This window comes from Mixta sp. BE291 (genome assembly GCF_031457955.1).
Lineage (GTDB): Bacteria > Pseudomonadota > Gammaproteobacteria > Enterobacterales > Enterobacteriaceae > Mixta.
The window spans coordinates 230,687-288,182 of sequence record NZ_JAVDXN010000001.1 but is presented as its reverse complement, the minus strand read 5'-3'; the positions used below and the strand labels follow the sequence as shown (position 1 = coordinate 288,182).

Annotated in this window: 50 protein-coding genes and 2 tRNA genes (2 of these 52 cut by a window edge); 27 read left to right on the top strand and 25 right to left on the bottom strand. The window is 55.5% G+C overall.

Annotated features, from left to right (window positions below):
• A protein-coding gene (locus tag J2X14_RS01250) for a DMT family transporter (protein ID WP_352409409.1) crosses the window boundary here: on the bottom strand, positions 1-864 show its 5' portion. The gene continues 45 nt to the left of window position 1, outside the view; 864 of the gene's 909 nt are visible here — the first part of the coding sequence; it begins with the start codon at positions 862-864; its stop codon lies beyond the left edge, outside the window.
• Between the two features lie 287 nt (positions 865-1,151).
• Between J2X14_RS01250 and wrbA the strand changes: the two genes are divergently transcribed.
• The 3 genes from wrbA (at position 1,152) to J2X14_RS01235 (ending at position 3,446) form a co-directional block, all read left to right on the top strand.
• Positions 1,152-1,751: an NAD(P)H:quinone oxidoreductase gene (gene wrbA, locus J2X14_RS01245; RefSeq protein ID WP_352409408.1), complete on the top strand. Its 600-nt coding sequence runs from the start codon at positions 1,152-1,154 to the stop codon at positions 1,749-1,751.
• 24 nt (positions 1,752-1,775) lie between these two features.
• Entirely contained in the window at positions 1,776-2,006 is a 231-nt protein-coding gene (locus J2X14_RS01240; RefSeq protein ID WP_352409407.1) for a YccJ family protein, read from the top strand.
• Between the two features lie 63 nt (positions 2,007-2,069).
• A complete protein-coding gene (locus J2X14_RS01235; protein ID WP_352409406.1) occupies positions 2,070-3,446 on the top strand; it encodes an NAD-dependent succinate-semialdehyde dehydrogenase in 1,377 nt (458 codons plus the stop codon).
• 61 nt (positions 3,447-3,507) lie between these two features.
• Here the strand turns inward: J2X14_RS01235 and agp are convergent, their stop codons facing one another.
• On the bottom strand, positions 3,508-5,223 hold the full coding sequence (agp, locus tag J2X14_RS01230) for a bifunctional glucose-1-phosphatase/inositol phosphatase (protein WP_352409405.1): 1,716 nt from the start codon (positions 5,221-5,223) through the stop codon (positions 3,508-3,510).
• Between the two features lie 192 nt (positions 5,224-5,415).
• On the opposite strand from agp, the gene J2X14_RS01225 reads away from it, so the two are divergent.
• Positions 5,416-5,541 carry a hypothetical protein gene (locus tag J2X14_RS01225; protein ID WP_352409404.1) on the top strand — a complete coding sequence of 42 codons (126 nt, stop codon included), beginning with the start codon at positions 5,416-5,418 and terminating at the stop codon, positions 5,539-5,541.
• An 89-nt stretch (positions 5,542-5,630) separates the two neighbouring features.
• Here J2X14_RS01225 and J2X14_RS01220 read toward each other — a convergent pair.
• Positions 5,631-5,718, bottom strand: a tRNA-Ser gene (locus J2X14_RS01220).
• Positions 5,719-5,919: 201 nt separating this feature from the next.
• Positions 5,920-6,007 (bottom strand) — tRNA-Ser (locus J2X14_RS01215).
• Between the two features lie 219 nt (positions 6,008-6,226).
• Here J2X14_RS01215 and yccA point away from each other — a divergent pair.
• Positions 6,227-6,886: an FtsH protease modulator YccA gene (gene yccA, locus J2X14_RS01210; RefSeq protein ID WP_352409403.1), complete on the top strand. Its 660-nt coding sequence runs from the start codon at positions 6,227-6,229 to the stop codon at positions 6,884-6,886.
• Positions 6,887-7,006: 120 nt separating this feature from the next.
• Positions 7,007-7,333, top strand: coding sequence for a sulfurtransferase TusE (tusE, locus tag J2X14_RS01205; protein WP_352409402.1), 327 nt, complete (start codon positions 7,007-7,009; stop codon positions 7,331-7,333).
• Positions 7,334-7,420: 87 nt separating this feature from the next.
• Here tusE and yccX read toward each other — a convergent pair whose 3' ends face one another.
• Positions 7,421-7,699: an acylphosphatase gene (gene yccX / locus J2X14_RS01200; protein ID WP_352409401.1), complete on the bottom strand. Its 279-nt coding sequence runs from the start codon at positions 7,697-7,699 to the stop codon at positions 7,421-7,423.
• Between the two features lie 89 nt (positions 7,700-7,788).
• On the opposite strand from yccX, the gene rlmI reads away from it, so the two are divergent.
• On the top strand, positions 7,789-8,979 hold the full coding sequence (rlmI, locus tag J2X14_RS01195) for a 23S rRNA (cytosine(1962)-C(5))-methyltransferase RlmI (RefSeq protein WP_352409400.1): 1,191 nt from the start codon (positions 7,789-7,791) through the stop codon (positions 8,977-8,979).
• A gap of 60 nt (positions 8,980-9,039) precedes the next feature.
• Positions 9,040-9,357, top strand: coding sequence for a heat shock protein HspQ (gene hspQ, locus J2X14_RS01190; RefSeq protein ID WP_352409399.1), 318 nt, complete (start codon positions 9,040-9,042; stop codon positions 9,355-9,357).
• Positions 9,358-9,403: 46 nt separating this feature from the next.
• Here the strand turns inward: hspQ and J2X14_RS01185 are convergent, their stop codons facing one another.
• Positions 9,404-9,829, bottom strand: a complete 426-nt coding sequence (locus J2X14_RS01185) for a CoA-binding protein (RefSeq protein ID WP_352409398.1) — start codon at positions 9,827-9,829, stop codon at positions 9,404-9,406.
• 189 nt (positions 9,830-10,018) lie between these two features.
• On the opposite strand from J2X14_RS01185, the gene J2X14_RS01180 reads away from it, so the two are divergent.
• Both J2X14_RS01180 and mgsA read left to right on the top strand, forming a co-directional pair.
• The gene (locus tag J2X14_RS01180) at positions 10,019-10,669 is read left to right on the top strand and encodes a DUF2057 family protein (protein ID WP_352409397.1); all 651 of its coding nucleotides are present in this window, start codon (positions 10,019-10,021) and stop codon (positions 10,667-10,669) included.
• 73 nt (positions 10,670-10,742) lie between these two features.
• On the top strand, positions 10,743-11,201 hold the full coding sequence (gene mgsA / locus J2X14_RS01175; protein ID WP_352409396.1) for a methylglyoxal synthase: 459 nt from the start codon (positions 10,743-10,745) through the stop codon (positions 11,199-11,201).
• A gap of 8 nt (positions 11,202-11,209) precedes the next feature.
• Here the strand turns inward: mgsA and helD are convergent, their stop codons facing one another.
• The gene (gene helD, locus J2X14_RS01170) at positions 11,210-13,264 is read right to left on the bottom strand and encodes a DNA helicase IV (RefSeq protein ID WP_352409395.1); all 2,055 of its coding nucleotides are present in this window, start codon (positions 13,262-13,264) and stop codon (positions 11,210-11,212) included.
• Positions 13,265-13,400: 136 nt separating this feature from the next.
• Between helD and J2X14_RS01165 the strand changes: the two genes are divergently transcribed.
• Both J2X14_RS01165 and yccS read left to right on the top strand, forming a co-directional pair.
• Entirely contained in the window at positions 13,401-13,847 is a 447-nt protein-coding gene (locus tag J2X14_RS01165) for a YccF domain-containing protein (RefSeq protein ID WP_352409394.1), read from the top strand.
• Between the two features lie 12 nt (positions 13,848-13,859).
• On the top strand, positions 13,860-16,007 hold the full coding sequence (gene yccS / locus J2X14_RS01160) for a YccS family putative transporter (RefSeq protein WP_352409393.1): 2,148 nt from the start codon (positions 13,860-13,862) through the stop codon (positions 16,005-16,007).
• Here yccS and J2X14_RS01155 read toward each other — a convergent pair.
• On the bottom strand, positions 16,004-16,621 hold the full coding sequence (locus tag J2X14_RS01155; RefSeq protein WP_352409392.1) for a TfoX/Sxy family DNA transformation protein: 618 nt from the start codon (positions 16,619-16,621) through the stop codon (positions 16,004-16,006). The two genes, yccS and J2X14_RS01155, sit on opposite strands and share 4 nt — an antisense overlap.
• A gap of 209 nt (positions 16,622-16,830) precedes the next feature.
• Between J2X14_RS01155 and sulA the strand changes: the two genes are divergently transcribed.
• Positions 16,831-17,337, top strand: a complete 507-nt coding sequence (sulA, locus tag J2X14_RS01150) for an SOS-induced cell division inhibitor SulA (RefSeq protein WP_352409391.1) — start codon at positions 16,831-16,833, stop codon at positions 17,335-17,337.
• Positions 17,338-17,687: 350 nt separating this feature from the next.
• Positions 17,688-18,761, top strand: coding sequence for a porin OmpA (gene ompA / locus J2X14_RS01145; RefSeq protein WP_352409390.1), 1,074 nt, complete (start codon positions 17,688-17,690; stop codon positions 18,759-18,761).
• A gap of 165 nt (positions 18,762-18,926) precedes the next feature.
• Here the strand turns inward: ompA and matP are convergent, their stop codons facing one another.
• Positions 18,927-19,388 (bottom strand): macrodomain Ter protein MatP, encoded by a 462-nt coding sequence (matP, locus tag J2X14_RS01140; protein ID WP_352409389.1) that lies wholly within the window; start codon positions 19,386-19,388, stop codon positions 18,927-18,929.
• A gap of 181 nt (positions 19,389-19,569) precedes the next feature.
• Here matP and J2X14_RS01135 point away from each other — a divergent pair, with 181 nt between their 5' ends.
• Together J2X14_RS01135 and fabA are read left to right on the top strand one after the other, a co-directional pair.
• On the top strand, positions 19,570-21,318 hold the full coding sequence (locus J2X14_RS01135; protein ID WP_352409388.1) for an AAA family ATPase: 1,749 nt from the start codon (positions 19,570-19,572) through the stop codon (positions 21,316-21,318).
• Between the two features lie 67 nt (positions 21,319-21,385).
• Positions 21,386-21,904, top strand: coding sequence for a bifunctional 3-hydroxydecanoyl-ACP dehydratase/trans-2-decenoyl-ACP isomerase (gene fabA, locus J2X14_RS01130; RefSeq protein ID WP_352409387.1), 519 nt, complete (start codon positions 21,386-21,388; stop codon positions 21,902-21,904).
• A 56-nt stretch (positions 21,905-21,960) separates the two neighbouring features.
• On the opposite strand, the gene rmf is transcribed toward fabA, so the two are convergent.
• The 6 genes from rmf to rlmKL all read right to left on the bottom strand — a co-directional run bounded on the left by rmf (position 21,961) and on the right by rlmKL (position 29,937).
• Complete coding sequence (rmf, locus tag J2X14_RS01125; RefSeq protein ID WP_352409386.1) at positions 21,961-22,143, bottom strand: ribosome modulation factor; 183 nt, start codon at positions 22,141-22,143, stop codon at positions 21,961-21,963.
• Between the two features lie 274 nt (positions 22,144-22,417).
• Positions 22,418-22,990: a membrane integrity-associated transporter subunit PqiC gene (gene pqiC / locus J2X14_RS01120; RefSeq protein ID WP_352409385.1), complete on the bottom strand. Its 573-nt coding sequence runs from the start codon at positions 22,988-22,990 to the stop codon at positions 22,418-22,420.
• Positions 22,990-24,630, bottom strand: coding sequence for an intermembrane transport protein PqiB (pqiB, locus tag J2X14_RS01115; protein ID WP_352409384.1), 1,641 nt, complete (start codon positions 24,628-24,630; stop codon positions 22,990-22,992). Before pqiB ends, pqiC begins: the two co-directional genes overlap by 1 nt.
• Entirely contained in the window at positions 24,617-25,885 is a 1,269-nt protein-coding gene (pqiA, locus tag J2X14_RS01110; protein WP_352409383.1) for a membrane integrity-associated transporter subunit PqiA, read from the bottom strand. The genes pqiB and pqiA overlap by 14 nt, the downstream gene beginning before the upstream one ends.
• Positions 25,886-25,900: 15 nt before the next feature.
• Entirely contained in the window at positions 25,901-27,820 is a 1,920-nt protein-coding gene (locus tag J2X14_RS01105) for an ABC transporter ATP-binding protein (RefSeq protein WP_352409382.1), read from the bottom strand.
• A 5-nt stretch (positions 27,821-27,825) separates the two neighbouring features.
• The gene (gene rlmKL, locus J2X14_RS01100) at positions 27,826-29,937 is read right to left on the bottom strand and encodes a bifunctional 23S rRNA (guanine(2069)-N(7))-methyltransferase RlmK/23S rRNA (guanine(2445)-N(2))-methyltransferase RlmL (RefSeq protein ID WP_352409381.1); all 2,112 of its coding nucleotides are present in this window, start codon (positions 29,935-29,937) and stop codon (positions 27,826-27,828) included.
• Positions 29,938-30,077: 140 nt separating this feature from the next.
• Between rlmKL and J2X14_RS01095 the strand changes: the two genes are divergently transcribed.
• Positions 30,078-31,187, top strand: coding sequence for a YcbX family protein (locus J2X14_RS01095; RefSeq protein WP_352409380.1), 1,110 nt, complete (start codon positions 30,078-30,080; stop codon positions 31,185-31,187).
• A gap of 13 nt (positions 31,188-31,200) precedes the next feature.
• On the opposite strand, the gene J2X14_RS01090 is transcribed toward J2X14_RS01095, so the two are convergent.
• Together J2X14_RS01090 and pyrD are read right to left on the bottom strand one after the other, a co-directional pair.
• Complete coding sequence (locus J2X14_RS01090) at positions 31,201-31,746, bottom strand: cell division protein ZapC (protein WP_352409379.1); 546 nt, start codon at positions 31,744-31,746, stop codon at positions 31,201-31,203.
• Positions 31,747-31,939: 193 nt separating this feature from the next.
• A complete protein-coding gene (gene pyrD / locus J2X14_RS01085) occupies positions 31,940-32,950 on the bottom strand; it encodes a quinone-dependent dihydroorotate dehydrogenase (RefSeq protein WP_352409378.1) in 1,011 nt (336 codons plus the stop codon).
• A gap of 244 nt (positions 32,951-33,194) precedes the next feature.
• Here pyrD and ssuE point away from each other — a divergent pair, with 244 nt between their 5' ends.
• From ssuE to ssuB, 5 genes are read left to right on the top strand one after another with little or no spacing between them, the layout of a single operon-like run.
• Positions 33,195-33,746 (top strand): NADPH-dependent FMN reductase, encoded by a 552-nt coding sequence (ssuE, locus tag J2X14_RS01080; protein ID WP_352409377.1) that lies wholly within the window; start codon positions 33,195-33,197, stop codon positions 33,744-33,746.
• 10 nt (positions 33,747-33,756) lie between these two features.
• Positions 33,757-34,716: a sulfonate ABC transporter substrate-binding protein gene (locus tag J2X14_RS01075; protein ID WP_352409376.1), complete on the top strand. Its 960-nt coding sequence runs from the start codon at positions 33,757-33,759 to the stop codon at positions 34,714-34,716.
• A gap of 15 nt (positions 34,717-34,731) precedes the next feature.
• Complete coding sequence (gene ssuD, locus J2X14_RS01070; RefSeq protein ID WP_352409375.1) at positions 34,732-35,877, top strand: FMNH2-dependent alkanesulfonate monooxygenase; 1,146 nt, start codon at positions 34,732-34,734, stop codon at positions 35,875-35,877.
• Positions 35,878-35,888: 11 nt separating this feature from the next.
• Complete coding sequence (gene ssuC, locus J2X14_RS01065; protein WP_502889926.1) at positions 35,889-36,677, top strand: aliphatic sulfonate ABC transporter permease SsuC; 789 nt, start codon at positions 35,889-35,891, stop codon at positions 36,675-36,677.
• Positions 36,674-37,459, top strand: a complete 786-nt coding sequence (ssuB, locus tag J2X14_RS01060; RefSeq protein ID WP_352409374.1) for an aliphatic sulfonates ABC transporter ATP-binding protein — start codon at positions 36,674-36,676, stop codon at positions 37,457-37,459. The genes ssuC and ssuB overlap by 4 nt, the downstream gene beginning before the upstream one ends.
• Positions 37,460-37,816: 357 nt before the next feature.
• Here ssuB and pepN read toward each other — a convergent pair whose 3' ends face one another.
• Entirely contained in the window at positions 37,817-40,432 is a 2,616-nt protein-coding gene (gene pepN, locus J2X14_RS01055) for an aminopeptidase N (protein WP_352409373.1), read from the bottom strand.
• A gap of 252 nt (positions 40,433-40,684) precedes the next feature.
• On the opposite strand from pepN, the gene pncB reads away from it, so the two are divergent.
• From pncB to J2X14_RS01035, 4 genes are all read left to right on the top strand, one after another.
• Positions 40,685-41,890 (top strand): nicotinate phosphoribosyltransferase, encoded by a 1,206-nt coding sequence (gene pncB / locus J2X14_RS01050; RefSeq protein ID WP_352409372.1) that lies wholly within the window; start codon positions 40,685-40,687, stop codon positions 41,888-41,890.
• Positions 41,891-42,084: 194 nt separating this feature from the next.
• On the top strand, positions 42,085-43,485 hold the full coding sequence (asnS, locus tag J2X14_RS01045; protein WP_352409371.1) for an asparagine--tRNA ligase: 1,401 nt from the start codon (positions 42,085-42,087) through the stop codon (positions 43,483-43,485).
• A 299-nt stretch (positions 43,486-43,784) separates the two neighbouring features.
• Positions 43,785-44,972 (top strand): porin, encoded by a 1,188-nt coding sequence (locus tag J2X14_RS01040; protein ID WP_352409370.1) that lies wholly within the window; start codon positions 43,785-43,787, stop codon positions 44,970-44,972.
• A gap of 187 nt (positions 44,973-45,159) precedes the next feature.
• Positions 45,160-46,350 (top strand): amino acid aminotransferase, encoded by a 1,191-nt coding sequence (locus J2X14_RS01035; RefSeq protein WP_352409369.1) that lies wholly within the window; start codon positions 45,160-45,162, stop codon positions 46,348-46,350.
• 55 nt (positions 46,351-46,405) lie between these two features.
• Here J2X14_RS01035 and J2X14_RS01030 read toward each other — a convergent pair whose 3' ends face one another.
• The 7 genes from J2X14_RS01030 to cmoM all read right to left on the bottom strand — a co-directional run bounded on the left by J2X14_RS01030 (position 46,406) and on the right by cmoM (position 57,035).
• The gene (locus tag J2X14_RS01030) at positions 46,406-47,035 is read right to left on the bottom strand and encodes an MBL fold metallo-hydrolase (protein ID WP_352409368.1); all 630 of its coding nucleotides are present in this window, start codon (positions 47,033-47,035) and stop codon (positions 46,406-46,408) included.
• A gap of 40 nt (positions 47,036-47,075) precedes the next feature.
• Positions 47,076-47,630 carry a peptidoglycan L,D-endopeptidase MepK gene (gene mepK / locus J2X14_RS01025; RefSeq protein ID WP_352409367.1) on the bottom strand — a complete coding sequence of 185 codons (555 nt, stop codon included), beginning with the start codon at positions 47,628-47,630 and terminating at the stop codon, positions 47,076-47,078.
• Positions 47,631-47,816: 186 nt separating this feature from the next.
• The gene (gene ldtD / locus J2X14_RS01020) at positions 47,817-49,610 is read right to left on the bottom strand and encodes a L,D-transpeptidase (protein ID WP_352409366.1); all 1,794 of its coding nucleotides are present in this window, start codon (positions 49,608-49,610) and stop codon (positions 47,817-47,819) included.
• 148 nt (positions 49,611-49,758) lie between these two features.
• Positions 49,759-54,237 (bottom strand): chromosome partition protein MukB, encoded by a 4,479-nt coding sequence (mukB, locus tag J2X14_RS01015; RefSeq protein WP_352409365.1) that lies wholly within the window; start codon positions 54,235-54,237, stop codon positions 49,759-49,761.
• On the bottom strand, positions 54,234-54,950 hold the full coding sequence (gene mukE, locus J2X14_RS01010; protein WP_352409364.1) for a chromosome partition protein MukE: 717 nt from the start codon (positions 54,948-54,950) through the stop codon (positions 54,234-54,236). Before mukE ends, mukB begins: the two co-directional genes overlap by 4 nt.
• Positions 54,931-56,253: a chromosome partition protein MukF gene (gene mukF, locus J2X14_RS01005; RefSeq protein WP_352409363.1), complete on the bottom strand. Its 1,323-nt coding sequence runs from the start codon at positions 56,251-56,253 to the stop codon at positions 54,931-54,933. The genes mukE and mukF overlap by 20 nt, the downstream gene beginning before the upstream one ends.
• Positions 56,250-57,035 (bottom strand): tRNA uridine 5-oxyacetic acid(34) methyltransferase CmoM, encoded by a 786-nt coding sequence (gene cmoM, locus J2X14_RS01000; RefSeq protein ID WP_352409362.1) that lies wholly within the window; start codon positions 57,033-57,035, stop codon positions 56,250-56,252. The genes mukF and cmoM overlap by 4 nt, the downstream gene beginning before the upstream one ends.
• 123 nt (positions 57,036-57,158) lie before the next feature.
• On the opposite strand from cmoM, the gene elyC reads away from it, so the two are divergent.
• Positions 57,159-57,496 carry the 5' portion of an envelope biogenesis factor ElyC gene (elyC, locus tag J2X14_RS00995; RefSeq protein WP_352409361.1) on the top strand. It continues 478 nt past the right edge of the window, so the window shows 338 of its 816 coding nt (coding positions 1-338); its start codon is at positions 57,159-57,161; its stop codon lies beyond the right edge, outside the window.

Here is a 57,496-nt window from a genome sequence, read left to right as displayed (position 1 = left end):
AAATTCGCTTACCAGCACCCCGAGCACAATCAACGCGCCGCCTAACAGCGCCGCGCCAGGCAAGCGCTCTCCGGCGATACGCCCGAATACCCCCGCCCAAACCGGCTCACCGGCGTAAATGACCGTCGCACGCGTAGGGGAAACGCTGCGCTGCGCCCAGTTCATGGTGACCTGAATCAAGGCGCTCGCCAGACCCAGCCCGAACGCGCTGCCCAAAAGATAAGGCGACAGCGTGGGTACGCTTTCCCCGTTGGGCGGCATCAGCAGAAAAGAGCACAGCGAGGCCACCGCCAGCTGAATAATTGTCACGCGGCGAATGTCCACTTTCCCTGCGCAGGCGCTGATCAGAATGATTTCCGCTGCAATCGCCAGCGTACTGAGCAGCGTGGCGATTTCGCCAGGGCTAAAGGCCAAACCACCGCTTTCCGGCCCTGCCACCAGCAGCAGCCCACCAAACGCCAGCACCACGCCGCACCAGGACATGATGCCTGGCATTTTGCCCAAAAAGGCCCACTGCAACAGCGGCACCAGCGGCACGTAGAGCGCGGTAATAAAGGCCGACTGGCTGCCGGAAATGGTTTGCATCCCCCAGGTTTGCAAGCCATAGCCGCAGGCAATGGCAATGCCAATCCATAAGCCCGACAGCAGTTCACGGCGCGTGAAACCGCCCAGCGAACGCCATGACACCAGCGTTAACAGCAGCGCGGCGGTAGCAAAACGCACGCCGACAAAAAAGAACGGGCCGCTCATGGTCATGGCATGGTGTACCACCATGAAGGTGCCGCCCCAAACCATGGTAATAAAAATCAGGATCCCTTCCTGCAACGTAAGCGTCCATTTGTAGCGCGCTAACCGGCCCGACATATTTCTCTGTTCCTTAACGTAAAGGCTGCCAGTGTGCTGATCTCACCGCTGCGGGTCAATGGCAACGATGGGTTCCAGGCAAGCTCGCTGACATCTTCTATACTCTGTTACTGATGTTATCTTTCATTGCTACAGGAGAAGGTTATGACCCAGAAACAATCCCAGCAGAGCAAAGACGATCCAAAACAGGCGCCGGAGTCAGGCGATAAAACGCCTGCCACGCCGAAGAAGTAATCGCGTCCGGCTAACGCCGTAAAGATCGACAATATTCAACAGGGAGCTGAACAATGGCAAAAATTTTGGTGCTGTACTATTCCATGTATGGGCACGTTGAAACCATGGCGCAGGCCGTTGCCGAAGGCGCACGCCGCGTTGGCGGCGCAGAAGTAACCGTTAAGCGCGTTCCGGAAACCATGGATGCTGAGCGCTTTGCTCAGGTTGGTGGTAAAACGCAACAGGACGCGCCGGAAGCCACGCCGGATGAACTGCCCCAGTACGACGCCATTTTGTTCGGCACCCCTACCCGCTTCGGCAATATGTCTGGTCAGATGCGCACCTTCCTCGATCGCACCGGCGGCCTGTGGGCTTCTGGCGCGCTCTACGGCAAGCTGGCCAGCGTATTTACTTCGACCGGCACCGGCGGCGGCCAGGAGCAGACCATTACCTCAACCTGGACCACGCTGGCGCATCACGGCATGGTGCTGGTGCCTATCGGCTACGGTACCAAAGAGATGTTTGATATCAGCCAGGTACGCGGCGGCACCCCTTACGGTGCATCGACCTATGCTGGCGGCGATGGCTCCCGCCAGCCAACCCCAGACGAGCTTACGATTGCCCGCTTCCAGGGCGAACATGTCGCCCAGCTGGCGGTAAAACTCAACGGATAGTCTCAATCAACACAGGAGAACATTATGGCAACGCAACAATCTAAAGAACACCATGTTGGCGAATGGGCAAGCCTGCGCCATACCTCACCTGAGATTGCTGAGGCAATTTTTGAAGTAGCAAATTACGATGAAAAACTGGCGGAAGAGATCTGGCGCCAGCAAGGTAACGATGACGTGCTGTTCCGCGCCTTCGATAAAACCGATGCAGATGTCCTGACCTGGGATGACGTAGTGGTTGAACGTAAAAACGTCTAGTCTGCCCCTATTTTTGTGGGCGGGAGCTTCCCGCCCTTTTTTATTCCGCGCAAGGAGCCTCCTATGTCAACTTACCAGTCCGTTAACCCCGCAACCAATGAAGTGATTAAAACCTGGCCTGCGCACAGCGACGACGATGTTGAAAAAGCGCTGGAAACCGCCGCGCAGCTTTATCAGTCAAGCTGGTCAAAAGGTGATATTCAGCCACGCATCCAGGTGCTGCATAAGCTGGCGGATCTGATTGACAGCCGCGCCGATGAGTTAGCGAAAATCGCCAGCCTTGAAATGGGTAAGCTGCTGAAGCAGAGCCGTGGCGAAGTGCAAATTTGCGCACAGATTGCGCGCTATTATGCCGAACATGCTGAAAAATTTTTACAACCGGTGCCCTATCCTACCGACCTGGGCGAAGCCTGGGTTGAGCATCATCCCGTTGGCGTGCTGATGGCCGTCGAACCGTGGAACTTCCCTTACTATCAGCTGATGCGCGTGCTGGCGCCAAACCTGGCGGCCGGCAACCCGGTACTGGCTAAACATGCGGCGATTGTCCCGCATTGCGCCAGCATCTTCGAACAGCTGGTGCTGGAAGCGGGCGCACCGAAAGGCGCCTGGACCAATCTGTTTATCTCCAGCGATAAAGTCGCTGAGCTGATTGCCGACGACCGCGTTCAGGGTGCCGCTCTCACCGGTTCAGAGCGCGCCGGTAGCGCCGTCGCGCAGCAGGCGGGAAAATATTTGAAGAAGACCACGCTGGAACTGGGCGGCAATGATGTCTTCGTGGTGCTGGATGATTGCGACCTGGAAGAGGCCGTCAAGCAAGGCGTGCAGGCGCGTTTGAGCAATGCCGGTCAGGTTTGTACCGCCGCGAAACGTTTTATCGTGCAGCGCAGCGTTGCCGACCGCTTCCTGGAGAAGTTTACCGAGGCGTTTAAAGCGGCGAAAATCGGCGATCCGCTGGATGAAAGCACCACGCTGGGCCCGCTCTCCTCCGCCAGTGCGCGCGATACGCTGGTTGAACAGGTTAAAGAGGCGCTCGCTAAAGGTGCGACGCTGCATTATGGCGGCGAGGCGGTATCCGGCCCCGGCTGTTTCTATCAGCCCACGATTCTGACCAATATTACGCGCGATAATCCGGCTTATTTCACCGAGTTTTTCGGCCCGGTGGCGCAGGTTTACGTGGTAGAGAATGATGACGAGGCGGTAAAACTGGCCAATGATTCCCATTATGGCCTGGGCGGCGCGGTGTTTACCGGTGATATCGCCCGCGGTAAACGCATGGCTTCGCGTATCGAAACCGGCATGGTGTTTATCAACTCTGCCAGCGATACCGCCGCAGAACTGCCTTTCGGCGGCGTTAAGCGTTCGGGTTATGGACGTGAGCTGTCTGATTTAGGTATCAAAGAGTTTGTGAACCAGAAACTGGTGGTGGTGTCCGGGCAGTAAGCGGACAACCGCATAAATAAAAAGGGAGCCTGAGGCTCCCTTTTTTATGGGCTGCGGGCAATCAGTTAGCCGCTTCCGCGGGTTTTGCTGACGGCTGCTGTGGCTGGTCATCAGCCGCTTTTGCTTCAGCTTGTGTCTGGGCCTGGGTATCAGCTGCTTTTGGCTCAGCTTTTGGCTGCGCCTGATCGTCAGCTGCTTTCGGCTCGGCCTTTGGCTGTGCATCCGCTGCGGCCTTTTCACTTGCCGCTTTCTCTTTTGCCGCCTGCTCGGCATCCGCTTTCGCTTTGGCTGCCGCAGCTTGCGCTTTGTCAGCATCGGCCTGCGCTTTTGCTGCCGCCGCGTTTGCCTGCTGGGCTTTATTGTCGGCGTCTGCTTTGCTCACCGGCTTATCCGCTGCGGCTTTGTCCGTTGCGGGCTTATCGGCGGCAGGTTTCGTCGCGGTCGCGGGCTTATCAGCCGCCGCTTTTGCCGCAGCGGCTGGCGCGTTGGCAGCTGCCGGTTGAGCTACGGCGGCCGGTTGCAGCGCAGTGCCCTGCAAAGCAGCATTCAACGCATTGCTAAACTGCTCCCATGAACAGAAGCCGTTAGCATCCGTCTGGCAGCCGTTTAGTTGCAGCGTCACGCGCTTAGGCGGATTTTTCAGGCTGAGGGTTTCGGCGTCGCGCAGCTGATCGGCCGTCTGGTAAACATACTCAATTTTTACCAGATCTTTATCTGCTTTCGCATCGTGCCAGCGCTCGAAAACCACCTGGCCGCCAATTGGCGTTTTCTCATACTGGCCGGGCAGCGTATAGGCTTTGGTATCCAGCGCCGTCAGCAGCGAGGCGATATTGGAATCATGCCCTACCATCAGCGTCACCTTCGGCGCGGAAGCTTTATCCTGATCCACCAGCTGGCTGCGAATATAATCAATCAGCGGGGCAGCTACTTCACGAGCGATCTCCGGCGAGGTAAACAGCGCATCCTGATAACCGTTCTTGATCGCTGCCAGCTCCTGCCACTGCTCAGGGGTTTTAATCTGTCCCCAGGCGACCTGATCCAGCGGGAAACCCTGGTAATATTGCAGCGTAAAGGCATCTACCAGCGAATTACCCACTTTCAGCGGACCGGCTACATTCGGCTCTTTGCCATTTTCCGCACTGAATTTGTTTTGGTTATCGCTGCTGAGCGTGCACTGCTTTTTGCCGTTGCAGGCTGGGGAGTTTTTATAATCGACAATTTTTTCCAGCCGCTGGAAAGCAGGCTTAAGGCTCAACTTTTCACCCTGCGCATTCAACGCGGCCAGCGCTCGCTTGTTAAACTCGTCGCTGTCGTTCGTGATAACGGGATTGAAGATGGGATCCATGCTGCCCATTTCATCCTGATGCGTTACGGTAACGTCGCAGCCAGGAAAGGCACCGGTGACAAAATATTGCGCCGTCGCGACGGTACGCTGCAGGCTGTTGGCGTAGGCAAACACCTCATTGGGCGCAGGACAGGCATCGTTTTTAATCAGCCCCTGCTGCGCCAGCCATTCCCGCGTATAGCGCCCCATATATACTTCCAGCACGCCGCCTTTTATCGTCAGCTCGCCGCCCGGCACGTCCCATTGCGGCCAGGCTTTTTTCGTCGCCTGCCCCAGCACACTGCCGTTATCAGCCAGCGGTGCCCGCAGGTTATGACGACTAAGCATTAAAACCTGCTGAAGTTGCAGATCGCCATCAGCAGCATGGGCGGAAAATCCTAAGGGTAACGCCGCAATAACCGACAATGCGCAAAGACTGAGTTTTTTGATCATTGTTACTGTTCCATTCGATCCAATGGTGACTGGCTGACTGCTGACCGCAGGGCATCAGCGCCAATAATGGGTATCCCATGCCGCCCGAAGCCTTGAATTACGGCTGCGGAAGCAGGCTTTATATCGTATCAGGACTATAGCAGACGTGCGACACTGCGCTTTAATCTGAATAGCTAATTGAAAAGTAACGAGATGTTTACTAACGCGCCGCTGTTTGTCGTGGCGGACGTTGACGGGCTAACCAGAAAAGAGGCAACGCTGAGGCGTTTGCCCTATGGCGTGGAGAAGAAGCAAGGCGCGCGGACGGCGACACCATAAACGCCCCTGGCCCAAAGCGCGCGCGAAAACCATGACCAGGGTTTAACAGACATAAAAAAAGCCAGCACGCTGTGCTGGCTCTTAAAATTTGGCGGAGGAGGAGAGATTCGAACTCTCGGATGGTTTCCCATCGGCGGTTTTCAAGACCGCTGCCTTAAGCCACTCGGCCACCCCTCCGCAAGACAATCCACAACGACGTTGCGACGTGTCATATTGTGCGACGAAGTCTAACGGCTTGATTCTGCTTGCGCAAGCCCCTTTTATGCAAAAAAGATCTGACTGATTATTTTCGCAGCGTCGCGATGAAAACATCAGCAAATGCGCTTGCGGCGCAAACGAAAACGGGCCAGCATTGCTGCTGACCCGTTCTGAATTTAGTGGCGGAGGAGGAGAGATTCGAACTCTCGGATGGTTTCCCATCGGCGGTTTTCAAGACCGCTGCCTTAAGCCGCTCGGCCACCCCTCCGCAATGAGGCGAACTATAAACAGCCCTTAGCACGATGTAAAGAGCCTGGCCTGCTGTTCGCCTGAAAAACAGCCAACTCGCCGCTTTTTGCTGGCATAATCGCCATTTGGCTCACAAAAACAGCGGCTTCACGCGTAAAGAAGGGTAAAACGCCTTTTCCCTTTCCCTTGTGCTTCGTATGCTCTGTGCCAGGATTGTGACCCCTGTATGAGGTGCATTATGGATCGTATCGTTTCCCGCTCGGGTGCTGGCGCATCATTGCTGAGCACGCATAAAGTTTTACGTAATACCTATTTCCTGCTGGGCCTGACGTTGGCCTTTTCTGCCGCTACCGCCACGGCCAGCACCTTGCTGAACCTGCCTGCGCCGGGCCTGATTCTGATGCTGGTAGGCTTTTATGGTTTGATGTTCCTGACCTATCGCCTGGCAAACAGCCCGGCCGGTATTGTGGCGGCCTTCGCCTTTACCGGTTTCCTGGGTTATAGCCTGGGGCCGATTCTCAACTCGTTCCTGGCGGCAGGCATGGGCGATGCTATCGCGTTGGCGCTGGGCGGCACCGCGCTGGTGTTCTTCTGCTGCTCGGCCTATGTGCTGACAACGCGTAAGGATATGTCTTTCCTTGGCGGCATGATGATGGCGGGTTTTGTGGTGCTGCTGGTTGCGGTGGTGGCTAACCTGTTCCTGCAGCTGCCTGCGCTGCAGCTGGCGATCAGCGCCCTGTTTATTCTGTTTTCTACCGGGGCGATCCTGTGGGAAACCAGCAATATTATTCACGGCGGTGAAACCAACTATATTCGCGCCACCATTAGCCTCTATGTCTCGCTGTACAACATTTTTATCAGCCTGCTGAGCATTCTTGGTTTTTCACGTAATAACTAAGCATCCTGCCCTCTTTTGCTGTTGATGCTTTGCAAAGGCCTCGCCCACCGGCGGGGCCTTATTTTTTGCCGCGGTTAAGTTTGCTAATATAGCCGACGGTTAATTAAGTGAGGCCATATCGTGCTGTTTGAAGGTAAAGAAATTACGCGTGACGCGCAGGGCTATCTGCTGAATTCTGCGGACTGGAGCGAGGCGTTGGCGCAGCATATCGCTGCGGAAGAGTCGATTACAATGAGCGAAGCGCACTGGGAAGTGGTGCATTTTGTGCGCGAGTTTTATCTGACCTACAACACGTCACCGGCAGTAAGAATGCTGGTCAAAGCCATGGCGCAGAAATTCGGCGAGGAAAAAGGCAACAGCCGCTATCTGTTTCGTCTGTTCCCGGATGGCCCGGCAAAACAGGCCACTAAAATAGCGGGCCTGCCCAAGCCGGTTAAATGTTTGTGAGGCTAAGCCTAAGCCGGTTAAATATTTATAAGCGCTAAGCCTAAATCGGTTAAATGTTTATAAGCGCCAGGCGCAGCCGGTGCTGAATCAGCCGCTGGTAAAGCGCTGCGGTAGCTCGCCGGGCTGATGCGGCTCGGTTAACACGCGATCGACGCGCGCGCTACGCGGCCCGCCCGCCTTTAGCCAGGCCACCAGCTGTTCCACGCCCTCGCTCTCGCCGCAGGCCAGCACTTCCACGCTGCCATCATCAAGATTGCGCGCGTAGCCGGTTAGTCCAAGCTGCTGCGCCTGCATCTGCGTGCTGTAGCGGAATCCTACGCCCTGCACCTGTCCATGTACCCAGGCTTTAATACATTGTTGGGTCATTGCGCCCTCCCCTGATGTGCGCTGATTGCATTTTGCCGGTAACCACCGGACAATGTCGCCTCATTTTCCGTTGGTAAGCATAGCAAAATATGACCGTTCGATTGATTCTCGCTAAGGGACGTGAAAAGTCCCTGCTCCGTCGTCATCCCTGGATCTTCTCCGGCGCCGTTGCGCGTATGGAAGGGAAAGCCCAGCGTGGTGAAACCATTGACGTCTGTGACAGCCAGGGTAAATGGCTGGCCCGCGCCGCCTTTTCGCCCGATTCGCAAATTCGCGCGCGCGTCTGGAGCTGGCAGCAGGAGGAATCTGTCGATATCGCCTTTTTTGTCCGTCGCCTGCAGGCGGCCCAGCAGCTGCGTGACTGGCTGGCGCTGCGCGACGGTCTGGATAGCTACCGTTTAATCGCCGGTGAATCTGATGGCATGCCAGGGGTGACGATCGATCGCTTTGGCACGTTTCTGGTGTTGCAGCTGCTTTCCGCGGGTGCGGAATATCAGCGCCCGGCGATTATTTCCGCCCTGCAGCAGTGCTATCCCGACTGCAGCATCTACGATCGCTCTGATGTGGCGGTGCGTAAGAAAGAGGGTCTGGAGCTGGCTCAGGGTCCGGTTAGCGGTGAGCTGCCGCCCGACCTGCTGCCAATTAGCGAACATGGCATGAAGCTGCTGGTGGATATTCGTACCGGCCACAAAACCGGTTACTATCTTGACCAGCGTGATAGCCGCTTCGCCACGCGCCGCTACGCGCAGGATAAACGCGTGCTGAACTGTTTCTCCTATACCGGCGGCTTCGCGGTTTCCGCTCTTCTTGGCGGCTGCCGTGAAGTTATCAGCGTAGATACCTCGCAGGCGGCACTGGATGTGGCGCGCCAGAACGTTGAACTGAACGGGCTGGATGTGGGCAAGGCGCAGTTCCTGCGGGATGATGTGTTCAAGCTACTGCGCAGCTACCGCGACCAGGGCGAGAAATTCGATCTTATCGTGATGGATCCGCCGAAGTTTGTTGAGAATAAAAACCAGCTGGCGGGCGCCTGCCGCGGCTATAAAGATATCAATATGCTGGCGATGCAGCTGCTGAATCCGGGCGGCATATTACTGACCTTCTCTTGCTCCGGCCTGATGGCGAACGATCTCTTTCAGAAAATCATCGCTGACGCCGCCGTTGATGCGCATCGTGATGTACAATTTATAGAACAGTTCCGTCAGGCTGCCGATCACCCGGTGATAACCAGTTATCCTGAAGGTCTTTATTTGAAAGGATTTGCCTGCCGCGTGCTGTAACTTGAAAACGATGCCTTTGCCCCCATATTGGTCAAAGGCGATGTTTGTCAGGAGGTATTGATGATTGCCAGTAAATTTGGAATTGGTCAACAGGTGCGTCATAAAATGCTCGGTTTTCTGGGCGTGGTGGTTGATGTCGATCCCGAATATTCGTTAGACGACCCTGATATTGATGATGTTGGCGCAAATGAGACGTTACGCACTGCGCCCTGGTATCATGTTGTCACTGAAGACGATGACGGTGAGCCGCTTCATACCTATCTGGCCGAAGCGCAGCTTGCCGGGGAAGCGCAAAGCGTCCATCCCGAACAGCCGTCAATGGATGAACTGGCGGAGTCGGTTCGTCAACAGCTGTTGTCTCCCCGTTTACGTCACTAATTCAATGCCTGGCACGCCAGGCATCTTATCTTTTTTCCGCTCCGCCTCAGTGCGCCTGGTTTTTCAATAATCCCAACCGGGGAATCTCGATTTTCGGACAGCGATCCATCACCACGTTAAGCCCTGCTTCGCCAGCCAGCACCGCCGCCTGTTCATTGATGACGCCCTGCTGTAGCCAGAGCGTTTTCGCGCCAATGGCAATCGCTTCCTGCGCCACGCCCCATGCCGCTTCGGAATTACGGAACACATCCACCATATCTACCGTTTCAGGAATATCCGCCAGCGAGGCGTAGACTTTTTGCCCCAGCAGCGTTTGGCCCGCCAGTTTTGGGCTAACCGGAATCACGTGGTAACCCTGTTGCAACAGCCAGGCCATAACGCCATAGCTGGCGCGCGTCGGCTTATCGCTGGCACCCACTAACGCAATGGTACGGGTAGTGCGCAAGACATCGGCAATCATTTGATCGTTCATAAGTTACTCCTGATGCAATGAATTGACCCATTTTAAGCGATTTCTGGTTCAGGAATGAACAGCTGCCTGTCATCCTTGCATTTAGCGATTCAGAGCACAGAATAATATGTTAAAATGTTAACACACTGCCATAATGTAAGAATTTGATACATTCACAGCCGGGATTCCCGTGCGCCTTCTGGAGAAATAATGACGCTGCGTTTGATCTGTTCAGGTATGTTTGCGCTGCTGTTCGCGACATCCTGTTACGCGACTACGCTCAGGCTCGATCCCAATATCGATCTGCTGGTACTGGACGGACGCAAAATTTCAGGCTCGCTGCTGAAGGGCGCTGATGGACTGGAGCTGGATAATGGGGAGCATCAGCTGTTGTTCCGCGTTGAAAAAGCCCTCGATACTTCTCATGGCAACACCCGGCGTAGCTATACCTCCGCCCCGCTGATCGTCACCTTTGTTACCAGCGCCAAATCGATTTCTATTCAGCTGCCCGTGCTGGACAGCCCGCGCGATCGTCGCCAGTTCGATAAAAACAACGCGTTTACTTTGGTGGATGAGAAAGGCCAGAAGGTTGCAAGCCGTCGCGATCGTCTTCCGCTGCCGAATGGACAACAAACCGATCTGGAAAAGGCGTTAATCACTTATAACCGTAACGGCCAGGCGGCCTCGGTTCCCCGCTTTGCTCAGCAACCGCCGTTAACCCTGCAAAAAGATAAATTTCCGGTGGATGTGGTTGGCGCGAATACGCCCGGCGAGCGGCTGTTACAGCTGTGGTTTCATCAGGTAGACAGCGCCACGCGTCAGCGGCTGGTCAGCTGGATGAAAGCGCTACGGCCGAGTTGATGTTTACTGCCCTGCGGCAGTAGACTTGAGGTTTGTTTCCTTATTTTCACCTTATTCTCAACAGGATGCATCAATGGAGCAGACCAGCCGTATTCTTCCCGAAGCCAAAACCATTGCCCTGGTGGCACACGATCACTGCAAAACCGCGCTGCTGGAGTGGGTCAGCCAGCACAAGGCGCTGCTGGATGCTCACACGCTTTATGCCACCGGCACCACCGGCAATTTGATTCAGCGCGCGACCGGTCTTGAAGTGAATGCCATGCTGAGCGGCCCAATGGGCGGCGATCAGCAGGTAGGCGCACTGATCGCCGAAGGGAAAATCGATCTGTTGATCTTCTTTTGGGATCCGCTGAACGCCGTGCCGCACGACCCGGACGTAAAAGCGCTGCTGCGCCTTGCTACCGTCTGGAATATTCCTACGGCGACCAACCGCTCCACCGCTGACTTTCTGATCAAGTCACCGTTGTTTAATCAGGCGGTGAACATTACTATCCCCGACTATCAAAACTACTTGCAGACGCGCCTTAAATAAGCGCCTCGCTAAGGCTTGCGCAGCAGCGGGACGCCAAGACGTTTAAAGTTCTCCACGAAGAGCGATGGCTGCTGGCGATTATAAAGCAGCCAGACCTGCTGTTTCGCGCGCGTTAACGCCACATAAGCCAGCCGACGCTCTTCGGCGTCGGGAAAATCTTCGGGCTCAGGCAGCAGCCCCTCTTCTATCACGCTTTCGCGCGCCGGTGCCGGAAACCCCTCCGCGCCCTCCTGTAATCCCAGCAGAATGACATAATCTGCCTGCTGCCCTTTGCTGGCATGAATGGTCATAAAATCAAGCCTGAGCTTAGGCCACCGGGTTTTCGCTTTTGCCAGTAAGGCGGGCTGAAGATAGTGATAACGCGCCAGCAGCAGCACCCGCTCCTCTGGCAGGACATAACCGCTCATTTTATTCAGCAAATCTTCCAGCCGATCGTCAGGCAGCAGGGAAATCGCTTTTTTAGTGCCTTTGATCGGGCTATTAAGCGGCCTGGCAAGCTGATGAGGGTTCTCCTGTACGAAGCGGTTGGCAATATCACCGATACGATCGTTGAACCGCCAGGTGGTATCCAGCACGCAGCTATCGCCACGGCCAAAATAGTGGTGAAAAGATGCCGTCAACGCCATTTCCGCGCCGCTAAAACGGTAAATGGCCTGCCAGTCATCGCCCACCGCGAACATACTGGTTTGACGATTCTGTTTACGTAATGCTGCCAACAGCTGCGCCCGCTGCGGCGAAATATCCTGGAACTCATCCACCAGGATGTGCTTCCACGGGCTGATAAATCGCCCTTTTTCTACCAGACTCACCGCCTGATGTATCAGCCCGGCGAAATCCACTGCGCCCTCGTCTTTCAACGCGCTTTTCCACGCTTTGAGCAGCGGCGCCATCAGCTTAATACGTTTAGTGAACGTGTCGCGGATCGCTTCTGGCACATCGGCAATCATCGCCGCCTGCGCCCCGCCATGCATCCGCATCAGACCCAGCCAGCGCTCCAAACGACTCGCCAGCCGCTGCGTCAGCGCCCGATCCTGCCAGAAATCGTTTTCCGGCAGCGCCCATGCCAGCTCCTCCGTCAGCCACTGTCGCCAGCCGTTGGCAAAGGATTTCTTTTGCGCGCACTGTTGCTGCCAGGTCTCGATCAGCAGCGCCTGGCGTGCTTCACTATCGGTTTCAAGACGTGAGATAAGCGGCGTTTTATTGCTGCCCTCGCGGATGATATGCAGCGCCAGCGCGTGGAACGTCCGGGCTTCTGGCTTCTGGTCATGCAGACGCGATGCTATGCGCTGGTTCATCTCTTCCGCCGCCTGACGACCAAACGCCAGCAACAGAATTTGCGCCGCCTGCGCCTGGCGCTGGCGCAGCAGCCAGCCTGCGCGCGCCACCAGCACCGATGTTTTGCCGCTGCCCGCGCCCGCCAGCACCAACAGCGTCTCTTCGCCATTAACCACCGCACGTGCCTGCGCCAGGCTGAGCGGCGCTGACTCTACCGTCGCGAAAAAATCGGCATGTTCCTCCAGCATACGCTGAGTCCAGCTATCGTTACGCGTTGCCCGCGCGGTTTCGCCGTGAGATAACCACTCCTGGCACTGCTGATAAAACGCCCGGCAGTTATCAAAACTCTCCAGTCGCGCAACAGGCAGCGGTAGCGCGGAAAAGGTCTCGCTAATTTGCTGCTGCAGTTCCGCCAGCTCGCGCTGCGTCAGCCAGCGATCCTGCGTTTTTTTATGCTGTAAGGTTGCCGCCAGCGTCTCCAGCGCCTGCGCGCTGATGTCACTCATCTCCTCGCTCCAGCGCTGCCAGGCCTGCGTAAGATAGTGGTAAAAGCGCTGCGTCTCCTGCCATTCGGTGCCATGCAGCCGCACCACCTTTTCATCCGGCAGGGTAAACTCCAGCTCTCCCCAGATCAGGCCGCGTTTGCATTTAATCTCCAGCAGCTGATTAAACGGAATCAGATATTCATGTTTTTCACCGCTGACTTCTACACCTGCGCTTAACAAGCGCACCCGATTATAAGGATGCTGCGCCAGATGTTTGCCGAACGAGGTTGCTTTTAGTTCCATGCGTGATAACCAGAGGTGGATGAATTCGCTTTGCCGTAGTCTACCGAGCCGTAGTTTACCGCTCCAGGGTTAAAACAGGTTACAATCAAACGCAGCTATGCTGAATTAATGCTGTTTGTTGAGGGAAGCCTGTTTTATGCGTACCGTTTTGAATATCCTTAATTTTGTCCTGGGTGGCTTCTTTACCACGCTCTGCTGGTTGTTTGCCACTCTGATGAGTATTGTCCTGATTTTTACTCTGCCGCTGACGCGCTCCTGCTGGGAGATCGCTAAACTCTCTCTGCTGCCTTATGGTAATGAAGCGGTGCATGTCGACGAACTGCGTCCCGATCGCAGCAACGCGTTGCTGAATACCGGCGGTACGCTGCTGAACGTCTTTTGGTTTATTTTCTTTGGCTGGTGGCTGTGCATTTCTCATATCATGCTCGGCATTACGCAGTGCATCAGTATTATCGGCATTCCGGTGGGCATTGCTAACTTTAAGCTGGCTGCCATTGCGCTTTGGCCGGTTGGCCGTCGGGTGGTTTCCACGGAAGAAGCGCGTGCGGCGCGGGAAGCCAATGCGCGTCGTCGTTACCAGTAAGGTCATTATGCCATGATCGCGTTAACTGCGGGTTTGCGTCGTTATATCGCTAACAGCACCGGGCTTTATCTGACCCGCATTTTTCTGGCGCTGGCGGGCGCAGCCGCCTTTCCCTGGTGGATCCAGCAGATTGTCTGGACATTGCCGTTAACGCTGGGCGTGGTTGCCGCCGCGCTGGCCGATCTGGACGACCGTTTTACCGGCCGCCTGCGTAACCTGCTGATCACCCTGCTCTGTTTTTGTATTGCCTCGGTGTCGGTGGAGTTGCTTTTCCCCTGGCCCTGGCTGTTTATCCTTGGTCTGGCCGTTTCGACCTGGGGTTTTATTCTGCTGGGCGCGCTGGGTCAGCGCTATGCCACTATCGCGTTTGGCGCGCTGCTGATTGCGATTTATACCATGCTTGGCGCCGGGCTCTTTTCGCAATGGTATCTGCAACCGATCCTGCTGCTGCTGGGCGCCGTCTGGTATAACCTGCTGACGCTCATCGGGCACCTGCTGTTTCCTATTCGCCCGCTGCAGGAGAATATGGCGCGCAGCTACGGCATGCTGGCGAATTACCTGGAAGCCAAGGCTGGCCTGTTCGATCCGGATCTGGAAGAGAACGATGACGGCGGGCTGGTGGATGTCGCGATGGCGAACAGCAAGCTGGTTGCCGTGCTTAATGAAACCAAAACCTCTATTCAAAGTCGGCTACGTGGCGATCGCGGTCAGCGCGGCACGCGGCGCACGCTGCATTACTACTTTGTGGCGCAGGATATCCATGAACGCGCCAGCTCCTCGCATGTGCAGTATCACGCCCTGCGTCAGGAGTGGCGCTACAGCGAAATCCTGTTTCGCTTTCAGCGCCTGCTAACCATGCAGGCGCGCGCCTGTCGGCAGCTTTCCGAGGCGATCTTGCTCCAGCGCAGCTATCAACATGATGCACGCTTTGAGCGCGCCTTTAGCCATCTGCAGGCGACATTGGATCGTCTGCCCGATACGCCGCAGGACAAAGCGCGTCAAAAAGCGCTGCGCTATTTACTGCGCAATTTAAAAGCGATTGATGCGCAGCTGGCAACCATTGAGTCGGAACAGGCGCTGGAGCAGGCGCATCGCGACGGCAGCGATACCCATCTCTCCAGCGAAGGGTTAACCGGCTGGAGCGATATACGGCTGCGCATAAGCCGTCACCTGACGCCGGAGTCACCGCTTTTTCGTCATGCCGTACGCATGTCGTTAGTGTTGTGCGTCGGGTACGCCTTTATTCAGCTTACCGGCCTGGAGCGTGGCTACTGGATTTTATTAACCAGCCTGTTTGTTTGCCAGCCTGGCTATAACGCCACGCGTCGCCGTCTGGCGCTGCGTATTATCGGCACCTTAACCGGCATCGCGATTGGTTTACCGGTGTTATGGCTGGTGCCCTCCGTGGATGGACAGCTGTTGCTGATTGTGCTGGCGGGCGTGCTGTTCTTTGCTTTCCGCCAGGTGCAGTATGCGCATGCCACCATGTTTATTACGCTGCTGGTGCTGCTGTGCTTTAATTTGCTGGGCGAAGGCTTTGATGTCGCCGTGCCGCGCATTGTTGATACACTGTTGGGCTGCGGCATCGCCTGGCTGGCGGTGAGTTTTATCTGGCCCGACTGGCGTTTCCGGCGTCTGCCTGCGGTCGCGGAAAAAACCTTAACAGCTAACTGCCGCTATCTGGATGCGATCCTGGAACAATATCATCAGGGGAAAGATAACCGGCTGGCCTATCGTATTGCGCGCCGTGATGCGCATAACGGTGATGCTGAACTGGCGTCTGTGGTTTCCAATCTGTCAACCGAGCTGCGCCCCGATCCACGGCTGCGCGAAGCGGCATTTCGTCTGCTTTGCCTGAATCACTCTTTTTTGAGCTATATCTCAGCGTTAGGCGCGCATCGAGAGCAAATCACACAGCCGGCGTTACTGACGTTATTAGATGATGCCGTCTGCTATGTTGATGATGTTTTACAGGTAAGTGTGGTTGACGAACAGCAAGCGCAGCAGATGATGAGTGAGCTTGCTGCCCGCATTGGACATTTTGACAGCGAGGCGGATTCACAGGCGCAGTTAGTGTTACAGCAAATCGGTTTATTGATTGCGCTGCTGCCTGAACTTGCCCGCCTGAAAAAGCAGCTGGCCTCGCTTTCCGTCGCTTAGTTTTGCCGTCCTTTTTCCGGGTGAACGTTGCAGTTAAACCAGTCACGCAGCTCTTGTTTGATCTCTGCAGGCAACGCCGCCTGATGATGCCCTGAAATGGCGCCCTGCAGCGCCATTAAGCAATTCAGCCCAAGGTGCTGGTTACGCATTCGCAAGCGCAGCCAGCAGTTTTTGGCCCCTGCCTCGCGCAATGCGCAGACGCTATTGATGCCGATCTCACGCAGCAACATTTCCATGCGAATCCCCAAATTAGGCAGATCTTTAAGCCGCACATTATTTTGACGAGCATTTTTTTGCCGCTGCGCCAGGGCCAGCGCGGATTTAGAGAGCGAGAGCAAGAGCGGCGGATTATTCCATAAAGCGTCATCGATGCGGTAATAACGTAATTCCACGGCGATGCCGCGTTTATCTATCACCAGCGGCGGCAGTGACTGGGTACGTAAATAACGTTTCAGGGTTGCGCTGGCGCGTAGATAAAGTTCGCCGTCGGTAATTAACGCAAACACCACTTTCTCAACTGCCAGACTGTAGCCGCCAAACTGCGAGCGCACCGTGATATTCCCTAATGCAGCCAGCTGCTGTTTTGATTGAATTATTCTTTGGTGAGAATCCATATGCTGCTCCTTTTCCTTAAGAAACGTAAACTAACTCACTGTTTTTCATCAGCTAAAACATAGGCAATTCTTATTAATGGTTCAATTAATAAATCTGCTTGCATGCATTTGCATATAAAAAGTGCGAGACGTTTTCAAAAAATGAGGTTGATCTTAAGCGGCCAGCGCATTACTGTATATCCATACAGTAACCACATGAGCTGATAATCATGCGCACCCATTTACTGAAGTCTTCTTTTGCTCGTTCTGCTTTGCCAGGCCCTTCTCGCGCTGCCGTATCGCCGGTTTTAACCACCGGCTGGGTGAGTGAGCTAAGCTATAGCGAAGCGCAGCCAGGATTAACGCAGCTGTTACTCCTGCCGCTGTTACAGCAGTTGGGTACGCAATCACGCTGGCAGCTCTGGCTGACGCCACCGCAAAGAATCAGTCGCCACTGGCTTAAGGCTTCCGGCCTGCCGCTGCATAAAATGATGCAGGTTCCTTATCATCAGACGTTCAGTACGGTCGAAGCGATGGTCAAAGCGTTGCAGACGGGAAATTACAGCGTGGTATTAGGCTGGTTTGCTGACGATATTAGTGAAAAAGATCGGCGTCGGCTCGAAGAAGCCGCCTCTGCAGGTCAGGCGCTTGGGCTGATAATGCGACCACAATCTGGCGCATCCTGCCCCAGCGGACAAAAAAACCGGCTGAAAATTCACTCAACTTTGTATCATTAAGTAAATATAAGATAAATCTCAGCTAAAAATCCCTGTTTTCCTCTGATAACCCGCTGATTCTACTCTCGCGCGGCTAAACCTCGCTTTTGCCGCGTCAAATGCGCCTGTTTCTGCCGTTAAAATGGGCGAAATTTGTTAAAAATTGTGTACGAAAAGCTGTTTTTTTATGAACCTCTTCCACATCTGACTTGTAAGTTTCTCGCCACGTTGTAGACTTTATCTCGCCAGGGTGCTCAATAACCTCCGTTTTCCGGTAGAGTAATAATCGAGCAAAAGGACCCGGCGAAGGATTACAACCAAGAGCTTATTTTAAGCTCCTTGCCTATTTGGATGATAACGAGGCGCAAAAAATGAAAAAGACAGCTATCGCAATTGCAGTGGCACTGGCTGGCTTCGCTACCGTAGCGCAGGCCGCACCGAAAGATGACACCTGGTACACCGGTGCCAAACTGGGCTGGTCTCAGTATCACGATACTGGTTACTACGGTAACAACTACGTGAACAACGATGGCCCGACCCACGAAAGCCAGCTGGGCGCTGGTGCATTCGTAGGTTATCAGGCTAACCCATACCTGGGCTTCGAGCTGGGTTATGACTGGCTTGGTCGTATGCCTAACAAAGGCGACGCAGTTAATGGCGCATTTAAAGCACAGGGCATCCAGCTGGCAGCGAAACTGAGCTACCCGATCATGGATGACCTGGACGTGTATACCCGTCTGGGTGGTATGGTATGGCGCGCTGACTCTTCTCAGCACGTAGTGGGTACCAACGTCAGCCGTAGCGACCACGACACCGGCGTTTCTCCGCTGGCTGCTGTGGGTGTTGAATACGCACTGGACAAAAACTGGGCAACTCGCCTGGACTACCAGTGGGTTAACAACATCGGTGACGCAGGTACCGTTGGTACACGTCCTGACAACGGCATGCTGAGCGTAGGCGTTTCTTACCGTTTCGGTCAGGATGATGCAGCCGCTCCGGTTGTAGCACCGGCTCCGGCTCCGGCCCCGGTTGTTGAAACCAAGCACTTCACGCTGAAATCAGACGTGCTGTTCACCTTCAACAAAGCGACCCTGAAAGGCGAAGGCCAGCAGGCGCTGGATCAGCTGTACTCTCAGCTGAGCTCAATGGATCCGAAAGATGGTTCCGTTGTTGTTCTGGGCTACACTGACCGTATCGGTTCAGAGCAGTACAACCAGAAGCTGTCTGAAAAACGCGCTCAGTCCGTGGTTGAATACCTGGTATCTAAAGGTATCCCGGCTGACAAGATCTCTGCACGTGGCATGGGTGAATCTAACCCGGTTACCGGCAACACCTGTGACAGCGTGAAAGGCCGTAACGCCCTGATCGACTGCCTGGGTCCGGACCGTCGCGTAGAAATCGAAGTTAAAGGTCTGAAAGACGTTGTTACTCAGCCGCAGGCTTAAGTAATACGTTAAAAAAAACCCCGCTCCGGCGGGGTTTTTTATTGGCTGATTGACAGGGACAATCACCTGATTTACTGATGTATGAGGATAACAACCTGACTTACTGATGCCCAGGGACAACAACCTGCTTTATGGCGACAGCGGCCCTGATTACGGGCTTATCTGTCAGCTGGCATCATCCTTGCCTAAAATAGCCTGCAAATCCTGACGCAGCGTCGACATCTGACTGGCATATTTCTCTTTGCGCTCGGCATCCTCAATTAACTGTACGATGGTATCCGATAACGTACTGTTGCGACGCGTAGCCAGCCCCGCCAGCCTTTGCCATACCAGATATTCTAAATCGATCGATTTCTTACGCGTATGTTGATGCTCGGCATTGAAGTGACGTTTACGGCGCGCGCGAATCGTCTGCTTCATACGATTCTCCAGTGCCGGATTAATATGCTGCTCAATCCATTTCAGCACGTCGATCGGATGGTTCTCCATCGCCAGCAAAGCCTTTACGGCTTCCTGAGCGGCGCTGATTTCAATGTAGCGGGTGATCGGTTCGCCCTCCCGGTATTTTTTTACCAGGTATTTCCATTTCCATCCGCTTTCAAGATTTTCCAGCTGCTGATATTTCATCGGAATCTCATCATGAGCAGGTAACAAACTAAGAATAACAGCTTTTTTACGACTTGCGGCAGAGAAAGGCGCAGCGGCGCCCTGATTGCCCCGGGCAGAATCAGTCAGATCTCTGCCGTGCGTAACAGCCTGAAAAGCTGTATAATCGCGCTTTTCATTTATTCGGACAAATGCGATTACTTTGACCAGCAACCGACTTGCATGGCAGGCGCTACAGCCTGATGCCGAAAGCTTCCAGCCTCTTTTTTCCCGCGTCTTTAGCGATAATATCGGCGATATACTGCCTGATGTTCAGCCTCGCCTGTTTGACGCAGCGAACCTGCTGCTGCACAGCAGCGCGCCTTTTTCGCTGATGCTGATTCGCTGCACGGAAAACAGTGAGAATCTGTCATTGCTGGCGCAGACATTACAGCATAACAGTAGCCAGACGGAAGCGCTTTACGGCGGTAACTATCTGATTAATGACGATCAGATCGTCTGGCAGCCGACAAAATCAGCAGAATCCCCATTTACCAGCCGTGGCGGCATCCATTTTGCCGACTGGATCGAATCTGAGCAGCTGTTTGGCTGCGTACGCATTTTCGCTCAGCGCGTCAGTTTGCAGCCCGGCCTGATTCATCGGGCTAATGGCGGCACGTTAATGCTTTCGTTGCGTACGCTGCTGGCACAACCGCTGCTGTGGATGCGCCTGAAGCAGATCATTACTCAACAGCGTTTCAACTGGCTGTCGCCCGATGAATCCCGTCCGCTGCCGGTGACCATTCCATCGATGCCGATGCAGTTAAAGCTGGTGCTGTGCGGCGATCGCGACGCTATGGCTGATTTCCAGGAAATGGAACCTGAGCTGGCGGCGCTGGCTGTTTACAGCGAGTATGAAGAAAGCCTGCAGCTGGATGACGAAGAAGATATGGCGCTCTGGTGCCGCTGGGTCAGCGCGCTGGCGCAGCAGGCGAACTTGCCTGCGATTGCCGCTGATTTCTGGCCTGTGCTGCTGCAGGAAGCCATCCGTTACAGCGGCGACCGTGAAACGCTTCCCCTTTGCCCCGCCTGGCTGGGTCGCCAGCTGCGCGAGGCCGCGCTCTATGGTGACACGCTGGACGCGGCCGCGTTACAGGCAGCGCTGGATGCACGCCTCTGGCGCGAAAGCTTCCTGCCCGATCGGATGCGCGATGAAATTCTGCAGGATCAGATTCTGATTGAGACGGAAGGCGCGGTGGTCGGACAGATTAACGGCCTGTCGGTGGTTGAGTTTCCCGGTCACCCGCGCGCCTTCGGCGAGCCTTCACGCATCAGCTGCGTGGTACACGTTGGCGATGGCGAATTCCACGACGTCGAGCGCAAAGCCGAGCTGGGCGGAAATATTCATGCTAAAGGCATGATGATCATGCAGGCGTTTTTGATCGGGGAACTGGAGCTTGACCAACAGCTGCCCTTCTCGGCCTCGCTGGTGTTTGAGCAATCCTACTCGGAAGTCGATGGCGACAGCGCCTCGCTTGCCGAACTCTGCGCCCTGGTGAGCGCGCTGGCCGAACAGCCGATCAATCAGCAGATTGCGGTGACCGGCTCGGTGGATCAGTTCGGGCATGTGCAGCCGGTGGGTGGCCTGAATGAAAAAATCGAAGGCTTTTTCGAGGTCTGCCAGCAGCGCGGTTTAACCGGTCAGCAAGGGGTAATCATCCCCGCGGCCAATGTGCGTCACCTCTGTTTGCAGCAGCAAATTGTTGATGCGGTACAGGCCGGTGAATTTCATATCTGGGCCGTCAGCGAGGTAGATGAAGCATTGCCTCTCTTGACCGGTGTCGCCTGGTACAAAGAGGATGCGCCCTGCCTGTTGCAAACTATTCAGGCACGTATCACAGAATTTAATCAGCAGGAAGCGCGCCAGCGCCCCTGGCCTCTGCGTTGGCTAAACTGGTTTAACCACAGCTGATCGGAGTTGTTCAGCTTACAGCTGTTAGCTAATGTTCTCGATTCACTAAAAAAAGGCTTAATGAAACATGGTAGAAAAACGCGAATCCTATACAAAAGAAGATCTGATTGCCTCTGGTCGCGGTGAACTGTTTGGTGCTGAAGGCCCGCCGCTGCCGTCTGGCAATATGCTGATGATGGACCGCGTGGTCAAAATGAGCGAAGAAGGCGGCAACTACGATAAAGGTTATGTTGAAGCTGAGCTGGATATCAATCCCGATCTCTGGTTCTTCGCCTGCCACTTTATTGGTGACCCGGTGATGCCAGGCTGTCTGGGTCTGGATGCGATGTGGCAGCTGGTTGGTTTCTACCTTGGCTGGCTGGGCGCAGAAGGCAAAGGCCGCGCGCTGGGCGTGGGCGAAGTGAAATTCACTGGTCAGGTGCTGCCGACGGCGAAAAAAGTGACCTACCGTATTCACTTTAAACGCGTGATCAACCGTAAACTGGTGATGGGCGTGGCCGATGGCGAAGTGCTGGTTGACGGCAACGTTATCTATACCGCCAGCGATCTGAAAGTGGGCCTGTTCAAAGACACCACCGCGTTCTAATCGTTTGAATTAAAAACCTCCGCAAATGCGGAGGTTATCCTTTTTCTGACAGGCCGTCAGGCCATCACGGCACTTACGCTAACCGCCCTGTCCTCCATGGCTTTTCGCCAACCCCCCAACCAGTGAGACCGAGCCTCAATCATTTGATAAGGACACATTTCTTTTGAACGCCCGGTGATACCGGCCTGATAGCCTCGTGAATGTGCTCGTTCCAGGCGATCTCGTTTCTGTCTCTTCATGCCTCATTTCCCTCATTCAGGTATGGTGGAACTGGTGGAAAGAAAACAATGGTCACAAAGTGCGCAACCACGTTTCTTTTCTACCCTCATCTCTGAAAAAGATCAATGCGCAAATTTCACGCCATTGTCATATGAACCGGCTATTTTTAAAGGTTTTCCCGCAGCGTGATGCCGCAGGTTAGATAACGGGATGATTCTGCAATAAAAAAAATTCCGGCCAGCGAGAGGTGGTCTCACCAAACCGGAATCCACTGTTAAGAAAAATTACTTAATTTTATATTGTGCTAAAGGCTGTTGCCATTCGCTGCGCCTGCTGCTGCCAGCCCTGCGCCAGGGTTCTGACCATCGCATCGTAGCCATCTTCCTGCTGCGGCAGCGTAACATCAAAGTTCTGGCGCAGAACCTGCCCGTTATGCTCCAGCGTCCAGCTACCGCTAATGATTACCTGGCCGTCGAAGCGGCCATGAAAACCGGTTACGTTAACATTCAGGGTATCGTGTTGCTCACCGAGCGGCGCAGCGGAAACCAGCCTGCCCGGCAACGCCTGGCCCAGGTTGGTTACCAGCGTTTGCTGTAGCTGCTGATCCAGCGGGCTGGCCCACAGATTGCTGGTGGCGATGACATATTTTACGTCACTGGTCTGATAAACCACGCCGTTGCCCGCCAGGTAATCAGGCACTGAAACGCGCTCAACCCAGATCGGTAACGGGTTATTTACCCCAGGCGCGTTCTGGCTCACCACCCTGTTAGCAGCCGACGTTCCCGTCGGCAGTTGATACAGGGTGGTTTGCGTGCTGCTGCTACAGGCGCTTAACGCCACAACTAACAGTGGCATCCATTTCATCATTATTTCGCCCTCTTCGGCTGTGGGTCTTCGCCCGGTTTCGCTTCAAATACCAGCGCGTTGCTCTTTTGATTGAGCGTTTTCAGCACTGGCTGCAGCTCACGCAGCACCTGATCCAAACGTTGCATATCGCCAATCAGCTGGTTGTAAGCCGGGGAACCAGGCTGCAAACCTTTCATACTGCGGTTCAGTTCGCGCAGCGTTTGCTGCATATCCTGCGGCAACTGCTGCATTGCCGGATTGGCGGTGATTTTATTCACGTTATCCAGCGTTTTTTGCAGTTCGCGCAGGGTGCGCTGGCTCTCTTTCAGCGTGCCGGTCGCCTGATTAAGCATAGGATTCAACGGCAGATTATTAATCTTATCCAGCGCATCCATCAGCTTCTGCTGAATCTGACTCAGGCCGCCACTCATGGTCGGGATGATCTCCAGCCCATCCACTTTTTCCGGGCCTTTATACGCCGGTGCGTTGTCATAAAAATCGAGATCGATATACAACGAGCCGGAGAGCAAATTGCCGGTTTTCAGCGATGCGCGCAGGCCGCGTTTTTTACCGTCGCGCAGATGCTGCTGAATATCAAACTCGCCGCCCAGACGTTTAACAAAGCGGTCGGGTTCAATACGCACCAGCACCGGAATGCGATAGTCGGTATTCAGCGACTGGTTCCAGCCCGGCACGCTGTAAGGCACCTGAGCGACCGTACCCAGCCGGATGCCGCGGAATTCTACCGGCGCGCCCGGCTGCAGCCCACGAATCGAATCATTAAAGAACATCAGGAAATCGAGATGCGTGGTATAGAGCGAGTCCTGAATGCTGCGCTGATCGTCATACAGATGATATTCCGCCTTGTTTTCTGCCGGAACGCCCAGCTCCCAGCCGTCAGGCACGTCAAAGCTGACGCCGCCGCTAAACAGCGTGGTCAGCGATCCCATCTCAACGCGCATGCCGGAAGCGGACATCTCTACGCCGATGCCGCTATCTTTCCAGAAACGCACGTTCGACGTGACCAGGCGATCGTAAGGCGCGGCGACAAACAGCTGATACTGCATGGCGCGCTTATCGGCGTCAAAGTTGCTGGTTTCCACCGAGCCGACGCGATAGCCGCGGAACAGCACCGGATCGCCCGGCGTAAGCTGACCGGCTTTAGTGCTGTCGAGTACAATGCGGATCCCTTTTGCATCCGGCGGTGCCAGCGGCGGCGACTCCAGCAGCTCATAGCGTTCAGGCTTCTCGCCTTTGCTGCCGGGCTGCAACTCAATATAGGCGCCGGATAAAAGGGTGCCGAGACCGGTGATGCCTTCACGGCCAACCTGCGGCTTCACCACCCAGAAAGCGCTGTCGCCGTGCAACAGCTTTTCCATGCCCGCGTTAAGGCGAGCTTTGATTTCAACATGGTGCAGGTCATCGGTTAACACCGCGCTCTCTACCACTCCCACGTCCACGCTGCGGCTTTTAATCGCCGTTTTACCGCCCTCAATGCCTTCGGCATTGGTGGTAATCAGCGTTACTTCCGGCCCCTGATGACTAAAATGGTAAAACAGGATCCAGGCGCCGATAAGCACCGTCACAATGGGAATGATCCATACGGGCGACCAGCGTTTGATCTGATCGACCTTCGCCACCCCGTGATTATTTTCCGCCAAGGCTCGGCTCCTTCAGATTATTTTCTGGTTCGCGATCCCACGTAAGACGCGGATCAAAAGTCATAGCGGCAAACATCGTCAGAATGACCACCGCGGCAAACAACAGTGCGCCAGGCGCGGGATAGATATTCATTAACTGCCCAATACGCACCAGCGCGGAGAGTACCGCAATAACAAACACATCAATCATTGACCAACGACCAACAAACTCCACCACCTCATAAATCAGATGCATTTTTTCACTGTCGCGCCTGCCGTGGCCCTGGGCATCCCAGCAGAGCCAACCGATGGCCAGCATTTTCAGCGAAGGCACCATAATACTGGCAATAAAAATCACCAGCGCCACCGGATAAGAGCCATCGCTCCACAGCAGGATCACCCCGCCCATAATATTGGAGTTCATTTTGTCGCCGAGCGCCTCGGTGACCATAATCGGCAGAATATTGGCGGGAATATAGATAACGATCGAGGTGAACAGCAGCGCCAGTGTCCATTGTAGACTGTTGCGGCGCCGCGCATGACCCGCCGTTCCGCAGCGCGGGCAATGGTACTGGTCGGCAGGCAACACCGCCGTGCAGCACGAACAAGAGCGCATCCCCTGTTTCAGCCCGCTGAGGCCAGCACGCGGTGCGGCTGGCAGCGGCGGCTCCGGCGCAATCTGACGCCATAGCCAGCGCCGGTCCACGCACTGAAAAGCGCGCAGCTGCAGCAGGCAGAACAGGCACCAGGGCAAAAAGCTGCTGCCGATGCCGATATCGCCATAGGCCATCAGCTTCACGAAACTGACCAGTACGCCCGCCAGAAAGATTTCCGCCATGCCCCAGCTTCTCAGCTGAAACAGAATACGGGCGATCCCCATTTGCAAAGGCTGCGGCAGCGCCAGCCGGTTGACCAGTAGCAGAATGGCCACCATACAAAAGGCCGGCACCGCCTGAACAAACAGCATAAACAGCGTGGCGAGACTGGCGTAATCCTCCGAGACCATCACCTGTGGAATCTCCATCAGGGTGATCTCGCTGCTCAGTCCCGAAACGTGCATATTGACGAAAGGAAACAGGTTAGCCAGCAGCAACATAAACAGCGCGGCCAGCGCATAGCCAGAGGGCCGCTTGCGCGGCTCGCTCCAGTTAGCGGTTAACGTTGTATGACAGCGTGGGCAGCTGGCTTTCTGCCCAATCGCGACCGATGGCAACTGCGTCATCAGGTCACACTGCGGACAAAGCATCCAGTGTTGCGGGTGTTCAGCTGAACACATACCCTACTCCCGGTTTCAGCCGCCGTTTTTCAGCGATTCAAGATATTCCCAACGTTCAAACGCGGTTTCCAGCTGCTGTTCCGCTGCTGCCAGCGCAGCGACCACCGGCTGCGTTTTCTCATGCGGCTGGGTGAAGAATTGCGCATCGGCCATCTGCAACTGCAGCTGCTCGATCTGCTTCTCCAGCGTTTCCAGCTGCTGCGGCAGCTGATCCAGCTCGCGTTGCAGCTTATAGCTTAGCTTAGTGCTGGCCGGTTTTGCTTCGCTTTTCACCGTCTCGTGCCTGGCCGGTTTCTCGTCTGTTGCCGCCTTCACTGGCGCAACGCGGCTCGGACGCGAGGCGGCGCGCTGGTGCTGCGCGTCGTGATAGCCGCCGACAAAGGCGCCGATGTCGCCGTTGCCTTCAAAAATCCAGCATTCGGTCACGGTGTTGTCCACGAACTGACGATCGTGGCTTACCAGCAGCACGGTGCCCTGATAGCCATCGATCAGCTCTTCCAGCAGCTCCAGCGTTTCCACGTCCAGATCGTTGGTGGGTTCATCAAGGATCAGCAGGTTGCTGGGCTTCAGGAACAGACGCGCCAGCAGCAGGCGGTTACGCTCCCCGCCGGACAGCGCCCTGACCGGCGTCATCGCGCGTTTCGGATGGAACAGGAACTCCTGCAGGTAGCCCAGAACGTGACGCGGCTTACCGTTAACCATCACTTCCTGTTTGCCTTCGGCCAGGTTATCCATCACCGTACGATCCGGGTCGAGAATGGCCCGGTGCTGGTCAAAATAAGCGACTTCCAGTTTACTGCCGCTGTGGACGCGGCCGCTGTCCGCCTGCAGCTGACTCAGCATCAGCTTCAGCAAGGTGGTTTTACCGCAGCCGTTAGGGCCAATCAGCGCAATCTTATCGCCACGCTGCACCTGAGCGCTAAAGTCTCTGACCAACGTGCGGTCGCCGATGCTGTAATTGACATTTTCCAGCTCAAAGACGATTTTGCCGGAGCGCGACGCCTCTTCGACCTGCATCTGCGCTTTGCCCATTACTTCACGGCGTTCTGAACGTTCCCGACGCAGCGCTTTCAGGGCGCGTACGCGCCCTTCGTTACGGGTACGACGCGCTTTAATTCCCTGGCGGATCCACACCTCTTCCTGCGCCAGCTTGCGGTCGAATTCCGCGTTTTGCATCTCTTCAACGCGCAGCGCTTCCTCTTTCCCTTCCAGATATTTGTCGTAGTCGCCCGGCCAGGAAACCAGCTTGCCGCGATCGAGATCGACAATGCGCGTGGCCATATTGCGGATAAAGGAACGGTCATGGGAAATAAAGATGATGCTGCCCTGGAAGGTTTTCAGGAAACTTTCCAGCCAGTCGATGGTTTCAATATCCAGGTGGTTGGTTGGCTCATCCAGCATTAACACGCGCGGATTACTCACCAGCGCGCGTCCCAGCGCCGCTTTACGCAGCCAGCCGCCGGAGAGCGAAGACAGTTCCACTTCCGGCTCCAGGCCAATCTGCTGCAGCACATCAGTAATGCGCGACTCCAGCTGCCACAGATTATGGTGATCCAGCAGCGATTGCAGACGCGCCATCTCATTAAGATTTTTTTCGCTTGGGTCGTTCATCACCACATGCGAAATCGCGTGGTAGGCTTTCAGATGCTCAGCCTGTTCCGCGACGCCTTCGGCGACGAAATCATAGACGGTACCGGCGATATTGCGCGGCGGATCCTGTTGCAGACGCGCCACCACCAGATCCTGCTCATAAATAATACGGCCATCATCCAGCGGCTGCTCGCCGTTGATGATTTTCATCAGCGTGGATTTACCGGCGCCGTTGCGCCCAACCAGACAAACGCGCTCGTTCTCTTCAATATGCAGTTCAGCATAATTCAGCAGCGGCGCATCGCTGAACGACAGGTAGGCATTGTGAATACTAATCAGTGACATACAGCTTATTCCTTACCGGCGTGGGTAATCAGCCAGCAGTTGTGAATATGACGGTTGCGGGCAAAATCCTGCGACTGCGTTTTTGCGGTGATCTCCTGAGCTTGCAGGCCGAGCGCAGCCAGCCCCGGATGATCCATTTTGAAACCGCGCTTGTTATTGGAAAACATAATGGTGCCGCCCGCGCGCAGCAGGCGCTTGAGATCGCGCATCAGCTGCAAGTGGTCGCGCTGCACATCAAAGCTCTCTTCCATGCGTTTTGAGTTAGAGAACGTCGGCGGATCGATAAAAATCAGATCGAACTGTTCGTTGCTTTCACGCAGCCAGCTCAGGCAATCCGCCTGCATCAGCCGGTGCTGACGACCGCTCAGGCCGTTCAGGCGCATATTGCGCTCCGCCCACTCCAGATAGGTGCGCGACATATCCACGGTAGTGGTGGAACGTGCGCCGCCCAGCCCGGCGTGAACGCTGGCGCTGCCGGTATAGGCAAACAGATTCAGGAAATCTTTGCCTTTGCTCATCTGCCCCAGCATACGGCGCGCAAGGCGGTGATCGATAAACAGGCCGGTATCAAGATAGTCGGTAAGGTTCACCCAGAAGCGGGCGTTAAATTCGCGCACCTCAAAGTATTCGCCTTTTTCATCCATCTTTTGATACTGGCTTTTGCCTTTCTGCTTCTCACGCGTTTTCAGCACCAGACGGTTCGCCGGTAGCGCCAGCACCGTCAGCGTGGCGCTGATAACGTCGAACAGACGCTGACGCGCCTTCATAGCATCAATGGTTTTCGGCGGCGCATACTCCTGGATAACCACCCAGTCGGCGTAGCGATCCACGGCCACGTTATATTCCGGCAGATCGGCGTCATACAGGCGATAGCATTCGATGCCTTCCTGACGCGCCCATTTATCCAGCTTCTTCATGTTTTTGCGCAGGCGGTTGGCGTAATCTTCTGCCATCTGGGCGGGAACGCCTTCACCGCTCAGCACCGCCAGCTGATAGTTTTTCTGTACGCAGTCCAGCGGGCCATTTTTCGCTTTGAACTGGCGATCGGCACGCAGCTGTAAACAGCTCAGCAAATCGGGCGAGGCGCTGAACAGGGAGAGATTCCAGCCGCCGAACTGGCTTTTCATTACGCGTCCCAGCAGGCTGTGCAGCGCAATCAGCGCCGGTTCGCTTTCCAGACGTTCACCGTACGGCGGGTTGCTGATCACGGTGCCGGTCGGCCCCTGCGGCAGCGGATTGCTCAGCTGCGCCACATCCTGCACGGCAAAGGTGAAGAGATCGGCAACGCCTGCGCGCCGGGCGTTGCCGCGCGCGCGTTCCAGCACGCGCTCATCATTATCATAGCCAAAGAAGCGCGCGGTGGTTTGCGCTATTCCCTGACGGGCGCGGGTTTGCGCTTCGTCAATCAGCTCACGCCACAGCTCAGGCTGATGCGCTTTCCAGCCGTGAAAGCCCCAGTGACGGCGATTCAGCCCCGGCGCGCGATCGCTGGCGATCAGCGCCGCTTCGATCAAAAGCGTACCGGAACCGCACATCGGATCGAGCAGCGGCGTGCCTGGCTGCCAGCCGGAGCGCAGCACCGTTGCCGCCGCCAGGTTCTCTTTCATCGGCGCGAGGCCGGTTTGCTGGCGGTAGCCGCGCTGGTGCATCCCTTCTCCGCTGAGATCGAGCGCAATGCTGGCGGTATCTTTATTCAGCCAGACATTAATACGTACGTCCGGCTGCTCGCGATCGATATCGGGACGCGGAAGATTTTTACGCGTGAAGCTATCGACAATCGCATCTTTTACTTTCAGTGCGCCAAACTGGCTGTTACGGATCGCCTCATTGGTGCCGCTGAAATGCACGGCAAAGGTGCCATCAATCAGGTTAGTCCAGTCAATCGCCTGCGCGCCGAGGTAGAGATCCAGATCGCTGTATACCGAACATTCGCTGAGCGGCAGCAGAATACGCGACGCCAGCCGACTCCACAGCAGGCTACGGTACATTAAACGATCGTCTCCCTGAAAATGTACGCCGCCCTGGACAACCTGTAGCGCCTGCGCGCCCAGCGTTTCCAGTTCACTCTTTAATAGCTCTTCGAGCCCACGCGCCGTACTGGCAAACAGAGAATTCATATCGTCACTTACAGTATTGGGAAAATTGTTGCGCATTATAGCTAATCACCGCCGCATGTCATAAAGTTAGCTTCCTTTCAGCCCCAGATTCCTGTTGTCATGGTCGTCAGGCCCCCTGATAACGCAGTATGGAGAGCCTTATGATCGTCCTGTCACGTCTGTTTATTCATCCGGTTAAATCAATGCGTGGGCTACAGCTTTCGCATGCCCAGGTTCAGGAGAGCGGGCTGGCGTTTGACCGCCTGTTTATGTTAACGACGCCTGACGGCACGTTTATTACTGCCCGCCAGTATCCGCAGCTGGTGCAGTTTATTCCGGCGCTGATGCCGGACGGGATTTGGTTACAGGCGCCGGATAACAGCCGCGCCGCCGTGCGCTTTAGCGATTTCCAGCCGCAGGAGGCCGAAACGGAAGTCTGGGGCAATCACTTTACCGCGCGCATTGCGCCACAGCCGATCAATGCGTGGCTGAGCGAATTTTTCCCGATTCCGGTGCAGCTACGCTGGACCGGCCCGGAGATGACGCGGCGGGTGAAGCGTCGGCCGCAGGTGCCGCTTGGCTTTGCCGACGGCTATCCTTTTTTGCTGATGAATGAAGCCTCGCTGTACGATTTACAGCAGCGTTGCCCGGCCAGCATCCGCCTGGAACAGTTTCGCCCTAATCTGGTGGTTACCGGCGCGCGCGCCTGGGAAGAGGATAGCTGGCAGCGGTTACGGATCGGCGAAGTGGAATTCGAGGTCGCTAAGCCCTGCAGCCGCTGCATCTTTACCACCATCAGCCCCGAGCGCGGCCAAAAACACCCGGACGGCGAACCGCTTAAGACGCTGCAACAGTTCCGCAGCGCGCAGGACGGCAGCGGCGATGTCGATTTTGGCCTGAATTTGCTGGCCTGCAACAGCGGCGTGATACGCGTTGGCGATACGCTGGACGTCGTGGCAACGCAGGCGGCACGTCAGTATGGCGCAGGTCAGATAGCTGAAACGCTGGCGGTAAAACAGGAAGCGGAAAAGCGCGTGATGATTAATTACCGCGGCAGCACCTTTAGCGGCAATAATCAGCAGCTGTTGCTGGAGCAGTTAGAGATGCAGGGACACCGCATCGCCTATTCCTGCCGCGCCGGACTGTGCGGCAGTTGTAAAATGCAGCTGGTGTCCGGCAAGGTCAAAGCATTAAAACAGGATGCGGTGCGTAACGATGGCACCGTTTTAAGCTGTAGCTGTATCCCGGATGGCGATATCGAACTGGCGTAAGGCGTCGGGTCGGTTAACCGGCCCAGGCGTAACGCTGCGCCTGTTCCGCCTGCCACGGCTGCAGGCGGTCATGCATAATTTTAATCGCATCGCCCAGCAGCATGGTTTTACCGGCAACCTGCAATTCAGGCTGAGCCAGCACGCAAAGCGCGGCGTTTTCGCTGGCTTCAATCACCAGCATTCTCGCCGCTTCGCCGTTCTCTTCCAGCGTCACCGTGACCAGATCGCTAACGCCGGGCCGCCAGCACTGATGCTGACAAACGCGAAAATGCCAGCTTTTCGGCATCAGCGGCTTCATAAAACGCCATGCCACCAGCGCATTCAGCAGCAGCTCATCGCACTGCTCTTCGCTGAGCGGCGTTTCACGGCAGCTCTCCTGCCAGGACAACATCTGCGCCGCATCATCAACATTAAAGATCGCCTCGTTGAAGGCGTCCGGCGTCAACATTTTGCGGGAAAAACGGGAGCGAAACAGCATACCATCCGCTAAGTTGAGCATCATACGATCCTGCTCTGCATCGAAAAACCAACGCCATTTGTCGTCAGGTTTTATCTTCATGGTTTGCCTTACTACAGTTAATGGTTGCAAAAGCAGGCTAATTATTGCCCGACGTCCATTCAGCCGACCCCGGACGGTGCATAAAAAGAATTAACCTGCCGCGAATAATATTTCCTGAAACGAACAAGGAATAGACAAAATATAAACCAGCCGGAAACAGATTAAAAGCCCCCGGCCAGATTCTTCAAAAAGGTCAGAGATGAGTCACAATCTCTTTTACCAAATCGGGGCCTTTATAAATAAAGCCGGAATAAATTTGCACCAGCGTTGCACCAGCGGCTATTTTCTCACGCGCCGCCGTCAGCGAGTCGATGCCGCCGACGCCAATAATCGGCAGCCTGTCTTGCAGCTCCTGCGCCAAGCGACGAATTACTTCGGTGCTGCGCAACTGTACCGGACGTCCACTTAACCCACCCGCTTCTTCACTATATTTTAATCCGCTGACCAGCGAACGATCGAGCGTGGTATTGGTGGCAATAACGCCATCAATTTGATGACGAACCAGGCTATCGGCAATCTGCACCAATTCTTCCTCAGAAAGATCTGGCGCAATTTTCACCGCCACCGGCACATATTTCAGATGACGTTTTTCCAGAATCTTCTGCTGTGCTTTTATTGCCACCAGCAAATCATCCAGCGCTTCACCATATTGCAGGGTGCGTAAACCCGGCGTATTTGGCGACGAAATATTAACGGCAATATAACCGGCGTGTGGGTAGACCTTTTCCATACAGGTCAAATAATCTTCTTTCCCCTGCTCTACCGGCGTGTCTTTATTTTTGCCGATATTGATGCCGAGAACGCCATTAAAGCTGGCGCGTTTTACGTTTTCAACCAGTCTGTCCACGCCCAGATTATTAAATCCCATGCGGTTAATAATCCCTTCGGCTTCAATCAGGCGGAACAGCCGCGGCTTATCATTGCCCGCCTGCGCACGGGGCGTGACCGTGCCCACTTCCACAAAGCCGAAGCCCATCGCGCCAAACGCATCAATGCACTCGCCGTTTTTATCCAACCCGGCCGCCAGGCCAAGCGCATTTTTAAAGGTGAGACCCATACATTTAACAGGACGCGCAGGTAAACGCTGGCGAATCAAGCCTTCCAGCGGCGTGCCGCCAATGCGACGGAGCTGCTGCAGCGTCAGTTCATGAGCGTGTTCTGCGTCGAGACGGAACAAGGCTTTACGTGCGAGGGGGTAAAACATGGACTCTCCTGAATTCCCGGTGGCAAACGGGGCGGTATTATCCGGCATAACCGCCATAAAAAGCCAGAATTGTTAAACTGGCGCCTTAGTTAACGCGTTTTCCCTCCTCCCTGCTCTGCCTTAGCGCAAAAACAGCTTTTGATTGCCGGATAAATTATTTAAAGCCCGCCGCAGGCTCTGTCACGATGCGCCTATAAGTTCTCAATAACGTTTAATCGATAACTAATTGTTATAAGGAGTTGCTATGCGCGTTATTACTCTGGCGGGAAGCCCGCGTTTTCCTTCACGGTCCACGGCGTTACTGACCCTATGCCAGCAGGCGCTTGAACAGCGCGGCGTTGAGGTGACGCCCTGGAATTTACACAATTTCCGCCCGGAAGATCTGTTGTATGCGCGCTTTGATTCCCCGGCGCTGCTGGCGATGAAAGAAGATCTGGCCGCAGCGGATGGCGTGATTGTCGCCACGCCGGTCTATAAAGCCTCTTTTTCCGGCGCGCTGAAAACCCTGTTGGATCTGCTGCCGGAACGCGCGCTGGAACATAAGGTGGTACTGCCGCTGGCGACCGGCGGCACGCTGGCGCATATGCTGGCGGTAGATTATGCCTTAAAGCCGGTGCTTAATGCGCTGAAGGCGCAGGAGGTGCTGCACGGCATTTTTGCCGATGACAGCCAGATCACCCATTACGATCGCCAACCGGAACTGAGCGAGCTGCTGGCCAGCCGCCTGAACGAGGCGCTGACCACTTTCTGGTTTGCGCTGCAACGGCGCGAAGCGCGCCTGGCTGACGTGGTGTAAGGGGGCGCGCATGAGCTATTTTTCCCGCACGTTCGTTGGCGCGCTGTTGGTGACGCTGCTTAGCCTCAGTTCAGCGCTTCAGGCCGCCGCGCCAGCGCCGGAAGCTATCCGCATCGGCTATCAAAAAGGATCGGTCAGCATGGTGCTGGCTAAATCCCACCAGCTGCTGGAAACGCGTTATCCCGATACCCAAATTCGCTGGATTGAATTTCCTGCCGGTCCGCAAATGCTGGAAGCGCTGAACATCGGCAGCATCGATCTCGGCAGTACCGGCGACATTCCGCCGCTGTTTGCCCAGGCAGCAGGCGCTGACCTGCTCTATGTCGGCAGCGAGCCGCCGAAACCGCTGGCTGAAGTGATTCTGGTGGCGGATAACAGCCCGATAAAAACGGTGGCCGATCTGAAAGGGCATAAAATCGCCCTGCAAAAAGGCTCCAGTTCACACAACCTGCTGCTGCGCGCGCTGCAGCAGGCGGGACTGAGCTTTAAGGATATTCAGCCGGTATGGCTGACGCCTGCCGACGCCCGCGCCGCTTTTCAGCAGGGCAACGTTGATGCCTGGGCTATCTGGGATCCCTACTATTCCGCCGCGCTGCAGCAGGGCAATGTGCGGGTGCTTATCGACGGCAGCGCGCTCAATCTCACCGGATCGTTTTATCTGGCGACGCGCAGCTATGCCGAGGCGCACGGCGATTTTATTCAGTCGGTGCTGGATATTTTTAGCCAGGCGGATGCCCTGACTCAAACGCAGCGCGCCGAAAGCATTACGTTGCTGGCGCAGAGCATGGGCCTGCCGGAAAGCGTTATCAGCCGCTATCTCGATCATCGCCCGCCAACCCATATTTTACCGGTGAGTGAATCCACCGTTCAGGCGCAACAGCATACCGCCGATCTGTTTTATCAAAATCATCTGCTTCCCGTAAAACTCGACGTCACCAGCCATATCTGGCGCGGCGCAACCGTTCAGTGAATAAGGAGAATTATCATGGCGTTATCTGTGTTCTGGTTTTTACCCACTCATGGCGATGGCCACTATCTTGGCACCGCGGAAGGGGCGCGTCCGGTTGATCATGGTTATCTGCAACAGATTGCGCAGGCGGCGGATCGCCTGGGCTTTGGCGGCGTGCTGATTCCAACCGGGCGTTCCTGTGAGGATGCCTGGTTGGTGGCAGCGTCGTTGATTCCGGTGACGCAACGGCTGCGCTTTCTGGTGGCGCTGCGTCCCGGCGTGATTTCGCCGACCCAGGCGGCGCGCCAGGCGGCAACGCTGGATCGACTTTCCAACGGACGCACGCTGTTCAACCTGGTGACCGGCGGTGACCCGGAAGAGCTGGCAGGCGACGGCGTTTTCCTTGATCACACCGAACGCTACGCCGAATCCGCCGAGTTCACCCGCATCTGGCGACGCGTGCTGGAAGGGGAAACGGTGGATTATCAGGGCGATTATCTCCAGGTACGCGGTGCCCGGCTGATGTTTAAACCGGTTCAGCAGCCGCGCCCACCGCTGTGGTTCGGCGGCTCTTCACCGGTGGCGCAGGATTTAGCAGCGGAACAGGTGGATGTCTATCTTACCTGGGGCGAACCGCCCGCGCTGGTAAAAGAGAAAATCGAGCAGGTACGGGCGAAAGCGGCGGCGCAGGGCCGTAAGGTGCGCTTCGGGATTCGCCTGCATGTGATTGTGCGTGAAACCAATAGCGAAGCCTGGCAGGCTGCTGAACGGCTGATCTCGCATCTGGATGACGCCACGATTGCCAAAGCTCAGGCGGCGCTGGCGCGCACCGATTCGGTAGGCCAACAGCGCATGGCCGCGCTGCATCAGGGACGTCGCGATAAGCTTGAGATCAGCCCTAATCTGTGGGCAGGCGTCGGTCTGGTGCGCGGCGGAGCCGGTACGGCGCTGGTGGGTGACGGGCCAACGGTCGCGGCGCGTATGCAGGAGTATGCCGATCTCGGCATTGAAACCTTTATTCTCTCCGGCTATCCCCACCTGGAAGAAGCGTATCGGGTAGGCGAATTGCTGTTCCCGCATCTCGATTTGGCGGTGCCGGAGATTCCGGCGGCACGCAAAGCGCAGGCGCACGGCGAGGCGGTAGCGAATGATTTCGCTCCGCAGAAAGTGTCGCAAAGTTAAAGGAGGCGCGCATGAGCATGAAACTGAATTCACGCCATCCGCTGGTGCCCTGGCTGCTGCCGGTGGCGCTGCTGGCGATTTGGCAAATCGCTTCGCAAACCGGGTGGCTCTCTACCCGGATTCTGCCCGCGCCGCAAAGCGTGGTGCTCACGTTCTGGCGGCTTAGCGCCAGCGGTGAGCTGTGGCAGCATCTGGCGATCAGCAGCTGGCGGGCGCTGACCGGTTTCGTTATTGGCGGCAGCCTGGGTCTGGCGCTGGGCCTGATCGCGGGCGCTTCCCACTGGGGCGAGCGCCTGCTGGATACCTCGGTGCAGATGTTGCGCAATATTCCCCATCTGGCGCTTATTCCGCTGGTGATTTTGTGGTTCGGTATTGATGAAGCCGCCAAAATTTTTCTGGTAGCGCTTGGTACGCTGTTTCCGGTTTATCTCAATACGTTTCACGGTATCCGTAATATCGATCGCGGGCTGGTAGAGATGGCGCGCAGCTACGGCCTTTCCGGCTGGCGTCTGTTTGGCGAAGTGATGCTACCCGGCGCCCTGCCCTCAATTATGGTCGGCATCCGTTTTGCGCTGGGATTGATGTGGCTGACGCTGATTGTCGCGGAGACCATTTCCGCTAATTCCGGCATCGGCTATCTGGCGATGAACGCCCGCGAGTTTTTACAAACGGATGTGGTGGTGGTCGCCATTATTCTTTATGCGCTGTTGGGCAAGCTGGCCGACATTAGCGCCCTTCTGCTGGAGCGCGCGTGGTTACGCTGGCATCCAGCCTGGCAGTCAAAGGAGGCCACAGTATGAATATTATTGCCACGCCGTCACGGCTGAATATCGGTACGCCCATCGAATTACAGGGTATCAGCAAGCGCTTCGGCGATCGCGCCATTCTGCAGGGAATTGATTTGCATATTCCTGCCGGTCAGTTTGTTGCGGTGGTGGGACGCAGCGGCTGCGGTAAAAGTACCTTGTTGCGCCTGCTTGCCGGACTGGAAACGCCAAGCGCAGGCGCGTTGCTGGCCGGGCAGGCGCCGCTTTCTGCTGCGCATCGCGAGACACGCCTGATGTTTCAGGATGCGCGTCTGCTTCCCTGGAAACGGGTTATTGATAATGTGGGGCTGGGATTGCGCGGCGACTGGCGTCCGGCGGCATTGCAGGCGCTGGAAGCGGTGAACCTTGCCGATCGCGCCCGCGATTGGCCCGCCGCCCTGTCGGGTGGTCAGCGGCAGCGAGTAGCGCTGGCGCGCGCGCTGATTCATCGCCCCGGTCTGCTGTTGCTGGATGAGCCGCTGGGAGCGCTTGATGCCCTGACGCGTATCGAGATGCAGGAGCTGATTGAAAGTCTCTGGCGTCAACAAAATTTTACCGTGCTGCTGGTGACGCATGATGTCAGTGAGGCGGTGGCGTTAGCCGATCGGGTGTTGCTGATTGAGGAGGGAAGAATCGGGCTGGATTTAGCCATTGATTTACCGCGTCCGCGCCGTCTCGGCTCTGCGCGGCTGGCGGAGCTGGAGGCCGAAGTGCTGGAACGAGTGATGCAGCGCGATCGGCCAACGGACGATCTGCCGCGCTATGCCCGGCGTTAAAGTTAAATGTTAAAAAGGGCAGCAAACGCTGCCCTTAAGGATTGCACATTTTAAAACGCAGGATGCGTAGGTAGAAAGTCAAAAACGCCTGCACGGAGGCAAAGCGCCTGCACGGAGGGCAAAGGTGCCTGCGCAGGGAGGCCAGGCAGATCGTAAAGACGCAAAAAACGTCATCCCTGACAGCTCGACCCGCGCCATCCATGGCGCGGGACGCTTTACTCTTCTGCCTGGCCTCCCCGCGCCTTGCGTTCTGTGCCCGAACTTCTCCGCGCTTTACGTTGCGTGCCCGGATTTCTCCGCGCTTTGCATTCCGTGCCCGAATTTCTCCGCACCTTGCGTTTCGTGCGAGCTAAGAGATTACGCGCTTAACGCTTTGCTGATTTTCTCGTAGAGATCGCCAGACAGGTTGTCCAGATCGCGCAGCTGCTCCAGCGCTTCACGCATCATGCGCTGGCGCTCGTCGTCGTAACGTTTCAGACGAATCAACGGCTCAATCATGCGCGCCGCGACCTGCGGGTTACGGCTGTTGAGATCGGTCAGCATCTCCACCAGGAAGCGATAACCGCTGCCATCTTTCGCATGGAACGCCGCCGGATTCGCTGAGGCGAACGCGCCAATCAGGGAACGGACGCGGTTCGGGTTGCCCATGCTGAAAGAGCGATGATTCAGCAGCGAACGCACGCGCGTCAGCACATCCAGCGACGGGCTGGTGGCCTGTAGCGTAAACCACTTATCCATCACCAGACCATCTTTATGCCAGCGCTCATCCCATGCGCTCAGCATCTCATCACGACAGTCAAGCTGCGCCATCACCGCCGCCGTCAGCGCCGCCAACGCATCGGTCATATTATTCGCCTGCTGATACTGCGCTTCGACCAGACGGTTTGCCAGCGTTGTGTCACCCAACGCCAGATAGCTCAGGCAGACATTTTTCAGCGCGCGCTTACCGATATCATCATGTTCAACACGATATTCCGGCGTCTGATAAGCGTTATAGATCGCCAGCCACTCATCGGCCAGCTCAACCGCCAGGGTACGCATCAGCGCATCGCGGACGGCGGCGTTGGCTTCCGGATCAATGGTATCAAACAGCGCGGCAATCTCATTTTCACTGGGTAACGTGAGAATCAGCGCCATTAATGCCGGATCGCTGTGCTCATCCAGCAGCACCGCGCGGAAAGCATCGGCCACGTGCAGCGGCAGAGATAACGGCTGCCCCTGTTGGAAGCGCGCCACATTGAGTTTGATATGCGTTGCCAGCAGGCTCTGCGCGGCGTCCCAGCGTGAAAAATCGTTGCGCGCATGACGCATCAGGAAGGTTAACTGCGCATCGCTCCAGCTGTAATCCAGCTTCACCGGCGCAGAAAACTCACGCAGCAGCGAAGGCACCGGCTGGTGCGGCACGTTATCGAAAATAAAGGTCTGGAACTCTTCCGTCACGTTGAGTACGTGATGAACCGGTGCGCCGTTGTGCTGAAGCGGAATCGGCTCGCCTTTGTCATCGTAAAGCTCAATATCCAGCGGAATATGCAGCGGCAGCTTTTCCTGCTGTTCAGCAGTGGGCGGCGTCATCTGCGTAACGTGCAGCGTGTACTGCTCCAGCTCAGGGTTATAATCGTCGCGGATAGTCAGCACCGGCGTGCCGGACTGGCTATACCAGCGGCGGAACTGGGTCAGATCGATATGAGAAGCCTCTTCCATCGCCTGCACAAAATCGTCACAGGTGGCGGCGCTGCCGTCATGACGCTCGAAATAGAGCTGCATGCCTTTCTGGAAATTCTCTTCGCCCAGCAGCGTATGCATCATGCGAATCACTTCCGAGCCCTTCTCATACACGGTCAGCGTATAGAAGTTGTTCATCTCGATCACCTGATCGGGACGAATCGGGTGCGCCATCGGACTGGCGTCTTCGGCAAACTGCGCGCCGCGCATAATGCGTACGTTATCGATACGGTTTACCGCGCGTGAGCCGAGGTCGGAACTGAACTCCTGATCGCGGAACACCGTCAGCCCCTCTTTCAGGCTGAGCTGGAACCAGTCGCGGCAGGTGACGCGATTGCCCGTCCAGTTATGAAAATATTCATGGCCGATCACCGCTTCAATCCCGAGGTAATCTTTGTCGGTTGCGGTTTCCGCCTTCGCCAGCACATATTTGGAGTTAAAGATATTAAGCCCTTTGTTCTCCATCGCGCCCATATTAAAGAAATCCACCGCGACGATCATAAAGATGTCGAGGTCATATTCGAGACCAAAGCGCTCCTCGTCCCATTTCATGCTGTTTTTCAGCGAGGTCATCGCCCAGTCAGCACGATCGAGATTGCCGCGATCGACATAGATCTCCAGCGCGACATCACGGCCGGAGCGCGTGGTAAAGCTGTCGCGCAACAGGTCAAAATCGCCGGCCACCAGCGCAAACAGATAGCTGGGTTTCGGGAACGGATCCTGCCACTTAATCCAGTGGCGGCCATCATCCATCTGTCCGGCATCGATACGGTTACCGTTGGAAAGCAGGAACGGATAACGCGCCCGATCGGCAATCAGCGTGGTGGTGAAACGGGCCAGCACGTCAGGACGGTCCAGGTACCAGGTAATATGGCGGAAACCTTCCGCTTCGCACTGGGTGCACAGCCCTTCGCCGGATTGATAAAGCCCTTCCAGCGCGCTGTTTTTATCGGGGTGAATATCATTAACAATTTGCAGCGTAAAATTGTCCGGCAGGCCGGTCAGCACCAGCGCGCCCTCTTCCAGACGATAAGCGTCCCACGGCTGGTCATCGACCGCGAGCGAAACCAGCGTCAGATCGCCACCGTCCAGACGCAGCTCAGCCTGATTATCGCCCAGGCGTTTAACCCTGCTGATCGCGGTGACGCGCGTCATGCTGGCGTCCAGATTAAAGGTTAAATCGATATCGGTGATGGTGTAATCTGGCGCCCGGTAGTCATGGCGGTACTTTATTTGCGGCTTTTGCGTCATAAACTCTTCTCGTATCAACAATGGTTTAACCCGCTAAGTCTATTCCGGTTGCGCCTTGCTTGCCATGTTGAAACCGCGCTTTTCGCAGTTAATGCTACATCCTGTTTACAATCGCACGTTTCCTCTCGACCTGCTGACCGGTTTTATGCTGTGATTGGCTTCTATTAATTTGCTGGCAGGTTATACTTTTTATCTTTGCGGCCTGTTTACACCTACGGAAACGCCCCGCGCGAGAGGATGCTGAAACGCACCATGACACGATACGCTTCCCCGATTTTAACCACGATGCTTGATACCGATGCCTACAAGTTGCATATGCAACAGGCTGTGTTTCATCGTTATCACGACGTCACCGTTACCGCAGAGTTTCGTTGCCGGGGCGACGATCTGTTAGGTATCTATGCCGATGAGATCGGCGCCCAGATCGCGCTCATGAGCCAGCTGGCGCTGAGCGATCAGGAACATGCCTGGCTTGCCGGCCTGCCCTTTTTTAAGCCTGATTACCTGGCGTGGCTGAAAGCCTTCCGCTATAACCCCGATCAGGTCAGCGTGCGCAATCATGCAGGCAAGCTGGATATTCGTATCAGCGGGCCGTGGCGCGAAGTGATTATGTGGGAAGTTCCCCTGCTGGCCTTGATCAGCGAAGTGGTTCATCGCCACCGTTCGCCGCAGGCGACGCCGGAGATGGCCGTGGAACGCCTGCTGGAAAAAATCAGCGACTTTAAACAGCTGACGCAGGATCTGGATATGTCGCGCTTCCGCCTGATGGATTTCGGCACCCGCCGCCGCTTTTCGCGCGATGTGCAGCTGGCTATCGTCAGTACGCTCCAGCGCGATTTCCCCTGGCTGATCGGCTCCAGTAATTATGATGTGGCCCGCCAGTTGGGTATTACGCCGGTCGGCACCCAGGCGCACGAGTGGTTTCAGGCGCATCAGCAAATCAGCCCGGTGCTGGCCAATAGCCAGCGGGCGGCGCTGCAGGCCTGGCTGGATGAGTATGACGGCCAGCTTGGCATTGCCCTGACCGACTGCATTACCATGGATGCTTTCCTGCGTGATTTCGGCCCCGGTTTCGCCAACCGCTACGAGGGGCTGCGTCATGATTCGGGCGATCCGGTGGAATGGGGTGAAAAAGCGCTGGCGCATTATCAAAAGCTGGATATCGATCCGCACAGCAAAACGCTGGTGTTTTCCGATAATCTCGATTTCAGCAAAGCGGTGGATCTCTATCGCCACTTTGGTCAGCGCACCAATGTCGTGTTCGGTATCGGTACCCGTCTGACCTGCGATATTCCCGGCATCAAGCCGCTTAATATTGTGATTAAGCTGGTGGAGTGCAACGGCAAACCGGTGGCGAAGCTTTCTGACAGCCCAGGCAAAACCATCTGTCACGATAAAGCCTTTGTGCGGGCGTTGCGTAAGGCCTTCGATCTCCCTTTAGTTAAAAAAGCCAGCTAACGGCTTCCGCCAGCGCGATTTTGCCGCGCGCTGGCGATCTTTCTCTCTCTTCTATTAATTAATTCGCGAAATAAAAAGAAAACTGTTCCCCGACGGTGAATTCTGCTTGTGTCCTGCCGGACGGCAAGTAACATAGATTGGCCCCAAACTCGGGGTTAACCTGTTTATTTTCGAACTAATAAAGAGAGAACTTTATGAGCGTAGTGCCTGTAGCGGACGTACTGCTCGGCCAGGTTGCGGTTGGCGAAGAAGTCACCGTGCGCGGTTGGGTACGTACCCGAAGAGATTCAAAAGCCGGTATTTCCTTTGTTGCCGTGTATGACGGCTCCTGCTTTAATCCCGTTCAGGCTGTCGTCAATAATTCTCTGCCTAATTACCAGAGCGAAGTGCTGCGTTTAACGACCGGTTGTTCCGTTATCGTCACGGGCAACGTTGTTGAATCTCCGGGCCAGGGACAGAGTTTTGAGATTCAGGCGACGGCTATTGAAGTAGTGGGCTGGGTAGAAGATCCCGATACCTATCCGATGGCGGCAAAACGCCACAGTATTGAGTATCTGCGCGAAGTGGCTCACCTGCGTCCGCGCACTAACCTTATCGGCGCCGTTGCACGCGTGCGTCATACGCTGGCTCAGGCGCTGCACCGCTTTTTCCATGAAAATGGCTATTTCTGGGTTTCCACCCCGCTGATTACCGCATCCGATACCGAAGGCGCTGGCGAGATGTTCCGCGTTTCTACGCTGGATCTGGAAAATCTGCCGCGTGATGCGCAGGGCAAAGTGGATTTCAATGAAGATTTCTTTGGTAAAGAAGCCTTCCTGACCGTTTCCGGCCAGCTGAACGGCGAAACCTACGCCTGTGCCCTGTCAAAAATTTATACCTTTGGCCCGACTTTCCGTGCCGAAAACTCTAACACCAGCCGCCATTTGGCGGAGTTCTGGATGCTGGAGCCGGAAATTGCGTTTGCGTCGCTGGATGATGCGGCCGATCTGGCGGAAGCGATGCTGAAATATGTTTTCCAGGCCGTACTTAACGAGCGTGCCGACGATATGGCTTTCTTCGCCGAGCGCGTCGATAAAGAAGCCGTTAGCCGTCTGGAAAAATTCGTCACGGCGGATTTCGCCCGCGTCGATTATACCGATGCTATCGATATTCTGCAGGCCTGCGGCCAGACGTTTGAAAACCCGGTTGAATGGGGTATCGATCTCTCTTCAGAGCATGAGCGTTACCTGGCGGAGAAACATTTCCAGGCGCCGGTGGTGGTGAAAAACTATCCCAAAGAGATCAAAGCCTTTTATATGCGCCTTAATGAAGATGGCAAAACCGTGGCGGCGATGGATGTGTTGGCACCGGGCATTGGCGAGATCATCGGCGGTTCGCAGCGTGAAGAGCGTCTGGACGTGCTGGATCAGCGTCTCAATGAAATGGGCCTGAATAAAGAAGATTATTGGTGGTATCGCGATCTGCGTCGTTACGGCACCGTGCCCCACTCTGGCTTTGGTTTAGGTTTTGAACGTTTAATTGCTTATGTCACCGGCGTACAAAATGTAAGGGACGTTATTCCTTTCCCACGCACACCGCGCAACGCCACTTTCTAAATTTGGCATTAAATATAAGAAATTCATATATATACGAAGGCTGACACTGTCAGCCTTTTTTTATTTTTGTAAATTTTGAGATATCTCACAAAGTTCCCTTATTTTTACATTTTGTAATACATATTTTCTTTCTGAAACTACTATTAGGCTTTCGTAGCATTTTCGGGGTAGAATTACCTGGCGGCGAATGGAAAGATGCCTGCAGACACAGGAAGACACCAAACTCTGATCAAGCCTTTGTAAACAATTCTTGACGGCAGTGGCAGGTGTCCAAATAACTCCAATGAGGGTAATAAAAAATGATGAAGCGCAACATTCTGGCAGTGGTCATCCCTGCTCTGTTAGCTGCCGGCGCAGCTAACGCAGCGGAAATCTATAATAAAAATGGCAACAAGCTGGATCTGTACGGTAAAGCGGTTGGTCTGCATTATTTCTCTGATAATGACGGTTACCAGAGCGACGGCGACAAAACTTACGTTCGTTTCGGCTTTAAAGGCGAAACCCAAATTAATGACCAGCTGACCGGTTTCGGTCAATGGGAATATAACGTTCAGGCGAACAACTCTGAAGGCGGCTCAGACGCTCAGAAAGGCAACAAAACCCGTCTGGGCTTTGCCGGTCTGAAATTCGGTGACTACGGCTCACTCGACTATGGCCGTAACTATGGCGTGGTGTATGACGCGCTGGGCTGGACCGATATGCTGCCGGAATTCGGCGGTGATTCAGCTAACTCCGATAACTTCATGAACGGTCGTAGCACCGGCCTGCTGACCTATCGTAACACCAACTTCTTTGGTCTGGTTGACGGCTGGAATTTTGCTGTTCAGTACCAGGGTAAAAACGAGCGTACTGACGATCTCAGTCGTGCGAATGGCGACGGCTGGGGCGTTTCCAGCAGCTACGAAACACCCATCGGCGTAGGCTTCGCGGCTGGCTATAGCAGCAGCGACCGTACCAATATTCAGGCGGCTGGCGCACGCACCACTTATTCTGATGGCGTTGCCGGTGCCACTGACCGCACCGACACGACGGGCGAAGGCGCAGGTAAACGTGCTGAGTCCTGGGCGACCGCGATTAAATATGATGCCAACAACATTTACCTGGCAGCTATGTATGGCGAAACCCGTAATGCCACAGCGGTTACTTATTCTCGCGCAGGCACCTTCGTTGCCGCTAACGGCGCAACCTATGAGAACGCATCTACTGAAGGCTTCGTAAACAAAGCGCAGAACATTGAACTGGTCGCACAGTATCAGTTCGATTTCGGTCTGCGTCCGTCTATCGCCTACGTTCAGTCTAAAGCGAAAGATGTTGAAGGCATTGGCGACGTTGACCTGGTTAAATACTTTGAAGTGGGCGCCACCTACTACTTCAACAAAAACATGTCTACCTACGTTGACTACATCATCAACCAGATTGATGACGACAACGCACTGGGCGTGAACTCTGGCGACACCGTTGCTGTAGGTCTGGTTTACCAGTTCTAAGTCAGCCTGCCGCAGAGCAATCTGTTCTGCTGAGGTTAAAAAAACGGGGCTTTTGGCCCCGTTTTTATTTGCCTGCATTCAGCCTTCTTATTCACTATTCTTTTTCTCGCAAACGGTTGGCATTTCAACTTTCTGGCGTTAACCTGAGGCTTCATTTCGCTTTTCTTGAAGCTTACGGACCTCTCACATGTTTGAAAATATCACTGCTGCACCCGCCGACCCTATTCTTGGCTTAGCCGATCTTTTCCGTGCCGATGACCGCCCGAATAAAATCAACCTTGGCATCGGCGTCTATAAAGATGAAACCGGGCAAACGCCGGTATTAACCAGCGTAAAAAAAGCCGAGCAATATCTGCTGGAAAACGAAACCACAAAAAACTATCTCAGCATTGATGGTCTGGCTGACTTTGCCCGCTGCACCCAAACGCTGCTGTTTGGTCAGGATAGCGCGATTGTTAGCGCAAAACGCGCCCGCACCGCACAGACGCCAGGCGGGACCGGCGCGCTGCGCGTGGCGGCTGATTTCCTCGCGACGCAAACCAGCGCAAAACGCGTCTGGATCAGCAATCCAAGCTGGCCGAACCATAAAAACGTCTTCAACTCCGCTGGCCTTGAAGTTTGCGAATATGATTATTATGACGCGGAAAGCCATCAGCTCGATTTTGATGCGATGCTGGCCAGCCTGCGCGGCGCCAAAGCGGGCGATGTAGTGCTGTTCCATGGTTGCTGCCATAACCCAACCGGTATCGACCCTACTGCAGAACAGTGGTCACAGCTGGCGGAGCTGTCAAAGGCGAGCGGCTGGCTGCCGCTGTTTGATTTTGCCTACCAGGGCTTTGCCCGTGGTCTGGAAGAGGATGCGGAAGGGCTGCGGATTTTTGCTGCCAGCCATGAAGAGCTGATTGTCGCCAGTTCATACTCTAAAAACTTCGGCCTGTATAATGAGCGCGTAGGTGCCTTTACGTTGGTTGCCGCCGAGGCCAACGTTGCCGATACCGCCTTTAGCCAGGTTAAATATACTATCCGTGCCAACTACTCTAATCCGCCTGCACATGGCGCGGCGGTGGTTGCCACTATTCTTGGTAATGATGCGCTGCGGGCGATTTGGCAGCAGGAATTAACGGATATGCGTCAGCGTATTCACCGTATGCGTCAGCTGTTTGTTAATACGCTGCAGGAAAAAGGCGCCAACCGTGATTTCAGCTTTATTATTCGCCAGAACGGGATGTTCTCGTTTAGCGGCCTGAATAAAGATCAGGTGATTCGCCTGCGTGAAGAGTTTGGCGTTTATGCGGTGAACTCAGGACGTGTTAACGTTGCGGGCATGACGCCAGATAATATGGCTGCGCTGTGCGAAGCGATCGTGGCTGTTTTATAACGCGTTGCCACGTTGCCAAAAAAATGGGCCTGCAGGCCCATTTTTTATTACGCGGCTAGATTAAAAACGGATTACTGATACGTTCCCGGCCCAGGGTGGAGATCGGCCCATGACCTGGAATAAAAGTAATATCATCGCCAAGCGGCAGCAGCTTATTTTTAATCGCATCGATCAGCGCCTGATGGCTGCCCTGTGGGAAATCGGTGCGCCCGACGCCGCCATTAAAAATAACGTCGCCAGAAATTAATAACCGCCCTTCACGATGGAAGAAAACAATATGACCCGGCGTATGGCCCGGACAGTGCAAAACTTCCAGCGTCGCCTTGCCTACCGTTACCGTTTCCCCCTCTTCCAGCCAGCGATCGGGCGTTAACGGCGCGCATTCCGCCAGACCAAACATCTGGCTTTGGGTAGGAAGCGCTTCCAGCCAGAAGGCGTCCTGCTTTTGCGGCCCGATAATCGATACGCCATAATAAGCGGCCAGCTCAGCGGCAGCACCGACATGATCAAGGTGACCATGGGTAAGCAGTATCGCGCTCACCGTAACCTTCTGCGCGTCTACCTGCTGCTTAATCAGCTCTGCATCGCCGCCAGGATCCACCAGCGCCGCCTGATGCGTTTCACTACACCAAATCAACGAGCAGTTCTGCGCGAAGGCCGTTACGGGAATAAGGTGATAATTCATAAAGCTCCGTGACCCGCGCCGCTGGCGGGTATTCTCTGCATTACCAGTGGCGCACTGGCCCGGTATCAATATGCACAAAGTTACTACGTGGGTAATATCCTACACCACCTGCGCGCATTTTTAGCGCCGCTTTGCGTATATTGCTCAGAGAAATCCCATCAATATGGAAATCCATTGCCTGGCCAAGCGTATGATAGCTATGTTTCGCCACGCCGCTGCTTTTACTTTTGCCGCGCAGCATATTGTTGGTGGCTAACGAGCGATAGCCCGAAATAAGCTGAATCGGTTTATTATTTTCGAGCATCGTTTGTAATCGATAAAGCTGATCAAACAGCGTGGGGTCGATATTCTTAATTTTATTAGCCCGATAATCGCGGAAAAAATGATTTAGCCGCACCAGCTCATCTTGATCGTAATTTTTCCCGTTAAAAAACTCGGTCTTAAGCGTTTCACCGGTATGCAGATTATTAAGCGTAAGGACGCGGGGACGAGAGGTCGAGACTGAGGCAAGAGCTGAGCCGGGAAGCAGCGCAAGCCCTGCTGCCGCACCACCAAAAACCAGCAGCTTACGACGTTGTAAATCAAAATTAGCCATAAATTGCGTTTACCTGAAAAAAAGAAAGCGAACCGTGCAAAAAGTACACAAGCCCGCACCTTAACCGTCACTCTGGGTAACGTCAAGGTGGTAAACGGCAGGAATGTGAAGATAAACGTTAATAGAGCGATTAACCCGGCTCGCTGCCATAAAGGAGAGCCGGGAAAAGCGTTCATGAATCAACTATTAAAGCAGCAGCTGGCCCGCCTGAGCCAGAATACGCGTGCCTGACTGCGCGGTAGTATCGTAATTGTAAATATCTGTGCGGAACTGTGTCATGCCGTCATCGGCTACCCAGGCGGTAAGATAAAACAAATTAACCGGAACCCGATGGCGAACAGGCACATAGCGCGTATCGCCCTGCTCCAGGCTGCTGGAAATACGTGCGTTATTCCACCCCGCGTCCTGCAACAATAAATTAGCCAGCTCCGAGGCTTTATTTACCCGGACGCAACCTGAACTCAACGCACGAATATCCTTCTGGAAAAGATTATGGTTTGGCGTGTCATGTAAATAGATCGCATCAGAGCTGGGCATATTAAATTTAAAACGCCCCAGCGAATTATGCGCGCCCGGTGCCTGACGTATGCGATAGGGGAAGGTCGCCGCCGAAACCATACTCCAGTCAATCATGGTGGGATCGATAACTTCCGCATCATTGCTCCAGCCGGAAAGCAAGGTATAGCCATGTTGATACAGATAAGCGGGATCGCGTTTAACTTTGGGAATAATATCCTGCCGCACCAGCGTGGTAGGAACATTCCACGGCGGATTAAGCACCACATTATTTAACGCGCTGCGCATCAGCGGCGTTTTACGATCCGGGCGGCCCACAATCACGCGTGAGGATAAAATTTTATTGCCGTCCGCGTAATAGACCAGCGAATAGTTAGCGATATTGACCATGATGCCATTGCGCATATCATCCGGTAGCAGCCGTAAACGCTGGATGTTAAGCGCCAGCAGCGAAGCACGCAGCTGCGGCGATACGTTTAGCCATTGGCGCGTACGTGGGCCAATCGCCCCATCCGCCTCCAGACCTTGCCAACGCTGAAAACGTTTTACCGCTTCAACCAGCGCAGGATCGTAAACATTGTCATTGGTCGCTACGGGCGATGAAGCCGCCACGTTGCCCGGATTCTCCGGGACAGCGGCAGACATATCCGTCACATTGGTCGCGGAAGGGCTGACGGCAGCCGTCTGACGATTATCCGCCGCAGGCGCATCGTCATCAGGCGCGGGAGCATCATTGGCGGCCGACAACATCCCGGTACGCTGCAAAATCTCTTTTAGCGCCGGAACATCATCGCTGATCTGTCCAGGACGCAGCGTCTGTTTATCCTGCAGCTGCGGCCATGGCTGATTATCCGCCAGCAGCTGCTTCAACGCCTTATGCATGCGGGCATACTGGGGATGCTGCGGCACTAACGAATGAACAAAATTGCCCAGCTGTCCGGCGTCCACCGCCGTCAGCCATTGGTTGGTCACCGCCAGCGGCGGCAGCGCCATTTTGTAAGGCACCCGACTATAGAGCCAGCTTTCACCCTGCTTTGGTACACTGGCGACAAACTGCAGGTAGCCCAGCATCGCGTCAGATAACACGATATCGCGCGCCATACCGGTAATGCCGGGATCCGTTAGCTGTTCTACCCATTGGGTAAACTGCGGCTGAACGCCGGAAATCGCCACTTCCGCCAGCTGCTGCTGGAATTGCCGCACCGCGTCTTTATCCTGCCAGACAGGCTGCATGTGACGGGCGGCGTAGAGGGATGCCAGCGTGCCGGTGTAGAAAGGCTTCACGCCCTGTGGCAATGCGGCCAACATTTGCTGTTGTCCTGCGGCCGCACTCATGGTTTCGCCGGCCCTTTCTACCGGCACGGCGGTAATGATCGCCGCCCCGGCGGTGGCTGCCCCCAGGCTGATTGCAACAACGCAAGCCAGCGTAGTGTGTTTTAGTGCTTTATATGGTGCCAGCAACATCCTTGCCCCCTGCCTGCTGTGGCTCACGGAGAATAAACCATCAGGTTTGTTAATTTATTATAATACGTATATAAACGAACAACGGCATTTGTCTCATAGAGCAAATGCCGTTGATTAGATTAAACGCGGGGCAACATTTTTACTACATTTATACCTGCGTTTTTTCATCCTCCGACTGGCCCTGCTCCGCGTGCGCTGGAGCCGCGCCCGGAAGTGGATCGGCAGAGAAGCCTCTCAGCCCCACCACATGCACATGCTCGGTATTGTTAAACACTTTACGCACCAGTTTATAGGTGGTGCCTTTTTCCGGGCTGATATTTTCCGGCGCGGCGATAATCAGCTGCATCTCCAGACGTTCGCAAAGCTCAAACAGCGTAGCGATCGATTTGGCATCAAGACGCGCGGCCTCATCGAGGAACAGCAGGCGACACGGGCTGATATCCTTGCCGCGCAGGCGACGCGCTTCTTCTTCCCAGCTTTGTACCACCATCACCAGAATCGACATCCCGGTACCGATCGCCTCGCCGGTTGACAGCGCCCCGCTTTCCGCACGCAGCCAGCCATCCGAACCACGGTTGACCTCTACCTCCATTTCCAGGTAGTTACGGTAATCCAGCAGCTCTTCGCCGATGGTTTGCGCCGTGCGCTGTCCCATATCGATCTGCGGGTTCAGGCGCTGCCACAGCTTCGCCAGCGCCTCTGAGAAGGTCAGGCGGTTGCTGTTAAACAGATCCTGATGCTGCTCATGCTGCTCCGAGAGTACATCCAGCAGCGTGGCATGGCTTTCGCGCACATTTACGTTCAGACGTACGCTACGCACTTGACCAAAGCTCACGCTCTGCAGACCCTGGTTCAGCTGACGAATGCGGTTTTGCTCGCGCTGAATGGTCTTGCGAATAATATTCGCCACGCTGCGCGAACTGATAGCCAGCATCTGTTCGCGAGCGGTCAGCTCTTCCGTTAGACGGCTAAGCTCGATTTCCATCTGCTCAATCGCTTCCACCGGATCGTCGGTACGAATAATATCCTGCCGGATACGTTCGCGCAGATGCTGATAAACGGCGATAAAGAACTGAATTTTACGCTCAGGACGTTTGGGATCTTCGGAAAGACGCAGCACATCACGCAGATGTTCATTATCGGCCACCGCCAGACGCAAGGCGCCCAGCGCCTTATCCGACATGGAGCGCAGCTCATCGCCGCCCAGATAGGCCAGCTCGCGGCGGTGTAAGCGGCGCTCGACGCCGTTATCTTTCACCATGCGCATTACCGCGCACCAGCCCGCTTTGGCGCTGACCACCTGCTCACGGCTGATATGATAATCGCGCTCCAGACGACGCAGTTTTTTCTGCAATCCATCCATTTCCGCTTCACAAAATGTCAGCTGTTTTTCCAGCTGATTGCGACGCAAGCGGTTGTGGCTGAGCGCATTATGCAGTTCATCCCGACGGATTCTGGCGCGCTCTTCGGCGCTGGAATCGGCCTGAACGCCGATATCCTGCATCTCTTGCTGCAGCTCTTTCAGCATATCGCGCTTGGCATCGTACGCGCTTTTTAACGAGGCCAGAACCTGCGAATATTGCGTCAGCTTCGCCTGATGCTCGCGCAGGCGTTCACGTGCACGTGCGCGTTCCGCTTCCGCCTGCTCCAGACGCTGGCGCAGTTTTTCATTCAGATCGCTGGTGCCGGTGAGCATACCGGCGGAATCTGCATAGCTGAAATGGGCGCGACGCTGCACCACTTCAGTCAGCGCAAACGCCTGCTGGCGGGCGTCACGCTGCACCTGCTGCGCCTGCTGATAATCGGCTTTTAACTGCTCGTGCTGCTGCGGATCGCTCTGCAACACCGACAGCAGCGGCTCAAGACGCGTCAGATGGTTGTTATGCTGTTGAACAAAGCGTGCCGCCTCCTGCGCTTCACTCATTAATTCACGCAGTTCTTCGCAGCGATCCGCCAGCGTTTCATCCAGCAACAGGCTGACGCGCGGCATCAGGCGGTTCAGCTGGGCGACGCCCTCTTTGGCCTGGTCAAACTGCTGACGCTGCTGCTGGTTTTCGCTTTCGTGCGCGTTCAGGGCACGTTCGATTTCACCACGGCGCGCGTTCAGCTGGCGAATTTGCGCTTCCGGATCCTCTTCAAACGCCACCGCCAGATGGCTGCCGATAAAGCGGCTAAAGGATTGATGCAGGCGCTGGGTTTTCTGCACATCAAAAGAGAGCGTGGCGTAGGTTTCCGCCAGCTGCTCACGTTCGGCATGCAGCAGCTCCAGCTGCTTCTCACGCGCGGCGCGGCCAAACAGCGGCACCTTAGGAAAGCGCGAGTAACGCCACTGACGCTCGGCAACCTTGACCACCACCGCTTTTTCCAGCTCTTCGGTGCTGAAAACGCTGTCGTCAAAAGATTGCGGATCCCCTTCGATCAGGTAGAGATCTTCCGGGCACTCCTCCAGCCCATCCAGCTGCTCACGAACCAGCGAGAGATCGGGCACCACGATGGCATGGCGCGACGGCCCATACAGCGCCGAGAAGTAAGGCGCATCTTCCAGGGTGACGTCGTCGTAAATTTCTGACAGCAGCACGCCGCCGAAACGTTCGGCCAGCGCATTCAGCCGCGGATCTTCAGAGCCGCCAGGCTGGCTTAAACGCTCGATTTGCTGTTCCGCTTCCCGCTTACGCGCCGCCACTTCATCGCGCTCGACGGTGGTTTCGCGTTCGCGTTCCAGCAGTTGCTGCATAAACTCGGTAACCTGCTGGCTGTTTTCCAGCGGTTGGCCCGTCTGTTCGCTAAGCTGGGTCAGGATCTCCTGGGCCGCCAGCCAGTGCGGGGCGCGAGCGGTAAGCTGGCTGATGCGTCCACGCAGCTGCTCCAGCTCCTGACGCATCATCATGCGCTGCTCGCCAGCGTCGGCGACGCTCTGCGACAGCTGCTCGATGCGCGCTTCCAGCTCATGCTGCAGCGCTTCCAGCTCATGCGCTTCATACTGCTGGCCCTGACGCTTGCAAAACTCGTTCAGCAAGCGCTCCGCTTCGTACTGCTCGCGCAGGCGCTGTTCCATTTCCGACAGGCGCATGCGCAGCGAGGCCAGCTGCTCGGCCTGATGACGCTGGTTAGCGGCATCACGCAGCAGCTCGCGTCCGGTTTGCCACGCTTCACTGCGGCTGACCGGTCCGGCAATTTTGTTAACCAGTTCAAACGCCTGTTCAAACTGGCTGTGTGCCGCTTCGGCCACGCTCATTTTCTGCTCAAGCATCAGCAGGGTTTCTGTGGCTTCTTGCTCACGCGCCTGGAAGGTTTCCTGCCACGCTTCCGCGTTATCGATCGTCAGCTCAGGCAGACGGCAAAGATCCTGGGCGCGCTGCAACGCCTGCAACGCCTGCTGATACTGAATCGCACGCGTTTGCTGTACATCCAGCGCCTGCTGATAATCTGCCAGCTGGCTTTTCAGCTCATCGACTTCCAGCTCGGCCGCTTCGCGACGCGCTTCGTTTTCGTCCTGCACTTCGCGCGCTTCGGCCACCACCTCATTCTGCTCTTCCAGACGGTAGGTCAGCTCATCGATATCCGCTTCGTAGCGTTCGATTTTTTCCTGCTGACGCACCGCTGTCTGCACCAGGTTCAGGTGGTCGCTGGCGGCCTGATAATCGGTTTCCAGATCGCTTTCCGCCGCGCTGTGCTCCGCCAGCTCACGCGCCATTTCCACGTGGCGGTATTGCTCAGCGGCCAGCTGTTTACGGCTGGCGAAAAGGTCATTACGCAACGCCAGCGCGCCGTCGAGATGGATACGGCGTTCATTGGCGTGACGCATATAATCCGCCGCCACGTAGCTGGTGGCTTCTGAGATCAGATGCTTAAACAGATCGCGGTCGGACTGGGTAACGCGAATCGCTTCCAGCGTCATGCGGTTCTCACGCAGCGCCGCTTCCATATCCTGAAACGCTTTACGCACGCCGCTGTTTTCCGGCAGCAGGTAATCACGCAGCGAGCGGGTAATGGCGCTGGAGATACCGCCATACAGCGAGGCTTCAATCAGACGATAGAACTTGCTGCGATCGCTGGCCGAGCGCAGGCGACGCGCGACCACGCCCAGCTCAAACATCAGGCTGTGGTAATCGATAATCGAGTTGTACTGCTTAAACTGCACCCCTTCCATCGCCTCAACGCGATCTTTCAGCTCGTTAAGCGGTAAGACGCGCGCCTGGCGCGTGCCGACGGTTTCCGTCAGCATTTCAGTGGGATGCACCGCCGTGGGCAGGCCATGAATACTGAATGGACGAATATCGACTTTTTTATCACGCCCGGCGACCTGTTGCAGGCGCACCCCAACCACCACGCGCTGATGGCGCGAGTTGACCACGTCCAGCACCGAATAGCAGACGCCCGGACGCAGCTTACCGTGCAGCCCTTTATCACGCGATCCGCTGGTGGAGCCCGCCTCGGTGGTGTTACGGAAATGCAGCAGCGTCAGATCGGGGATCATCGCCGTGATAAAGGCCGCCATGGTGGTGGATTTACCGGCGCCGTTGCCGCCTGACAGCGTCGTCACCAGGTTATCCAGCTCAAACGTACGCGCAAAAAAACCGTTCCAGTTAATCAGCGTTAGCGAGCGAAATTTTCCGCGTTCAATCATTCCTCTTCATCCTCCGCCATATCTGCCTGGCGCTGCTGGCTATCCGCCTCTTCTTCGCGGTTTTCCGCTGTTTCCAGCATCATGGCTTCGCCGATACGAATCATGCGCAGCTGCGCTTCACGCGGGTCGTCGCCGCTGCGCACGTCGGCGCCAAAGCGAAAAACGGATTCCATAATGCGAAATTTACTGCTGTCGTTGCCCATAAACCACACCATGCCGAGACGGCGCAGACGGCTCAGCGACGCGCGCATTTTCTCTTGCAGCTTTTGGCGATCGAGATCGGAGCCGGTAGAACGCTGGTTCACCACTTTCAGCAGTTTACTTTCATCCGCCAGGCTCACCAGCTCGTCATACAGCTCCTGCTGGGTAAAAATCCCCTCGTTTGCCAGGCGTTCCGGGCTGAGATAGAGATAGCAGAGGATTTTTCCCACCAGCATATCCAGCTCAGAAAGCACCGAGCGCGGGATCAGCGTCGTGGAACGCGGACGTAAATAGAAAAAACCTTCCGGCGCGCGCACCAGCTCAACGTTATAGCGCGCATAAAACTCTTCCAGATATTCCTGGTAATCCATTAAAAAGGCATGGTTGTCCAGCTCTTCAATGCCGATATGTCGTCCCGCACGCAGCTGGCTGTCCAGCGCGGGAAAAAGCGGATTCGCCAGTGCCTGCGCCATTTTAACTGGCATCACTTGTTCAATATTTGTCGATGACATGTGCCTGCACCTTGGCTCCGTAATCATTAATGGGCTGCCATTGCGCCGGCAACCCGGAAAAATCAGCTTCCGCCACGCCTAAACGCACCGCCTGATCGATGACGATGCGCGCCACGTCAAAATGACGCGCCCGTGGATACTGCGCCAGATACTCCCGCACCACCTCGCCGAGGTTAAGCGGTCGGTTTTCCGTTTTGTAAATCTGCAGCGCTTCTTCAATCATCGCTGCAAGCTGTTCACGGATTTCATTAAATTCTTCATATTCCAGCTCTGAAGGCAGCTCGCCGGTTACCTCTTCGTCACGCAGCGTCATCTCTTCGTCACGCATATCGAACAGGCGATCGGCATTGGCCCAGGTCAACGCCCAGGGGTGGTCAAAATAGTTCTGCACCGACTGACGTAAGCGCTGGGCAAAGACGCGGTTTTTATCCATGTCGATGGCGGTACGGATAAATTTATGGACGTGCCGGTCATAGCCGATCCACAGGTCGATCGCCTGCTGGCCCCAGCTGATAATACGATCGAGTTTGTTTTGCAGATCGAACACCAGCTTATCGACGAAACCGAGATCCGGACTGCCGAGCGTGGCATCCTGAATACGCAGCAGGTTGGCTTGCAGTTTGTCGCCCGCCGCTTCCAGCGTATCCTGCAGCTCACGCAGCGTGCCGGAGGTTTCTGAAAGCAGCAGTTCACAGCTGGAAATGGCGGCACGCCAGTCCTGATTAAGCAGCGCAGCGATATCGTTTTTCACCGACTGCTGTTGCTCATCCATCAGGCGCTGGGTTAAATCGATGCTGTCGAAAATCTCCGCTACCGAGTATTTCAGCGGCGCAAAGACATTGCGGTGCCAGTGAAACTCATCGCCATCTTCATCCGCCGCATCTGCCGCCCGTTTCAGCTCCTGAGCAACGATGGAGAGCTGCATGGAAAGACGCAACGTCGAAAATTCGCGCTGGCGGATATAGTAATCGGTGATGCCGATCGCCAGCGGCGTCAGGCGATAGATAGCGTTGCCATCCGCCAGTTCGCTGGTAAAGCGATTAAGCAGGCGCTGACGCACCATATCGTTGATCGCATTGTTGGCGCGCACCACAACGGTTTCATGGGTTTGCTCAAAGGCGTCGCTGACGTGACGAAACGCGTCGATCAGTTCGCCTTCGCTCATTTCCCCGTCCATTCGCTCGCTGTTTAGCGTGGCGATAGCCAGCAGAAACGCCAGACGTTCGGTGGGTAACGAAACGGAAAAATCGTTTTTCCGCGCCCAGGAGACCAGCTCCGGGACGGTCTGGGAAAAATCACTCATAGTAGGTCCTTCGGGCCGGGTTTGCGCGCCGTGACATGAATATAACGCCCCAGGCTGATAAAGGGTTCCTGACGGCAATATTGGGTTTCTAATGCCAACAGCCGATCAAATTCATCTATTCTGCGTTGTTTGTCGTGCATGTAATCGTGAAATACCCGAATGCCGGCGCGGCGTTCAATAATGAAGCCGCAGGATTGCAGCCACTGATAAACCTGTTGGGGATCGCGCGGGTAATCAGGCGAAAGCGTTTTCTTTTTGCCTTTCTTCATGCCAACTTCCAGCCAGCCAAAATTACCGTGCGCCGCCGTACTTAATATCTGCCCGTGCAGGTTGAAAAACATCAACGATAAGATGCCGCCCGGTGCCAGCGCGTCGTACAGCGTCGCCAGGATCGCTTCTGGCTCGGCGACCCACTCCAACACAGCGTGAAACAATACCAGATCCGCTGGCTTATCCAAGTATTGCGCGACCTGCTGCGCGCTAATTTGTTCAAACTGCATGTTGGCCAGCACATTCTGCTGCGCGGCATAGTCACGCGCGTGCTGTAGCATTTCAGTGGAAATATCGCACAGCAACACCTGATGGCCGCGCGCCGCCAGCCCGCAGGCGATTTGCCCCTGACCGCCGCCAACATCCACAATGTGCAGCGGCCGATCCGGCAATGTTGCCAGCAACGCATCCAGCTCCTGCCACAGGATTGCCTGACGAATACGCCCTTTGGTGGTACCGTAAATGTTTTGCGCAAATTTAAGGGCAATATCGTCAAAGTTACGATCCTGCATGCCTCAGCTCCGGTGCTTGCTGTTTCTGGGCGCCTATTTTGTCACACCCCGCAGCAGAATGAACCTTTGATGCAGAGTCTGGCTATCAGATGATGTTTTTTCGGACAAAAGGAATGTGTATTGATGTTTTTTACCCTAAAAAAAATTGTTGGCGGCCTGTTGCTGCCTTTGCCGCTGCTGCTTTTGGTGATGGCGCTTGGGCTTTTGCTGCTTTGGTTCTCCCGCTGGCAGAAAAGCGGAAAAATTATTGTTTCCGCCGCCTGGCTCATGCTGTTTGCTTTGAGCCTGCAGCCGGTGGCGGATGGCCTGCTGCGTCCGCTGGAGCAGCGCTACCCAACCTATCATGCCACCGATCCGGTGGGCTTTATTGTGGTGCTTGGCGGCGGCTATACCTGGAATCCAGCCTGGGCGCCCAGTTCAAATCTGATCGGCAACAGCCTGCCGCGCGTCACCGAGGGGGT

Excerpts from the sequence above, each read along its gene's own strand:
- wrbA (WP_352409408.1), top strand. The coding sequence starts at position 1,152 with ATGGCAAAAATTTTGGTGCTGTACTATTCCATGTATGGGCACGTTGAA.
- J2X14_RS01240 (WP_352409407.1), top strand. The coding sequence starts at position 1,776 with ATGGCAACGCAACAATCTAAAGAACACCATGTTGGCGAATGGGCAAGC.
- J2X14_RS01235 (WP_352409406.1), top strand. The coding sequence starts at position 2,070 with ATGTCAACTTACCAGTCCGTTAACCCCGCAACCAATGAAGTGATTAAA.
- agp (WP_352409405.1), bottom strand. The coding sequence starts at position 5,223 with ATGATCAAAAAACTCAGTCTTTGCGCATTGTCGGTTATTGCGGCGTTA.
- J2X14_RS01225 (WP_352409404.1), top strand. The coding sequence starts at position 5,416 with ATGTTTACTAACGCGCCGCTGTTTGTCGTGGCGGACGTTGACGGGCTA.
- yccA (WP_352409403.1), top strand. The coding sequence starts at position 6,227 with ATGGATCGTATCGTTTCCCGCTCGGGTGCTGGCGCATCATTGCTGAGC.
- yccX (WP_352409401.1), bottom strand. The coding sequence starts at position 7,699 with ATGACCCAACAATGTATTAAAGCCTGGGTACATGGACAGGTGCAGGGC.
- rlmI (WP_352409400.1), top strand. The coding sequence starts at position 7,789 with ATGACCGTTCGATTGATTCTCGCTAAGGGACGTGAAAAGTCCCTGCTC.
- hspQ (WP_352409399.1), top strand. The coding sequence starts at position 9,040 with ATGATTGCCAGTAAATTTGGAATTGGTCAACAGGTGCGTCATAAAATG.
- J2X14_RS01185 (WP_352409398.1), bottom strand. The coding sequence starts at position 9,829 with ATGAACGATCAAATGATTGCCGATGTCTTGCGCACTACCCGTACCATT.
- J2X14_RS01180 (WP_352409397.1), top strand. The coding sequence starts at position 10,019 with ATGACGCTGCGTTTGATCTGTTCAGGTATGTTTGCGCTGCTGTTCGCG.
- mgsA (WP_352409396.1), top strand. The coding sequence starts at position 10,743 with ATGGAGCAGACCAGCCGTATTCTTCCCGAAGCCAAAACCATTGCCCTG.
- helD (WP_352409395.1), bottom strand. The coding sequence starts at position 13,264 with ATGGAACTAAAAGCAACCTCGTTCGGCAAACATCTGGCGCAGCATCCT.
- J2X14_RS01165 (WP_352409394.1), top strand. The coding sequence starts at position 13,401 with ATGCGTACCGTTTTGAATATCCTTAATTTTGTCCTGGGTGGCTTCTTT.
- yccS (WP_352409393.1), top strand. The coding sequence starts at position 13,860 with ATGATCGCGTTAACTGCGGGTTTGCGTCGTTATATCGCTAACAGCACC.
- J2X14_RS01155 (WP_352409392.1), bottom strand. The coding sequence starts at position 16,621 with ATGGATTCTCACCAAAGAATAATTCAATCAAAACAGCAGCTGGCTGCA.
- sulA (WP_352409391.1), top strand. The coding sequence starts at position 16,831 with ATGCGCACCCATTTACTGAAGTCTTCTTTTGCTCGTTCTGCTTTGCCA.
- ompA (WP_352409390.1), top strand. The coding sequence starts at position 17,688 with ATGAAAAAGACAGCTATCGCAATTGCAGTGGCACTGGCTGGCTTCGCT.
- matP (WP_352409389.1), bottom strand. The coding sequence starts at position 19,388 with ATGAAATATCAGCAGCTGGAAAATCTTGAAAGCGGATGGAAATGGAAA.
- fabA (WP_352409387.1), top strand. The coding sequence starts at position 21,386 with ATGGTAGAAAAACGCGAATCCTATACAAAAGAAGATCTGATTGCCTCT.
- rmf (WP_352409386.1), bottom strand. The coding sequence starts at position 22,143 with ATGAAGAGACAGAAACGAGATCGCCTGGAACGAGCACATTCACGAGGC.
- pqiC (WP_352409385.1), bottom strand. The coding sequence starts at position 22,990 with ATGATGAAATGGATGCCACTGTTAGTTGTGGCGTTAAGCGCCTGTAGC.
- pqiA (WP_352409383.1), bottom strand. The coding sequence starts at position 25,885 with ATGTGTTCAGCTGAACACCCGCAACACTGGATGCTTTGTCCGCAGTGT.
- J2X14_RS01105 (WP_352409382.1), bottom strand. The coding sequence starts at position 27,820 with ATGTCACTGATTAGTATTCACAATGCCTACCTGTCGTTCAGCGATGCG.
- rlmKL (WP_352409381.1), bottom strand. The coding sequence starts at position 29,937 with ATGAATTCTCTGTTTGCCAGTACGGCGCGTGGGCTCGAAGAGCTATTA.
- J2X14_RS01095 (WP_352409380.1), top strand. The coding sequence starts at position 30,078 with ATGATCGTCCTGTCACGTCTGTTTATTCATCCGGTTAAATCAATGCGT.
- J2X14_RS01090 (WP_352409379.1), bottom strand. The coding sequence starts at position 31,746 with ATGAAGATAAAACCTGACGACAAATGGCGTTGGTTTTTCGATGCAGAG.
- pyrD (WP_352409378.1), bottom strand. The coding sequence starts at position 32,950 with ATGTTTTACCCCCTCGCACGTAAAGCCTTGTTCCGTCTCGACGCAGAA.
- ssuE (WP_352409377.1), top strand. The coding sequence starts at position 33,195 with ATGCGCGTTATTACTCTGGCGGGAAGCCCGCGTTTTCCTTCACGGTCC.
- J2X14_RS01075 (WP_352409376.1), top strand. The coding sequence starts at position 33,757 with ATGAGCTATTTTTCCCGCACGTTCGTTGGCGCGCTGTTGGTGACGCTG.
- ssuD (WP_352409375.1), top strand. The coding sequence starts at position 34,732 with ATGGCGTTATCTGTGTTCTGGTTTTTACCCACTCATGGCGATGGCCAC.
- ssuC (WP_502889926.1), top strand. The coding sequence starts at position 35,889 with ATGAGCATGAAACTGAATTCACGCCATCCGCTGGTGCCCTGGCTGCTG.
- ssuB (WP_352409374.1), top strand. The coding sequence starts at position 36,674 with ATGAATATTATTGCCACGCCGTCACGGCTGAATATCGGTACGCCCATC.
- pepN (WP_352409373.1), bottom strand. The coding sequence starts at position 40,432 with ATGACGCAAAAGCCGCAAATAAAGTACCGCCATGACTACCGGGCGCCA.
- pncB (WP_352409372.1), top strand. The coding sequence starts at position 40,685 with ATGACACGATACGCTTCCCCGATTTTAACCACGATGCTTGATACCGAT.
- asnS (WP_352409371.1), top strand. The coding sequence starts at position 42,085 with ATGAGCGTAGTGCCTGTAGCGGACGTACTGCTCGGCCAGGTTGCGGTT.
- J2X14_RS01040 (WP_352409370.1), top strand. The coding sequence starts at position 43,785 with ATGATGAAGCGCAACATTCTGGCAGTGGTCATCCCTGCTCTGTTAGCT.
- J2X14_RS01035 (WP_352409369.1), top strand. The coding sequence starts at position 45,160 with ATGTTTGAAAATATCACTGCTGCACCCGCCGACCCTATTCTTGGCTTA.
- J2X14_RS01030 (WP_352409368.1), bottom strand. The coding sequence starts at position 47,035 with ATGAATTATCACCTTATTCCCGTAACGGCCTTCGCGCAGAACTGCTCG.
- mepK (WP_352409367.1), bottom strand. The coding sequence starts at position 47,630 with ATGGCTAATTTTGATTTACAACGTCGTAAGCTGCTGGTTTTTGGTGGT.
- ldtD (WP_352409366.1), bottom strand. The coding sequence starts at position 49,610 with ATGTTGCTGGCACCATATAAAGCACTAAAACACACTACGCTGGCTTGC.
- mukB (WP_352409365.1), bottom strand. The coding sequence starts at position 54,237 with ATGATTGAACGCGGAAAATTTCGCTCGCTAACGCTGATTAACTGGAAC.
- mukE (WP_352409364.1), bottom strand. The coding sequence starts at position 54,950 with ATGTCATCGACAAATATTGAACAAGTGATGCCAGTTAAAATGGCGCAG.
- mukF (WP_352409363.1), bottom strand. The coding sequence starts at position 56,253 with ATGAGTGATTTTTCCCAGACCGTCCCGGAGCTGGTCTCCTGGGCGCGG.
- cmoM (WP_352409362.1), bottom strand. The coding sequence starts at position 57,035 with ATGCAGGATCGTAACTTTGACGATATTGCCCTTAAATTTGCGCAAAAC.